Annotated in this window: 51 protein-coding genes and 1 riboswitch (2 of these 52 cut by a window edge); of the genes, 37 read left to right on the forward strand and 14 right to left on the reverse strand. The window is 58.2% G+C overall.

Annotation, left to right across the window (positions count from 1 at the left end; genetic code table 11):
* The 8 genes from hemE to QRN55_RS21455 all read left to right on the forward strand — a co-directional run.
* A protein-coding gene (gene hemE / locus QRN55_RS21420; protein WP_284778234.1) for a uroporphyrinogen decarboxylase crosses the window boundary here: on the forward strand, positions 1-816 show its 3' portion. Its footprint begins 219 nt before the window's first position; the window shows 816 of its 1,035 coding nt (coding positions 220-1,035); its start codon lies beyond the left edge, outside the window; the stop codon is at positions 814-816.
* Positions 813-1,358 carry a protoporphyrinogen oxidase HemJ gene (gene hemJ / locus QRN55_RS21425; protein ID WP_284778235.1) on the forward strand — a complete coding sequence of 182 codons (546 nt, stop codon included), beginning with the start codon at positions 813-815 and terminating at the stop codon, positions 1,356-1,358. The genes hemE and hemJ overlap by 4 nt, the downstream gene beginning before the upstream one ends.
* 187 nt (positions 1,359-1,545) lie before the next feature.
* Positions 1,546-2,811 (forward strand): transcription termination factor Rho, encoded by a 1,266-nt coding sequence (gene rho / locus QRN55_RS21430; protein ID WP_112501108.1) that lies wholly within the window; start codon positions 1,546-1,548, stop codon positions 2,809-2,811.
* Between the two features lie 100 nt (positions 2,812-2,911).
* Positions 2,912-4,237, forward strand: a complete 1,326-nt coding sequence (mnmE, locus tag QRN55_RS21435; protein WP_284778236.1) for a tRNA uridine-5-carboxymethylaminomethyl(34) synthesis GTPase MnmE — start codon at positions 2,912-2,914, stop codon at positions 4,235-4,237.
* Between the two features lie 57 nt (positions 4,238-4,294).
* Positions 4,295-6,172: a tRNA uridine-5-carboxymethylaminomethyl(34) synthesis enzyme MnmG gene (gene mnmG / locus QRN55_RS21440; RefSeq protein WP_284778237.1), complete on the forward strand. Its 1,878-nt coding sequence runs from the start codon at positions 4,295-4,297 to the stop codon at positions 6,170-6,172.
* A gap of 10 nt (positions 6,173-6,182) precedes the next feature.
* The gene (gene rsmG, locus QRN55_RS21445; RefSeq protein WP_284778238.1) at positions 6,183-6,803 is read left to right on the forward strand and encodes a 16S rRNA (guanine(527)-N(7))-methyltransferase RsmG; all 621 of its coding nucleotides are present in this window, start codon (positions 6,183-6,185) and stop codon (positions 6,801-6,803) included.
* 16 nt (positions 6,804-6,819) lie between these two features.
* On the forward strand, positions 6,820-7,614 hold the full coding sequence (locus QRN55_RS21450) for a ParA family protein (protein WP_284778278.1): 795 nt from the start codon (positions 6,820-6,822) through the stop codon (positions 7,612-7,614).
* A gap of 72 nt (positions 7,615-7,686) precedes the next feature.
* Positions 7,687-8,571 (forward strand): ParB/RepB/Spo0J family partition protein, encoded by an 885-nt coding sequence (locus QRN55_RS21455; protein ID WP_112501103.1) that lies wholly within the window; start codon positions 7,687-7,689, stop codon positions 8,569-8,571.
* A gap of 47 nt (positions 8,572-8,618) precedes the next feature.
* On the opposite strand, the gene QRN55_RS21460 is transcribed toward QRN55_RS21455, so the two are convergent.
* Positions 8,619-8,819 carry a DUF1674 domain-containing protein gene (locus QRN55_RS21460; RefSeq protein ID WP_112501102.1) on the reverse strand — a complete coding sequence of 67 codons (201 nt, stop codon included), beginning with the start codon at positions 8,817-8,819 and terminating at the stop codon, positions 8,619-8,621.
* Positions 8,820-8,926: 107 nt separating this feature from the next.
* On the opposite strand from QRN55_RS21460, the gene htpX reads away from it, so the two are divergent.
* The 4 genes from htpX (at position 8,927) to purH (ending at position 14,989) form a co-directional block, all read left to right on the forward strand.
* A complete protein-coding gene (gene htpX, locus QRN55_RS21465; protein WP_284778239.1) occupies positions 8,927-9,886 on the forward strand; it encodes a zinc metalloprotease HtpX in 960 nt (319 codons plus the stop codon).
* Positions 9,877-11,265 carry an RsmB/NOP family class I SAM-dependent RNA methyltransferase gene (locus QRN55_RS21470; protein WP_284778240.1) on the forward strand — a complete coding sequence of 463 codons (1,389 nt, stop codon included), beginning with the start codon at positions 9,877-9,879 and terminating at the stop codon, positions 11,263-11,265. Before htpX ends, QRN55_RS21470 begins: the two co-directional genes overlap by 10 nt.
* A 335-nt stretch (positions 11,266-11,600) precedes the next feature.
* Positions 11,601-13,223 (forward strand): heparinase II/III family protein, encoded by a 1,623-nt coding sequence (locus tag QRN55_RS21475; protein ID WP_284778279.1) that lies wholly within the window; start codon positions 11,601-11,603, stop codon positions 13,221-13,223.
* Between the two features lie 149 nt (positions 13,224-13,372).
* Positions 13,373-14,989: a bifunctional phosphoribosylaminoimidazolecarboxamide formyltransferase/IMP cyclohydrolase gene (gene purH, locus QRN55_RS21480; RefSeq protein ID WP_233122218.1), complete on the forward strand. Its 1,617-nt coding sequence runs from the start codon at positions 13,373-13,375 to the stop codon at positions 14,987-14,989.
* 93 nt (positions 14,990-15,082) lie between these two features.
* Here purH and QRN55_RS21485 read toward each other — a convergent pair whose 3' ends face one another.
* Both QRN55_RS21485 and QRN55_RS21490 read right to left on the reverse strand, forming a co-directional pair.
* Positions 15,083-16,615 carry a UxaA family hydrolase gene (locus QRN55_RS21485; RefSeq protein ID WP_284778241.1) on the reverse strand — a complete coding sequence of 511 codons (1,533 nt, stop codon included), beginning with the start codon at positions 16,613-16,615 and terminating at the stop codon, positions 15,083-15,085.
* Between the two features lie 34 nt (positions 16,616-16,649).
* Positions 16,650-17,342: a FadR/GntR family transcriptional regulator gene (locus QRN55_RS21490; RefSeq protein ID WP_284778242.1), complete on the reverse strand. Its 693-nt coding sequence runs from the start codon at positions 17,340-17,342 to the stop codon at positions 16,650-16,652.
* Positions 17,343-17,598: 256 nt separating this feature from the next.
* Between QRN55_RS21490 and QRN55_RS21495 the strand changes: the two genes are divergently transcribed.
* From QRN55_RS21495 to QRN55_RS21525, 7 genes are all read left to right on the forward strand, one after another.
* Positions 17,599-19,173, forward strand: coding sequence for a sugar ABC transporter ATP-binding protein (locus QRN55_RS21495; RefSeq protein WP_284778243.1), 1,575 nt, complete (start codon positions 17,599-17,601; stop codon positions 19,171-19,173).
* Complete coding sequence (locus QRN55_RS21500; RefSeq protein WP_111841304.1) at positions 19,163-20,185, forward strand: ABC transporter permease; 1,023 nt, start codon at positions 19,163-19,165, stop codon at positions 20,183-20,185. The genes QRN55_RS21495 and QRN55_RS21500 overlap by 11 nt, the downstream gene beginning before the upstream one ends.
* Before the next feature lie 96 nt (positions 20,186-20,281).
* Positions 20,282-21,223, forward strand: a complete 942-nt coding sequence (locus tag QRN55_RS21505) for an ABC transporter substrate-binding protein (protein ID WP_284778244.1) — start codon at positions 20,282-20,284, stop codon at positions 21,221-21,223.
* 180 nt (positions 21,224-21,403) lie between these two features.
* Positions 21,404-22,417, forward strand: coding sequence for an aldo/keto reductase (locus QRN55_RS21510; protein WP_284778245.1), 1,014 nt, complete (start codon positions 21,404-21,406; stop codon positions 22,415-22,417).
* Between the two features lie 2 nt (positions 22,418-22,419).
* A complete protein-coding gene (locus QRN55_RS21515) occupies positions 22,420-23,241 on the forward strand; it encodes an amidohydrolase family protein (RefSeq protein WP_284778246.1) in 822 nt (273 codons plus the stop codon).
* A gap of 3 nt (positions 23,242-23,244) precedes the next feature.
* Positions 23,245-24,255, forward strand: coding sequence for a zinc-binding alcohol dehydrogenase family protein (locus QRN55_RS21520; protein ID WP_284778247.1), 1,011 nt, complete (start codon positions 23,245-23,247; stop codon positions 24,253-24,255).
* A gap of 47 nt (positions 24,256-24,302) precedes the next feature.
* Positions 24,303-25,580, forward strand: a complete 1,278-nt coding sequence (locus QRN55_RS21525) for an L-fuconate dehydratase (RefSeq protein ID WP_284778248.1) — start codon at positions 24,303-24,305, stop codon at positions 25,578-25,580.
* A gap of 126 nt (positions 25,581-25,706) precedes the next feature.
* On the opposite strand, the gene cobD is transcribed toward QRN55_RS21525, so the two are convergent.
* Positions 25,707-26,735, reverse strand: a complete 1,029-nt coding sequence (cobD, locus tag QRN55_RS21530; RefSeq protein ID WP_284778249.1) for a threonine-phosphate decarboxylase CobD — start codon at positions 26,733-26,735, stop codon at positions 25,707-25,709.
* On the opposite strand from cobD, the gene cbiB reads away from it, so the two are divergent.
* Positions 26,734-27,699 carry an adenosylcobinamide-phosphate synthase CbiB gene (gene cbiB / locus QRN55_RS21535; RefSeq protein ID WP_284778250.1) on the forward strand — a complete coding sequence of 322 codons (966 nt, stop codon included), beginning with the start codon at positions 26,734-26,736 and terminating at the stop codon, positions 27,697-27,699. The two genes, cobD and cbiB, sit on opposite strands and share 2 nt — an antisense overlap.
* On the opposite strand, the gene QRN55_RS21540 is transcribed toward cbiB, so the two are convergent.
* The gene (locus QRN55_RS21540) at positions 27,686-29,143 is read right to left on the reverse strand and encodes a cobyric acid synthase (protein WP_284778251.1); all 1,458 of its coding nucleotides are present in this window, start codon (positions 29,141-29,143) and stop codon (positions 27,686-27,688) included. The two genes, cbiB and QRN55_RS21540, sit on opposite strands and share 14 nt — an antisense overlap.
* A 3-nt stretch (positions 29,144-29,146) precedes the next feature.
* Positions 29,147-29,764: a cob(I)yrinic acid a,c-diamide adenosyltransferase gene (cobO, locus tag QRN55_RS21545; protein WP_284778252.1), complete on the reverse strand. Its 618-nt coding sequence runs from the start codon at positions 29,762-29,764 to the stop codon at positions 29,147-29,149.
* A gap of 121 nt (positions 29,765-29,885) precedes the next feature.
* Positions 29,886-30,096: riboswitch (cobalamin riboswitch) on the forward strand.
* 115 nt (positions 30,097-30,211) lie between these two features.
* Here cobO and QRN55_RS21550 point away from each other — a divergent pair.
* The 7 genes from QRN55_RS21550 to QRN55_RS21580 are packed head-to-tail and all read left to right on the forward strand — an operon-like array spanning position 30,212 to position 38,585.
* Entirely contained in the window at positions 30,212-30,637 is a 426-nt protein-coding gene (locus QRN55_RS21550; RefSeq protein ID WP_284778253.1) for a DUF1636 family protein, read from the forward strand.
* Positions 30,631-31,668: a cobalamin biosynthesis protein CobW gene (cobW, locus tag QRN55_RS21555; RefSeq protein ID WP_112501153.1), complete on the forward strand. Its 1,038-nt coding sequence runs from the start codon at positions 30,631-30,633 to the stop codon at positions 31,666-31,668. Before QRN55_RS21550 ends, cobW begins: the two co-directional genes overlap by 7 nt.
* A gap of 3 nt (positions 31,669-31,671) precedes the next feature.
* Positions 31,672-35,022, forward strand: coding sequence for a cobaltochelatase subunit CobN (gene cobN / locus QRN55_RS21560; protein WP_284778254.1), 3,351 nt, complete (start codon positions 31,672-31,674; stop codon positions 35,020-35,022).
* Complete coding sequence (gene cobG / locus QRN55_RS21565) at positions 35,019-36,422, forward strand: precorrin-3B synthase (RefSeq protein ID WP_284778255.1); 1,404 nt, start codon at positions 35,019-35,021, stop codon at positions 36,420-36,422. The genes cobN and cobG overlap by 4 nt, the downstream gene beginning before the upstream one ends.
* Entirely contained in the window at positions 36,419-37,051 is a 633-nt protein-coding gene (locus QRN55_RS21570) for a precorrin-8X methylmutase (protein ID WP_284778256.1), read from the forward strand. The genes cobG and QRN55_RS21570 overlap by 4 nt, the downstream gene beginning before the upstream one ends.
* Entirely contained in the window at positions 37,048-37,827 is a 780-nt protein-coding gene (locus QRN55_RS21575; RefSeq protein ID WP_284778257.1) for a precorrin-2 C(20)-methyltransferase, read from the forward strand. The genes QRN55_RS21570 and QRN55_RS21575 overlap by 4 nt, the downstream gene beginning before the upstream one ends.
* Positions 37,824-38,585 carry a precorrin-3B C(17)-methyltransferase gene (locus tag QRN55_RS21580; RefSeq protein WP_284778258.1) on the forward strand — a complete coding sequence of 254 codons (762 nt, stop codon included), beginning with the start codon at positions 37,824-37,826 and terminating at the stop codon, positions 38,583-38,585. The genes QRN55_RS21575 and QRN55_RS21580 overlap by 4 nt, the downstream gene beginning before the upstream one ends.
* On the opposite strand, the gene QRN55_RS21585 is transcribed toward QRN55_RS21580, so the two are convergent.
* Positions 38,552-39,319 (reverse strand): cobalt-precorrin-6A reductase, encoded by a 768-nt coding sequence (locus QRN55_RS21585; protein ID WP_284778259.1) that lies wholly within the window; start codon positions 39,317-39,319, stop codon positions 38,552-38,554. The two genes, QRN55_RS21580 and QRN55_RS21585, sit on opposite strands and share 34 nt — an antisense overlap.
* Between QRN55_RS21585 and cbiE the strand changes: the two genes are divergently transcribed.
* The 3 genes from cbiE to cobM are packed head-to-tail and all read left to right on the forward strand — an operon-like array spanning position 39,318 to position 41,718.
* The gene (gene cbiE / locus QRN55_RS21590) at positions 39,318-40,574 is read left to right on the forward strand and encodes a precorrin-6y C5,15-methyltransferase (decarboxylating) subunit CbiE (protein WP_284778260.1); all 1,257 of its coding nucleotides are present in this window, start codon (positions 39,318-39,320) and stop codon (positions 40,572-40,574) included. The two genes, QRN55_RS21585 and cbiE, sit on opposite strands and share 2 nt — an antisense overlap.
* Positions 40,553-40,948: a cobalamin biosynthesis protein gene (locus QRN55_RS21595; RefSeq protein WP_112501083.1), complete on the forward strand. Its 396-nt coding sequence runs from the start codon at positions 40,553-40,555 to the stop codon at positions 40,946-40,948. Before cbiE ends, QRN55_RS21595 begins: the two co-directional genes overlap by 22 nt.
* Positions 40,945-41,718, forward strand: a complete 774-nt coding sequence (gene cobM, locus QRN55_RS21600) for a precorrin-4 C(11)-methyltransferase (RefSeq protein WP_112501082.1) — start codon at positions 40,945-40,947, stop codon at positions 41,716-41,718. Before QRN55_RS21595 ends, cobM begins: the two co-directional genes overlap by 4 nt.
* Here cobM and QRN55_RS21605 read toward each other — a convergent pair.
* Positions 41,673-42,803 (reverse strand): cobalt-precorrin-5B (C(1))-methyltransferase, encoded by a 1,131-nt coding sequence (locus tag QRN55_RS21605; protein WP_112501081.1) that lies wholly within the window; start codon positions 42,801-42,803, stop codon positions 41,673-41,675. The two genes, cobM and QRN55_RS21605, sit on opposite strands and share 46 nt — an antisense overlap.
* Positions 42,804-43,029: 226 nt before the next feature.
* On the opposite strand from QRN55_RS21605, the gene QRN55_RS21610 reads away from it, so the two are divergent.
* The 4 genes from QRN55_RS21610 to QRN55_RS21625 all read left to right on the forward strand — a co-directional run bounded on the left by QRN55_RS21610 (position 43,030) and on the right by QRN55_RS21625 (position 47,078).
* Positions 43,030-44,343, forward strand: coding sequence for a cobyrinic acid a,c-diamide synthase CobB (locus QRN55_RS21610; protein ID WP_284778261.1), 1,314 nt, complete (start codon positions 43,030-43,032; stop codon positions 44,341-44,343).
* A 104-nt stretch (positions 44,344-44,447) separates the two neighbouring features.
* Positions 44,448-45,344 carry a glutathione-dependent disulfide-bond oxidoreductase gene (gene yghU, locus QRN55_RS21615; protein WP_284778262.1) on the forward strand — a complete coding sequence of 299 codons (897 nt, stop codon included), beginning with the start codon at positions 44,448-44,450 and terminating at the stop codon, positions 45,342-45,344.
* A gap of 9 nt (positions 45,345-45,353) precedes the next feature.
* Positions 45,354-45,734 (forward strand): hypothetical protein, encoded by a 381-nt coding sequence (locus tag QRN55_RS21620; RefSeq protein ID WP_065700668.1) that lies wholly within the window; start codon positions 45,354-45,356, stop codon positions 45,732-45,734.
* A gap of 102 nt (positions 45,735-45,836) precedes the next feature.
* A complete protein-coding gene (locus tag QRN55_RS21625; protein ID WP_284778263.1) occupies positions 45,837-47,078 on the forward strand; it encodes a cytochrome-c peroxidase in 1,242 nt (413 codons plus the stop codon).
* Here QRN55_RS21625 and leuB read toward each other — a convergent pair.
* From leuB to QRN55_RS21650, 5 genes are all read right to left on the reverse strand, one after another.
* The gene (gene leuB / locus QRN55_RS21630) at positions 47,059-48,171 is read right to left on the reverse strand and encodes a 3-isopropylmalate dehydrogenase (RefSeq protein ID WP_045231011.1); all 1,113 of its coding nucleotides are present in this window, start codon (positions 48,169-48,171) and stop codon (positions 47,059-47,061) included. The two genes, QRN55_RS21625 and leuB, sit on opposite strands and share 20 nt — an antisense overlap.
* Positions 48,172-48,519: 348 nt before the next feature.
* Positions 48,520-49,125 carry a 3-isopropylmalate dehydratase small subunit gene (leuD, locus tag QRN55_RS21635; RefSeq protein ID WP_112501076.1) on the reverse strand — a complete coding sequence of 202 codons (606 nt, stop codon included), beginning with the start codon at positions 49,123-49,125 and terminating at the stop codon, positions 48,520-48,522.
* A gap of 125 nt (positions 49,126-49,250) precedes the next feature.
* Positions 49,251-49,757, reverse strand: coding sequence for a GNAT family N-acetyltransferase (locus QRN55_RS21640; RefSeq protein ID WP_112501075.1), 507 nt, complete (start codon positions 49,755-49,757; stop codon positions 49,251-49,253).
* Positions 49,758-49,994: 237 nt separating this feature from the next.
* Positions 49,995-51,815: a translational GTPase TypA gene (gene typA / locus QRN55_RS21645; RefSeq protein WP_284778264.1), complete on the reverse strand. Its 1,821-nt coding sequence runs from the start codon at positions 51,813-51,815 to the stop codon at positions 49,995-49,997.
* A gap of 173 nt (positions 51,816-51,988) precedes the next feature.
* On the reverse strand, positions 51,989-54,049 hold the full coding sequence (locus QRN55_RS21650; protein WP_284778265.1) for a M3 family metallopeptidase: 2,061 nt from the start codon (positions 54,047-54,049) through the stop codon (positions 51,989-51,991).
* A 190-nt stretch (positions 54,050-54,239) separates the two neighbouring features.
* Here QRN55_RS21650 and QRN55_RS21655 point away from each other — a divergent pair, with 190 nt between their 5' ends.
* Both QRN55_RS21655 and QRN55_RS21660 read left to right on the forward strand, forming a co-directional pair.
* Entirely contained in the window at positions 54,240-54,710 is a 471-nt protein-coding gene (locus QRN55_RS21655) for a MarR family winged helix-turn-helix transcriptional regulator (protein WP_284778266.1), read from the forward strand.
* Between the two features lie 17 nt (positions 54,711-54,727).
* Positions 54,728-55,906 (forward strand): multidrug effflux MFS transporter, encoded by a 1,179-nt coding sequence (locus tag QRN55_RS21660; RefSeq protein WP_502871359.1) that lies wholly within the window; start codon positions 54,728-54,730, stop codon positions 55,904-55,906.
* A 46-nt stretch (positions 55,907-55,952) separates the two neighbouring features.
* Here QRN55_RS21660 and QRN55_RS21665 read toward each other — a convergent pair whose 3' ends face one another.
* The gene (locus QRN55_RS21665; protein WP_284778267.1) at positions 55,953-57,176 is read right to left on the reverse strand and encodes an argininosuccinate synthase; all 1,224 of its coding nucleotides are present in this window, start codon (positions 57,174-57,176) and stop codon (positions 55,953-55,955) included.
* Positions 57,177-57,419: 243 nt separating this feature from the next.
* Here QRN55_RS21665 and QRN55_RS21670 point away from each other — a divergent pair, with 243 nt between their 5' ends.
* On the forward strand, positions 57,420-57,671 hold the beginning of the coding sequence (locus tag QRN55_RS21670; RefSeq protein ID WP_284778268.1) for an SDR family NAD(P)-dependent oxidoreductase. 603 nt of this gene lie beyond the right edge of the window; the window shows 252 of its 855 coding nt (coding positions 1-252); its start codon is at positions 57,420-57,422; its stop codon lies beyond the right edge, outside the window.

The raw sequence follows: 57,671 nt of genomic DNA on the forward strand, positions 1-57,671 counted from the left end.
GACATCCTCGTGATACCCGACGCGTTGAACCGCAACGTATCCTTCACCGAGGGCAAGGGCCCTGCGATGGACCTGATCGATCCCGCGGGGATTGCAGCGTTGAGGGGTGATAACATCCTGCCGCATCTGGCTCCTGTTTTCGAAACGGTGAAGCGATTGAGGCAGGAATTACCCAGTGAAACAACGCTGCTGGGTTTTTGCGGTGCGCCGTGGACGGTTGCGACCTACATGATTGCAGGGCATGGAACGCCGGATCAGGCCCCTGCCCGTCTGTTTGGCTATCAACACCCGCAGGCCATGGAAACGCTTCTCGCTTTTCTCGCAGACGTTTCTGCCGATTATCTCGTGGCGCAGCTCGATGCTGGTGCAGATGCCGTTCAGATATTCGATTCCTGGGCCGGCGTTCTCGGCGAAAAGGAATTCGAGGATTTCGCGGTAAAGCCCGTCGCCCGCATCATCGCGTCCGTTCGGGCACGGAGGCCTGGTGCAAAAATAATAGCCTTCGCGAAGGGTGCCGGTATCCTATTGAAAGATTACCGACAGAAGACCGGTGCTGACGCCATTGGTCTCGATTGGAGCGTGCCGCTGTCGTTCGCCCGTGAACTCCAGAAGGATGGACCGGTACAGGGTAACCTCGACCCGATGCGGATGGTGGCCGGTGGCCGGGCTTTGGAAGACGGGATCGATGCGATCCTGAACTGTCTTGCTAACGGCCCGCTGATCTTCAATCTCGGGCACGGGATTACGCCCCAGGCTGACCCGGAGAATGTCGCCAGATTGGTGTCCCGTGTCCGTTCACACGGCTATGCGCTATGAGCGGGGAAAAGCAGACTTCAGCCACAGCAGGCCGTAAGGCACGCCTCCGAGCCGCAGTAGCGCTTGCCGTTTTTGTTGGCCTAGTTGCCTTGGTGCTGCATGTCGATCCCTCACACGCCTACCTCTGGATCAAGGCTTTGCACATCATTGCCGTCATCTCGTGGATGGCTGGCTTGTTCTACCTGCCCAGGCTTTTCATCTATCACACCGACGCAGCGCCCGGTTCCGACAAGTCTGAGACCTTCAAGATCATGGAGCAGAGGCTTCTCAAGGTGATCATGAACCCCGCAATGATGATTTCCTGGGTTCTTGGTCTTTACCTTGCGTGGTCAGTTTATGGTTTTTCCGGCGGCTGGTTGCATGCAAAGATCGGCCTCGTCATCCTCATGACGCTCACCCATGTCTATTTCAGCAGAAGCGTGCGCCGGTTTGCGCGTGACGAAAACACACGGACCGCTCGTCACTGGCGGTTGATGAATGAGGCCCCAACCCTTTTGATGATCCTCATAGTCATACTTGTGGTTGTGAAACCCTTCGCTTGAGGTGTCATCACGATAATTTTCTCGGAATTGGTGCTTTCCTCTTGCAGCTTTCAGGTTGAACCGCTATTTTCCGGTAACTCATCTCAATGGCATGTGAATTATTCAGACGTCTGCGGGCCACCCACAGTACCTGATTCGCGAACAAGCCTTTCCCCACACACATATTTTAAAGACGGTCTTTCTCTTCATGGCTGAAATGAAGCTTCAGGAACTTAAGAGCAAATCCCCAACCGATTTGCTGACTTTTGCAGAATCCCTGGAAGTCGAAAATGCGAGCACGATGCGCAAGCAGGAGCTCATGTTTGCAATCCTCAAGGTATTGGCAAGTCAGGACATCGAGATTATCGGTGAAGGCGTTGTTGAAGTTCTTCAGGATGGCTTCGGCTTTCTGCGCTCTGCCAACGCAAACTACCTGCCCGGCCCGGATGATATCTACATCTCGCCTTCGCAAATCCGCCGCTTTTCGCTCAAGACCGGTGATACCGTCGAGGGCCCGATCCGTGGACCAAAGGAAGGCGAGCGCTACTTCGCGCTGCTGAAGGTCAACACAATCAACTTCGATGACCCTGAGAAGATTCGCCACAAGGTTCATTTCGACAATCTGACACCGCTCTATCCGAACGAGCGCTTCAAGCTTGAACTCGAAATACCGACATCCAAGGATTTGTCAGCGCGCGTGATGGACCTTGTCGCACCGCTGGGTAAGGGCCAGCGCGGGTTGATCGTTGCGCCGCCGCGTACGGGTAAAACCGTTTTGCTGCAGAACATTGCCCACTCCATCACGGCTAATCATCCTGAATGCTACCTGATCGTACTTCTCATCGACGAGCGTCCAGAAGAAGTGACGGACATGCAGCGTTCTGTAAAAGGTGAAGTCGTTTCATCTACATTCGATGAGCCTGCCGTGCGCCACGTTCAGGTCGCCGAGATGGTGATCGAAAAGGCGAAGCGTCTTGTCGAACACGGCCGTGACGTCGTTATTCTGCTTGATTCGATCACGCGTCTCGGACGCGCCTACAACACCGTTGTTCCTTCTTCTGGTAAGGTTCTAACCGGTGGTGTGGACGCCAATGCCTTGCAGCGCCCGAAGCGTTTCTTCGGTGCAGCCCGTAACATTGAGGAAGGTGGATCGCTGACGATCATCGCGACCGCCCTGATCGATACGGGAAGCCGCATGGACGAAGTCATCTTCGAAGAATTCAAGGGCACCGGTAACTCGGAAATCGTTCTGGATCGTAAGGTCGCCGATAAGCGTATCTTCCCCTCCATGGACATTCTCAAGTCCGGTACGCGTAAGGAAGACCTCCTCGTACCACGTCAGGATCTTCAGAAGATTTTCGTGTTGCGTCGTATCCTTGCGCCGATGGGCACGACCGATGCCATCGAGTTCCTGATCGACAAGTTGAAGCAGACCAAGACCAACGGGGATTTCTTCGATTCGATGAACACCTGATCGCTGGGTTTACAATCAGAGTTTGCCTGACCGCGCCTCACAAGGGCGCGGTTTGTCGTTGTATCGTTCAGGCGTGGCATACCCATTGGAGTTAAAGACCTTGGTTTCTTCTACGGACACAATCTACGCCCTTTCCAGCGGCACTCTGCCTGCGGGAGTCGCTGTGCTGAGATTGAGCGGAAGTCAGGCCATGGTCGCGATGTCTATGCTGACAGGGGGTCGTCTTCCAGCACCCCGCGTTGCCGCACTCCGAACGATTCGTAACCGAAACAAAGAAACAATCGATCAGGCTTTGGTGATTCAATTTCCAGCCCCTCATTCTTTCACGGGCGAGGACTGCGTCGAAATCCATCTGCACGGCAGCAAGGCCGTCGTTGACGCTGTTTTCACAGAACTGGATGCTATCGATCACATCCGGCCCGCGGAAGCCGGAGAGTTCTCCAAGCGCGCCTATGACAATGGCAAGATGGATTTGCTGGAAGTAGAGGGCTTGGCCGACCTTTTGAAAGCAGAAACGGAAATGCAGAGGCGCTTGGCCGTTGAGCAGACATCCGGCCAACTCTCTGTACTATACGATGACTGGGCGCACCAACTCACCCGTTGCCGCGCATTGATCGAAGCGGAGCTTGATTTCTCTGACGAGGAAGACGTTCCCGATTCGGTAGCAGCACAGGTCTGGGTTACCGTCTCCAGAATAAAAACGGAAATATCGGATCATCTGAATGCAGGCGGCTCCAGCGAAATCATTCGCAACGGCTTCAAGGTTGCACTTATCGGTTCGCCGAACGTTGGTAAATCAAGCCTACTGAACGCTATGAGCGGACGTGATATTGCTATCGTGACGGACATAGCGGGCACGACGCGCGACGTGATCAGCACCGACTTGGATATCGGCGGATACCTGGTGACGATCTATGATACCGCCGGATTGAGAGACACAGACGATGTGGTTGAGCGCGAAGGTGTAAGACGGGCCCGTGCGAGCGCAGCGGAAGCTGACCTTGTGCTATCGCTATCCGAGACCGATTCGGATGCGCAACAAATTGAGTTGGCATCTTACGTCTCGATAGTAAATGTCGCCACGAAATCCGATCTTCATCCAGAGCGTTGTACTGCTCCCTACGACTTGGTCATCTCGGCGAAGACCGGGAAAGGTTTGGTTGAACTCAAGTCCCTGATCAGATCGCATATCGAAACACGTGTTGGTGTGACGCACTCTTTGGCGCCTGTACGCGCTAGACATAAGAAACGACTTGAAGAGACGTTGAACTATGTTAGTGATGCGCTCAATTCTGAAGGCATGGACCTTGCGGTCCGATCAGAATATTTGCGACTGGCTGCGACGTCGTTGGGACGAATCACCGGTCGGGTTGATGTAGAAGAATTGCTCGGTGTGATATTCTCCGAATTCTGCATAGGAAAATGATTCACGTGAAACACTGAGCCAATAGGGCGCGGGCAGACCGAAAGGACGGGTCTCGTCATGAAGTACGATGTTGTTGTCATTGGTGGCGGTCATGCCGGTAGCGAAGCTGCTGCTGCTGCTGCGCGTCACGGCGCAAAAACCGCCCTGCTCACGCATAATAAAAATACCATTGGCGTCATGTCCTGCAATCCGGCGATTGGTGGACTGGGAAAAGGCCATCTCGTTAGGGAGATCGATGCCTTGGACGGATTGATGGGACGCGTTGCCGATGAGGGCGGAATCCAGTTCCGAATGCTCAACCGCAAGAAAGGTCCCGCAGTCAGAGGTCCACGCACGCAGGCGGATAGACGGCTATATAGAGAAGCGATGCAGGCGGAAATCTCCGCAATTTCGAATCTCACTGTCCTTGAAGGTGATGCGTACGACATTGAATTTGCAGACAACGTCATAACAGCTGTCATCCTAGCCGATGGCACTAAAATCGCTTGCCGATCGGTCGTTCTGACGAGTGGCACATTTTTACGCGGCCTCATTCATATCGGGTCCGAAAAGATTCCCGCGGGTCGCGTTGGTGAAAGGCCATCCGTTGGTCTCTCAGATACATTGGCTCGTGCTGGGCTTTCTATGGGCCGCCTGAAAACGGGAACACCAGCCAGACTGGATGGCAGGACCATTGATTGGGCGTCAGTCGAGCGTCAGGGCGCGGACGCGGACCCCGTTCCCTTCTCCTTCATGACGGACCACATTCGCAATCCCCAGATCGAATGTGGTGTCACGAGAACGACGCCTGCTGGCCACAAGATCATTCAGGATAATATCCATCTCTCTGCCATGTATTCGGGACAGATCGAAGGTGTGGGCCCGCGTTATTGTCCCTCTATCGAAGACAAGATAGTGCGATTTGGTGAACGCGATGGCCATCAGATATTTTTGGAACCCGAAGGGCTGGATGATGATACCATCTATCCAAACGGCATTTCGACATCCCTGCCCCTATCGGTCCAGGAACTCTTCATCCACACCATCCCTGGCCTTGAACAGGTAAAAATCCTGCAGGCGGGTTATGCCATTGAATACGACTATGTCGATCCAAGAGAGCTGCGGCCATCTCTCGAATGCAAGAAAATTCCGGGTTTGTTTTTGGCTGGTCAGATTAACGGAACGACTGGTTATGAAGAGGCGGCGGCACAGGGGCTTGTTGCAGGGCTCAATGCGTCAGTTTTTGCAAGTGGTGGCGCTCCAGTCCACTTCAGCCGGACAGAATCCTACATCGGTGTGATGATAGACGACTTGACGTCAAAGGGTGTCACCGAGCCCTACAGAATGTTTACGTCGCGAGCAGAATACCGCCTGTCCCTACGTGTTGATAATGCCGATCTCCGGCTCACGCCATTTGGAGAGACTGCGGGAATTGTCAGGTCTGAGCGGTCGAAGCGTTTTGCCGACTTTGTCGGTACATTGGATGGAGCTCGGGCGAAACTGAAAGAGCTGACAATTAGTCCATTTGAGGCAGCTAAACAGGGTCTGAAATTAAATCAGGACGGCCAAAGGCGATCTGCCTATGAGTTGCTTTCCTATCCAGATATCACGTTCGCGACAATCACAGACCATTGGCCTGAGCTATCAGCACTGGCGCCAAAGGTCGCTGAAGTCCTTGAAATCGAAGCAGGCTACGCCGTTTATTTGCAGCGACAAAACGCGGATATCATCGATATAAAGCGCGATGAAGACAGGTCCATTCCTGACGATTTCGATTTTTCTACGCTTTCCGGCCTTTCCAACGAGTTGAAGCAAAAGCTTCAAAAGGCGCGCCCGGCGAACATTGCTCAGGCTTCTCGGGTCGATGGCATGACGCCTGCCGCCATTTCGCTTATTCTTGCTCTGCTCAAGAAAGGCGCTTATACGCGAAGTCAAACGTTGCGTGCACAGCTATAACGAGTCTCTTATGAACATAAACGGCCAAAGTGTTTCACGTGAAACACAGGAAAAACTCGAGCATTTCGTCGAACTTTTCAAAAAGTGGAACGCGACAACAAATCTTGTAGCGCCTTCGACGCTTACGGACCTTTGGTCCCGCCACGTTGCCGATAGTGCTCAGATATTCCAGCTTGCGCCAAAACCCCAACACTGGATCGATTTGGGAAGTGGCGGTGGCTTTCCTGGAATCATTACCGCTATATTTCTCACAGAAATCGGCGACGGCTGGGTAGACCTCGTTGAAAGTAATAACAAAAAAGCTGGTTTTCTACGTGTCGCACTGACGGAGACAGGGGCTCGCGGTTCTGTCCATCCAGTTCGGATTGAGAAGGCCCCAAGTTTGGTCCAACAATGCGACGCAATATCCGCTCGCGCACTTGCTGACCTCGATACACTGTTCGGTTATATCGAACCATGGGCGCGTAAAAACGATAGTCTCACTTCTTATCTCAACAAAGGTCGGGATTATGAAGTCGAAGTGCATAAAGCGCGTGGTAGATGGGATTTCGATCTGGTAAGACATCAAAGCAGTGTAGAAGCGAGCTCCGTTGTGCTCGAAATCAGTCACCTACGTCGGAAAGCTGATTGACCAGGTCAGGTGCGGCATCATGTTTGAGAAAAATCGAATTATAACGATCGCAAACCAAAAGGGTGGCGTCGGTAAAACGACGACTGCTATCAACCTCGCCACGGCTCTCGCCGCAATCGGCGAGCGTGTGTTGGTTGTGGACCTCGACCCGCAGGGCAATGCGAGCACCGGGCTGGGTATCGACCGCCGTGAGCGTAAGCTATCATCCTATGATCTCTTGATCGGTGCCAATTCGGTTGCCGAGGTTGCCGTTCCCACAGCCGTGCCGAACCTCGATATCGTCCCGTCGACCATGGATCTCCTGGGATTTGAAATGGAGGTGGCCAATGCTTCCAATCGCGTATTTTTGCTGAGAAATGCCCTACAGGCTGCTGATGCGCGAGCTTACTCTTATATTCTTGTCGATTGCCCCCCATCCTTCAACCTGCTGACGATGAATGCAATGGCGGCAGCGCATTCGGTTTTGGTCCCTCTCCAATGCGAGTTTTTTGCGTTGGAAGGCCTCAGCCAATTGCTTGATACGGTGAATCAAATTCGTGGAACGGTAAACCCTGCTCTCGATATCCAGGGCATCGTGCTCACCATGTTCGACTCGCGGAACAATCTTGCGCAGCAGGTTGTCAATGACGTCAGAACGCATCTCGGTGAGAAGGTCTATCACACGTTGATACCGAGAAACGTTCGCGTTTCCGAGGCGCCTTCCTATGGTAAACCCGCTATTCTTTACGATTTGAAATGCGCCGGAAGCCAGGCATATTTGCAGTTGGCGTCCGAGGTCATACAGCGCGAACGGCTGCGAAAGGCCGCTTAGGCCGTGACTGCGTAAACTGAGGGGATGACGAGCGAGGACTCGCGACCTATTCGGATTTTTGGAGTTTGATTTATGAGCGATGATTTATCAAAGCGCCGTCTCGGTCGCGGACTTGCAGCCTTGATTGGCGAGATGGACCAGCCTCTCCCTGTTGGCGAGCCACAACGCGCGGTCAGCCCTGACCGTACGATCCCGATCGAGTTCATCGCCCGCAGCCCGCGCAATCCACGTCGCCATTTTGATGAAAATGAATTGCAGGATCTCGCATCCTCCATTCGCCAGCATGGTATCGTTCAACCTGTCGTCGTCCGAACGGTCGAGCAGAACCGCTATGAAATCATCGCCGGTGAACGTCGTTGGCGTGCGGCACAACTCGCTGGCTTCACAGAAATTCCCGTCATCGTTCGTGATGTCGATGACCGCACCGCTCTCGAGTTGGCGATCGTCGAGAACGTCCAACGCTCCGATCTCAATCCGCTGGAAGAGGCGCTGGGTTACGATCAGTTGATTGCCGAACATGGTTATACCCAAAATGATCTCGGTGAGATTATCGGCAAAAGTCGTAGTCACGTCGCCAACAGTCTGCGACTTCTAAAGCTGCCCGATCCGGTGCGTGATATGCTGGCCGAGGGTACCCTGTCGGCTGGCCACGCGCGCGCGCTCGTGACGACATCGGATCCACTTCATTTCGCCCGCGCCATCGTGTCTCGTGGACTGTCTGTCCGTGATGCCGAGCGTATGGCTCAGGCTGATATCAAGGCCCAGCTTGATCCTGGTCATTCCCGCAAGCCGGAAAATGAAAAAGATTCCGACACTATCGCTTTGGAGCGGACATTGACCGATGCACTCGGGCTTGATGTCAAAATCGCCCATAAGGGCAATGGCGGTCATATTCGCATCAACTACCGCTCGCTGGAACAGTTGGAAGCCGTGTGCCGTCTGCTAGAGCAGAAGTAATTTAAGGTATTGTTTTTAAATAAGAAATTTTTAAGGACTGGCGTCGATCAAAAATCGATGGCTCGGCCTTTGATTTCGTAATCGCCGAATCGGACGGGTTCGACCCCTCCCCGGCCGCCCGTTTCCGGTGGCAGCTCCAGTGCTTCCGCATGCTTGCGGCGTTCTTCGGCTTCCTTCAGCGCGCGTGCTGCGGCTGGCGAAATCGGCTTGCGGTTTTCACCGCTGTTGTCGTTGTCTGCATCTTCCATTGTTCCAAGGCCTTATGACAGGATATTGAAATGCGTTTCTTCGTAACCAGATTATAGAAGTCGAGATGGCTTGGTAAGTCATTCCACTCAATTACGGAGATTATCGGATGAACATGATGCGTACGGCCATGTTGTTGGCGTTCATGACCGCCTTGTTCATGGGCATCGGTTTTATGCTCGGCGGTCGCGGCGGCATGATGATCGCGCTCGTTGTTGCCGCAGGAATGAACCTGTTTTCCTACTGGAATTCCGACAAGATGGTCTTGAAGGCCTATCACGCACAGGAGGTCGATGAGCGCAATGCGCCGGAGTTCTTTGCGATGATTCGCGACCTGGCTCACAATGCCAGTTTGCCAATGCCAAAAGTCTATGTCTACGATAGTCCGCAGCCAAACGCCTTTGCCACTGGTCGCAATCCACAGAATGCCGCAGTGGCCGCCTCAACCGGATTGATGGAGCAGTTGACGCCCGAGGAAGTCGCTGGCGTCATGGCGCATGAGCTCGCCCATATTCAAAACCGTGACACGTTGACGATGACCATCACGGCGACCTTGGCAGGTGCCATCTCTATGCTCGGCAACTTCGCGCTGTTCATGGGAGGAAACCGCGAAAACAACAATCCCTTGGGCTTCATCGGAATTCTGTTCGCCATGATTGTCGCGCCATTCGCCGCCATGCTGGTGCAGATGGCGATCAGCCGAACACGTGAATATTCTGCCGACAGGCGTGGTGCGGAAATCTGTGGCAACCCGATCTGGCTGGCATCTGCGCTGCAGAAGATTTCCGGTGCTGCCCGCCAGATTCATAATGATGACGCGGAGCGCAACCCGGCGACGGCACATATGTTCATCATCAACCCGCTCTCTGGCGAACGGATGGACAATCTATTTTCCACGCACCCCAACACGGATAATCGCATCGCGGCCCTGCATGCCATGTCCGGTGAGTTTGCACAGCCATCGACCTACCAGTCCACAAGTGCTAAGCCGGTCCGCAAATCACGGTCCGTTCCTAACACCGGTTCGGGTCGAAGCGATAATAATGAGCGCAAAGGGCCTTGGTCTTGACATCGAATTCTTCCGCCAAACCGGCAAAACATTTCAAACGTAAGCCGTCTGGTGGAAACGATGAAGCATCCACGTCGGGTGACGCCTGGAAGCCCGGGCTCGGCTCGCGGATGGCGGCGGTCAAGATTTTGTCCGCTGTTCTCGAAAAGAAGACATCCCTCGATGGCATGATGGACGCCGAAAACGGCAACCCTACCTACCGGGCTCTCAATGTTGCAGACCGAGCCTTGGTGCGTGCCATCGTCAATACAGCGCTACGCCACTTGCCGCGTATCGATGCAGCGCTTGGCATGTTGCTGGATGGACCGCTTCCGCAAGGCGCCCGCTCGCTCCATCATGTTCTGGTCGTGGGTGCGACGCAGATGTTGTATCTGGATGTGCCAGATCACTCGGCTGTCGATCTTGCTGTCGAGCAAGCGCATCGCGATCCACGCAACAGACGTTTCGTGAAGCTGGTCAATGCAGTCCTGCGGCGGTTGGGGCGCGAAAAAGACGATGTTTTGCAAGCTGTTAGCGCGATACCCGTCTTGCCCGAATGGTTTTATAAACGGCTGTCGAAAGTCTATGGCGCAGATGCTGCCGAACGTATGGCTCAAGCGCAGCTTATTCCGTCCGTCATCGATATCACTGTGAAGTCAAATCCGGAGCAATGGGCCTCGAAGCTCGGTGGCACGGTCATGCCCAATGGCAGTGTCCGGCTTGGCTCATTCGAAGGCTCGGTTTCGGGACTGGAGGGTTTTGACGACGGCGAGTGGTGGGTCCAGGACTTCTCCGCCAGCATACCTGTCCGCCTCATGGGTGATTTGACGGGAAAACGTGTGGTGGATGCCTGTGCGGCTCCCGGCGGCAAGACGGCACAGCTGATTTTGAGCGGCGCGAAGGTCACGGCGCTCGATCAGTCTGGTAATCGCCTGAAACGGCTTCGCGAAAATCTCAGGCGTCTGAAGCTGGAGGCCGAGACGATCGAGAGCAACATGCTGAAGTTTCAGCCGGAGGAGCTGTTCGACGCGGTGCTTCTGGACGCACCATGCTCATCCACCGGCACATTGCGCAAGCATCCCGACGTTTGCTGGACCAAGGACGAGCGCGATATCGCCAAGCTTGCCGGTCTTCAGGAGCAGATGCTGCGTCATGCCTCCACATTCGTGAAGTCCGGCGGGCTCGTCGTGTTCTCCAATTGCTCGCTCGACCCCTCCGAGGGTGAAGAGATGGTGGCGAAGGTACTGGCCAGTTCGCCCGATCTGGAACGCATACCCGTATCTGCACAGGACTTTCCCGGCATGGAGCATGCTGTCAATGCGGATGGTGACCTGCGCACCACGCCGGATATGTTCGGCGGAGTCGATGGTTTTTACGCAGCGGTGTTGCGTAAACGATAGTCCATTGCTTGTCCTTTTCTGGATGTCGCTGTGATGAACGACTGGTCGCAGCGGCATCATTCCATGTGTTCATCTCTTTTCGCACAACCCGGTTTCTGTAGCGCGCTCGTGACAGGGAGCCGTTCACGCTGCTTCCTCTGCCGCATGGTGGATCGTTTACAGAATATGAAGTTTTTCGTGAAACATTGAGTGACTTGTCCATTGCTAGCCAGCATCCATCATTCTGCGGTCCATCCATCATCGTTGCGCAGGCGGGAAAGACACGTTTGGTAAGATCCCTGAACAGCAGCTTCAGCGCGGCGGGGCTATTTCTACGCACGCTTCGAAACCATCTGATGATAGGCATTGCGCCTCTGCGTCTGAAATTATCCAAGCTGGCAAAACGCGCTCCCAGCGGGCTAGTGGCAGCGCCAACGGATTTGCGCGCGGTCGATCCCTATGTGGCTCAGGAACTCATTTATGGCCGCATAGCGCTTGCCGGGCGCATTCTGGAAACCGGTGGCGTGTCGCCTTTCTCGCTTGAAATGCCCTCCGTGGCTTTCGAAGAAAGGCTGCATGCGTTCAGCTGGCTGCGCCATGTCCGTGCCAGCAAGTCGGACGAGGCCTGTCACCGGTCGCGCGTTCTCGTGTCTGACTGGATCGCGCTGCATGGCCGCACTTTCGTCGGGGTCGCCTGGGCTCCTGATACAGCGGCGCAACGGTTGATCGCTTGGCTGTCCCATTCCCCTGTTGTGTTGCACAATGCGGATGCGGGCTTCTATCGGCGTTTTCTCAAAAGCCTGGGCTTTCACGTCGCCTATCTCAGCCTTATCGACAGATATGCGCCTGATGGAGAGACCCGTCTTAAGATTCGCATTGCGCTGGCGGTGGCGTCCATTTCACTTCCCAACCGGGCTTCGAAAATTGCGCGCTTCGGTATGAAGCTTGATCGGGAGCTGGAGCGGCAGGTTCTGCCCGATGGCGGCCACGTGTCGCGCAATCCACGCGTTATGCTGGAACTGCTGCTGGATCTGCTGCCGTTGCGCCAAAGTTACATCAATCTCGGTCACGACGTGCCGCCCGGTCTCGTTCCAGCAATCGACCGCATGTTTCCCGCCATTCGCTTTTTCCGCCATCAGGATGGTGACCTTGCGCTTTTCAATGGCTCGACGGCAACGCTGGCGAATGAACTGGCATCGGTGCTGCGCTATGACGAAACATCCGGGCGTCCATCCCGGGCCCTGCCTGATGTGGCCTATCAGCGGCTGTCAGCGGATGATACGGTTATTATCGTCGACACCGGCATCCCCCAGTCCATGGAACTCTCCAGAGGTGCGCATTGCGGCTGTCTGTCATTCGAGCTTTCTTCCGTTCGCAACCGTTTCATCGTTAATTCCGGCTTTCCCTCCTACGCCGCACCGGATTTCAAACGCGCGAGCCGTTCAACTGCTGCCCATTCGACGGTGACGATCAATGATACTTCGTCTTGCCGGCTGTCACGGTCGCGCCTGCTGGGGCCTATCATGGTTGCCGGTATCAGCGAGGTTAGCGTTCAGCGAGAGACCGATCAAAAGGGTGCCGACGTGTTGATCGCCTCCCATGATGGCTATGTCAGAGACTACGGTTACATCCATCAACGCGAGCTGGAACTGAGTGCAGCAGGAAGCAAGATCAAAGGTCGTGATCTTATCTATCTTGCTCAGCAGGATAAAAAACAACCGGATGCGATGATCGATGCCGTCTCCCGCTTCCACATTCACCCCTCTATCGAACTGGTGAGGCAGGACGAAGAGTCGGTGATGATGCGGGCCAGCGATGGCACAAGCTGGGTATTTTCGGCACCGGGGCAGATGGTCTCCATTGCAGAGGATGTTTTCATGGCGGATGCCTCCGGCATCCGTCCTTCACAGCAGTTGGAAATCCATTTTCAGGTATTAGAAACCAGTGAAGTGCGCTGGCTGATCGAAAGAAAGCTTTAGGCAGGGCTTCCCTAAAGGAAAAACCCCTGCCGAATCGCAAGCTGGACGGCGTGGCTGTGTTTATTAATGCGCAAAGCTGTGCTAACGCGGCGGCAACCGCCGGAACGATTGATCTCCGGCCCTTCCTCCACGTTCCACGGAGTAGTCCCATGGCTGTCGTTTCCAAAAAAATCCCCGCGCCTGACAAGGTCAAAATCCGTACCGCGCTGCTATCGGTTTCCGACAAGACCGATATTATCGAACTCGCCGGTACGCTGGTCAAACTCGGCGTCAAGCTTCTGTCAACGGGCGGAACGTCCAAGGCGATCGCGGATGCCGGACTGCCGGTGACGGATGTGTCCGATGTGACCAAGTTTCCAGAGATCATGGATGGCCGCGTCAAGACGCTGCACCCCAACGTCCATGGTGGGTTGCTGGCCATCCGCGACGATGAAGAGCATGTCGAGGCCATGCGTGCACATGGCATCGAAGCCATCGATCTGGCCATCATCAATCTCTACCCGTTCGAAGAGGTCAGGGCTAAGGGTGGCGATTATCCGACGACGGTGGAAAACATCGACATCGGCGGACCCGCCATGATCCGCGCTTCGGCCAAGAACCACGCTTATGTCACCGTCATCACCGATCCCAGCGATTACCCGGAACTGCTGGAAGCTTTGCAGGCGAATGATGGCGAGACGAGCTACGCGCTCCGCCAGAAATTTGCAGCAAAGGCCTACGCACGTACTGCTGCCTATGACGCTGTCATTTCCAACTGGTTTGCCGAAGCGCTGTCCATCGAAACACCGCATTACCGCGCTGTCGGCGGCGTGCTGAAGGAAAAGATGCGTTACGGTGAAAACCCACATCAGAGCGCCGGTTTCTATCTGACAGGCGACAAACGTCCGGGTGTTGCGACCGCGACCCTTTTGCAGGGCAAGCAGCTTTCCTACAACAACATCAACGACACGGATGCCGCTTACGAACTGGTTGCCGAGTTTTTGCCAGAGAAAGCGCCTGCGGTTGCCATCATCAAGCATGCAAATCCTTGCGGCGTGGCGACAGGTGAGACGCTGCTGGATGCCTACAAGCGGGCGCTGGCATGCGATCCGGTCTCTGCCTTCGGCGGCGTTATCGCGCTCAACCGGACACTGGATGCAGAAACGGCTGAAGAGATCATCCAGCTCTTCACCGAGGTCATCATCGCACCTGATGTGACCGAAGAAGCAAGACTGATCGTTGCCCGCAAGCCAAACCTGCGTCTGCTGTCAGCAGGTGGCCTGCCGGATGCGCGTGCGCCCGGTATCACTGCAAAGACAGTCTCTGGTGGCCTACTCGTGCAAAGCCGCGATAACGGCATGGTGGAAGACCTTGATCTCAAGGTCGTCACCAACCGCGCGCCGACCCCGCAGGAACTCGAAGACATGAAATTTGCCTTCAAGATTGCCAAGCATGTCAAATCCAATGCTGTGATTTACGCCAAGGATGGCCAGACTGCTGGTATCGGTGCTGGCCAGATGAGCCGCATTGATTCTGCACGCATTGCAGCACAGAAGGCAGAAGATGCCGCCAAAGCCATGGGCCTTGCAGAACCCCTGACAAAGGGCTCAGCGGTTGCTTCGGAAGCATTCTATCCGTTTGCAGACGGCCTTCTGGCCGCCATCGCCGCCGGCGCCACGGCGGTTATTCAGCCGGGTGGCTCCATGCGGGATCAGGACGTCATCGACGCGGCCAACGCCCATAACGTTGCCATGGTCTTCACGGGCATGCGTCACTTCAAGCATTGATGAAATAAGGGTGGCGAAGCCGGAAACCGGCACGCCACCCTACCCCTTTTTGATCACCCGGCGCGTGCCCGGTGTTTCACGTGAGACAGACCATCACGTCACTGCGCCGACCTGCCAGGGCACGAACTCGTTGTCGCCGTAGTCGTAGATTTCACTAACGGTCTTGTCGCCCGACGCAACGGCGATGATGTGCTCAAAAATTCGGTTGCCGGATTCTTCGATGGTTTCATGACCGGTGACAATCTCGCCGCAGTTAATGTCCATGTCTTCCTTCATGTGCTCGTACATTTCGGAATTAGTGGCAATCTTGATGCAAGGCGATGGTTTGAAACCCGAGACCGAACCTCGGCCCGTGGTGAAGCAGATGACATTGCAGCCACCCGCCACCTGCCCAGTTACAGCAACAGGGTCGTAGCCGGGTGTGTCCATGAACACAAAACCGGGTTCAGTAACGGTTTCAGCGAACTCATAGACGGCTTTCAACGGCATCGATCCGCCCTTGGCGACAGCCCCTAATGATTTTTCAAGGATGGTCGTGAGGCCGCCCAGCTTGTTGCCATGGGACGGATTGTTGTTCAGCTCATCACCGTTGCGGGCTGTGTAGTCCCGCCACCAGTCGATGCGTTGCAACAGTTTTTCCGCCACCGCAGGCGTCACGGCTCTGCGGGTCAGCAGATGTTCGGCGCCATAGATTTCAGGCGTTTCCGAAAGAACCGTGGTCCCGCCGTTGCGCACGATAAGGTCCGACGCGTAGCCCAGCGCAGGATTGGCCGAGATGCCGGAATAGCCATCCGACCCGCCGCATTCCAAGGCTACTTTCAGCGCCGATAGCGGCTGCTCTGTCCTTTTGGCAGCATTCACGCCCGGCAGCATTTCCTTGATGTTAGCAATCGCCGCATCGATCGTCTTGCGCGTGCCGCCATGTTGCTGGATCGTCATGGTGCGCAGACGCTCGCCCTCTTCCATCCTGTAATGTTCAAGAATGGGCGCAATCTGATTGGTTTCGCAGCCCAGCCCGATCAGAAGAATACCTCCGAAATTGGGATGGCGGGCATAGCCCTGGATTGTCCGTATCAAAAGACGGTAGCCTTCGGACTTGGTGTTCAGCGCACAGCCGGTGCCGTGAGTCAGCGCGACGACGCCATCGACGTTGTCGAATCCCTCGAGACCACCCTGCTTGTTGAAGTAATCCGCGATGTAGCGCGAGACCGTGGCGGAACAGTTTACCGAAGCGATGACGCCGATGTAGTTGCGCGTGCCGACGCCACCAGCACCGCGATCAAAGCCCATGAAGGTGCGCCGCTCGCTGAGCGGCAACATGCCCTTTTCTTCGATATCGACGCTGAACTGGTGGGAATGTTCCGACGGTACCATGGCGAGGTTGTGCAGGTGAACATGGCGACCGGGCTCGATATCCTGCGTGGCGACGCCGATGACCTGCCCGTATTTCAGCACCTCCTCACCGCTTCTGATGGTGCTGAGAGCGACCTTGTGCCCACGCCCGATCAGTTCCACGGCCTTGAGGTCGCCACGACCGGTGGCACCTCCGGGCTGAATCGATCGGCGCGCGACGGCGACGTTGTCACGCGCGTTCAGCTGAATGGTGGCTTCGCTATTGTCTGTCACGCGGTCTCCTCCTCGCGATTATCTTTTGTCGAAATCAGTTCTCGACCCATCGCCGTCTGGAGCTGTCCAGATGGCTGTGCATCGTGGCTTGCGCCAGCAATGAGTCCTTTGCCTCAAGTGCGGCCAAAATGGCCTCATGCTCCTGCAAGGCGTAAACCCAGGTGTCGCGGTCTTCGAACTTTACGCGAAACTGCGCCGAAATTGGGCTGTGTCGCTCATCGAAAAGATCTCCGACCAAACGCGCGAGCACGCTGTTACCCGATTGCTCGGCAATAAGAACATGGAACTGACGGTCCTGGTCCAGCGGCTTTCGCCCGGCATCGATCTCGATACGCATGGCATCCAGCGTTGCGCGCAGCGTTTCGAGCGCCTGCGCATCGATGCGGCTGGTTGCCAGAAGCACGGTGCTCCCCTCAAGTGCCGCGCGCGCCTGCATCAGCTCCGACGGGCTTTCTCCCAAAGACTTCGTACGACCTGGCGACTGGACGGGCTCGGCAGACACATAGACGCCTGACCCCATGCGGATTTCTACGCTACCATCGATCTCGAGCGCAATCAGGGCCTCGCGCAGGGACGGGCGTGACACACCCAGCTTTTGCGCCAGCTCACGCTCGGCAGGCAGGCGTGCGCCCGCTTGAAACTCGCCATTCTCGATCAGCTCGCGGATCTGGTCTGCGATCTGCTGATACAATCTGCGCGGTTCGATGTTTTTGGCCTGACCACTCATGCGACTTTTCTGACGACGTTCGATGCTTCTTAACTTTGGCCTTACCGTATCGACATCGTGGGCATGAAGCAAGATATTGTTTACTACATTGAAATTAAAAGATAATTCTAAATTTCTCCAGTGCCGTTTCGTATATCGCCAATCTCTTTTTTATATCTCATCGGACAATTGGCTTGACCACAGAAAAAATGCGGCCTAACCATTCCGCCCATCGCAGCACCTTGAGTGGAGTCAGGGCGCTATCGGGAGGAACAAGATGTCGCACAGCGCATCGACTGTTGAGGATGCTGCCGCAGCCGGTCAAACGGCGCGCGAGCATGGTCGCATTTTGCTGCGCCTTGATCACATCAGCAAGGAATTTCCCGGCGTCAAAGCGCTGAGCGACGTGCAATTCGATCTGCGTTCCGGCGAAGTTCACGCCGTCTGCGGCGAGAACGGCGCGGGCAAGTCCACGTTGATGAAGATCGTCAGCGGCGTCTATCAGCCGACCAGCGGCACCATCGTGCACAAGGGTCGGACCGTTCAATACGCCTCGCCGCTCGAATCCGAAGCTGCCGGTATTGCCATTATCCATCAGGAACTCAACCTCGTGCCCCACCTCAGCGTGGCCGAGAACATTTATCTGGCGCGCGAGCCGCGAAAAGGTTTTCTCGTCGACCGCAAGACATTGCGCAGCAACGCCAAGCGCTGCCTCGACCGCCTCGGTGTCGATCTCAACCCGGATCAACTGGTGCGTGGACTATCCGTGGCGCAATGTCAGATGGTGGAGATCGCCAAGGCGCTTTCGCTCGATGCGGAAGTTCTCATCATGGACGAGCCTACGTCTTCGCTGACGGAGCAGGAGACGCGTCTTCTGTTCAAGGTCATCCGCGATCTCAAAGCGTCGGGTGTCGGCATTGTCTATATCTCGCACCGGCTTGATGAAATGGCCGAGATCGTGGATCGCGTGACGGTACTGCGCGACGGGCGCTATATTTCTACCGATGACTTCGCCGATGTTACCGTGGATGACATCGTGACCCGAATGGTCGGTCGTTCGCTGGAAGACAAGTTTCCAGAGAGAACATCGAAGCCGACCGATGAGGTAATATTTTCGGTCAAGGGGCTGACGCGGACCGGCGTGTTTCACGATGTGAGCTTCGAACTGCGGCGCGGTGAAATACTCGGCTTCGCGGGGCTCATGGGCGCAGGCCGCACGGAAGTGGCACGCGCCATCTTCGGGGCGGATGCTTTCGATGCCGGGACGATCACATTCGAGGGCCGCGAGTTGTCGATAAAATCACCTCAGGACGCCATTGCCGAAGGCATCGCCTATCTGTCCGAGGATCGCAAAAGCGATGGCCTCGCGATCAAGATGTCGGTGGCGGCCAATACGTCCCTTGCGAATATGGATGCGGTATCCAACCGCTTCGGTCTGATCGATTTCAAGAAGCATGACGATGTGGCGCGCCGCTATGTCGATCTTTTGAACGTCCGCACGCCGTCCATCAAACAGACCGTTCGTCTTCTATCCGGCGGCAACCAGCAGAAGATCATCATCGGAAAATGGCTGTTTCGGCAGTCGCGCGTGCTGTTCTTCGATGAGCCGACGCGCGGCATCGATGTCGGGGCAAAGTTTGCGATCTACAAGATCATGGACGAGCTGGCGGCAAAAGGTATCGGCGTCATTCTCATCAGTTCGGAACTGCCGGAAGTGCTCGGTCTGACAGACCGGATCGCCGTGTTCCACGAGGGAACGATTACCGGCATCGTCGAGACGGCCAAAACCACCCAGGAAGAAATCATGCGCTATGCCTCCGGCTATAGCAGTGGGGATAGACATGTCAGATAGTGCACCGCCACCCAAGAGCTTCGCCTTCAGCGACCGGCAGAAGGACATCATCCAGAAATTCGCAGCACTCGGCAGCCTTGTCGTGCTGACCATGGTTTTTTCGGCCACCAGCAGTGCGTTTTTTACCGTCAACAACGCCATGACGATCGCGCTTCAGGTGACCTCGATTGCGCTTTTGGGCATTGGCGCAACCTGCGTCATCATCACCGGCGGTATCGATCTTTCGGTCGGTTCCGTTCTGGCATTGGCTGGCGTGGTCGCAGCACTCGCCGTAAAAGAGCTTGGCATGCCGGTGCCGGTGGGCATGTTCTTCGGCATTCTGACCGGGTCGCTGTGCGGCCTCATCAACGGATTGCTGGTCACGCGCTTCCGGCTTCCGCCCTTCATCGCCACCCTTGGCATGATGCTGATTGCCCGCGGCGTGGCTTTGCAGATCACCGGCGCCCGCGCCGTATCGGGCCTTGGAGAATCCTTCGGCGAGCTTGGCAATGGCGCATTGTTCCGCATCGTCACCATCGGCGATGATGGTTTCCCCAATGTCGTTTTCCCGGGCATCCCCTATCCGGTCATTCTGATGATCGTTATCGCGATTGCCGTGTCCTTCATGCTAAACCGTTCTGTACTCGGGCGTCATATCTACGCGGTGGGCTCCAATGCTGAAGCCGCCCGTCTTTCCGGCGTCAACGTCTCCAGAGTCACCAATTTCACCTATATCCTGTCCGGCACGCTGGCTGGGCTGACCGGCTGCGTGCTGATGTCGCGACTGGTGACGGCGCAGCCGAATGAAGGCGTCATGTATGAGCTGGATGCGATTGCCAGTGCGGTGATCGGCGGCACGTCGCTGATCGGTGGCGTCGGCACGATCTCCGGCACCGCGATTGGCGCATTCGTCATCGGCATTTTGCGCAACGGTCTCAACATGAACGGCGTCTCTGCCTTTACCCAGCAAATCATCATCGGTCTGGTCATTCTGGGCACGGTGTGGATCGATCAGCTGCGCAACCGCCGCTGATCGAACAAACAGGTTCACATGGGGTGCGGACCCTTTCCGCGGGATACCGGCGAGACGACGAGGAGATATCGCTTGGCCGGACTAATGGAGGACAACATGAAGAAACTGACCACTGTTCTTTTGACCTCGGTCATCGCCCTGTGGAGCGTATCCACGGTTCAGGCTGGTGAAATCGCCGTGATCGTCAAGACCGTCAATTCGACCTTCTGGCAGAACGTGCAGAAGGGCGCTGATGCGGCCATCAAGGCTTCGACCGGCAACACCATGACCTTCCAGGGCCCTGCCTCGGAATCGGCCATCGCCGATCAGGTCAACATGGTGGAAAACGCCGTCAACCGTAAGGTCTCAGGCATCGTTCTGGCGCCTTCTGACCCGGACGCGCTGGTCCCCGCCGTCAAGAAGGCATGGGAAGCCCGTATTCCCGTGGTGATCGTCGACTCGCAGCTGGCCAAGGGTGCGGAGCAATATTACCAGTCCTTCCTTGCAACCGACAATAAAAAGGCTGGTGAGCTTGCGGCCCAGGCGCTGATCGACAAGGTCGGCAAGGAAGGCAAGATTGCCGTGATGTCCTACGTTGCGGGCGCCGGCTCTGAAATCGGCCGCGTCGGTGGTTTCACCGATTACATCAAGGCCAATTCCAAGCTTCAGATCGTCGGCCCCTATTACTCGCAGTCGCAGATGGCGACCGCGTTGAACCAGACGACCGACGTTCTCGCTGCCAATTCCGATCTGAAGGGCATCTTCGGCGCGAATGAGCCGACAGCCATCGGCGTTGGCCGCGCATTGGCACAATCCGGCAAGGCTGGCAAGGTCGTCGCCATCGGCTTCGACGGTAATCAGGACCTTCAGGGTTTCGTCAAGGATGGCACGCTGGCCGGTATCGTCGTTCAGGGTTCATACCAGATGGGCGAACTTGGCGTTCAGACGGTTTCGAAGTTGATCGCCAAGGAAAAGGTCGAGAAGTTCGTCGATACGGGCGTCGTTGTCGTGACCAAGGACAATATCGACAAGCCGGAAGCCAAGAACGTTCTGTACTAACGCTTCCTTCGTCATGCTCGGGCTTGTCCCGAGCATCTACCACCGTTGCATTTTGTGCGACATGGTTGGAGCCTTGGGACAAGCCCGAGGATGACGAATAGGGAAAAGCGACCGTTCCACCAATTTGAACGGGGATGCTGCGTTGACCTTGAGAGATGCGAATTTGAGAAAGCCTGTGCCATGAAAGTCTCCGATAAACGCAAATTGCCCCGTCGCGACGTCGATGTGACCCTGATGGGTCTCGGCTGTGCCCAGATGGGCAACCTCTATCGCGTCACGCCCTACGAGGAATCGAAGGGTGCGTTCGACACGGCTTGGAAGCACGGCATACGTTATTTCGATACCGCACCGTTTTATGGTTATACCCGCTCCGAGCGGCGGCTTGGCACGATGGTGACGGAGCATGAGAGGGCGGACTATACACTCAGCACCAAGGTTGGCCGCGTCATGGTGCCGGACGAAACCGTAGGGCCGGAAGAGGACGCCTATATCGCGCCCCTCCCCTTCCGTCCGGTCTATGATTACTCCCATGACGGCATTTTGCGCTCCTTCGAGGCCAGCCAGCAGCGACTTGGCATCCTGAAACCCGATATTCTCTACATCCATGACATCGGTTCCGTCACGCATGGCGACAAGCACCGGCATTATTGGCAGCAACTGACGGAGGGCGGCGGCTTCAAGGCGCTGACCAGATTGCGCGACGAAGGCTCTACCGGAGCCATCGGCCTTGGCGTCAATGAATGGGAAGTTGTTCGTGACGCGATGGAGGTCTTCGATATCGACATCGCCATGCTGGCCGGACGCTACACGCTTCTGGAACAGAGCAGTCTCGACTTTATGGACAATTGCACGAAACGCGGCGTCGGCATCGTCGTGGCCGGTGCCTTCAACTCCGGCATTCTGGCTGGCAATCGCAAGTTCAATTATGCGGACGCGCCTGCCGATATCATCGCAAAGGTGGATGCCTTGCATGAGGTTTGTGAGGAGCTGGGTGTGTCCTTGCAGGCCGCAGCCCTGCAGTTTCCGTTAGCACATCCGGCATCGGTGACGGTGGTATCCGGCGCGCGCAATGCACAACAACTTTCCGCCAACATCGAGTGGTTCGAGCAGGATATTCCGGTCGAGTTCTGGCACGAGCTGGAACGGCGAGGCCTGCTGGCTGAAGGTGTACCGGTGCCGGGGGCTCAGGCCTGATCATGCGGATCGACGCCCATCAGCATTTCTGGCTTTTGAAAGATCACGCGGGAGACTGGCCACCACCATCGCTGGAGCTCATCTACCGCGATTTTCTGCCGGATGATCTGATACCGCTCCTGCAAAAAGCCGGGATTGACGGCACCGTGCTGGTCCAGACCATGGAAAACGCCGGTGATACCGATTTCATGCTGGGGCTGGCAGACGATAACGACTTCATCAAGGGCGTCGTCGGCTGGGTGGACATGAAGGCAGCCAATGCGCCCGATGAGATAAGACGCCGTGCAGCGCATCCACGTTTCAAAGGCGTCAGGCCGATGTTGCAAGGTATGGAGGATGTCGCATGGATCGACGATCCCGCACTCACGCCTGCAGTCGATACATTGGTCGAACTGGGGTTGGTCTTCGATGCGCTGGTTTTACCGCCCAACCTGCCGTATCTCCTGAATTTCGCCAAGCGCCATCCAGCCCTGCCCATCGTAATCGACCACGGTGCCAAGCCGTTGATCGCCACGGGCCATTATAGCGCCTGGCGACGAAATATGGCGGCGCTTGCCGCGCTGCCGAACCTTCACTGTAAGCTTTCCGGCCTGCTGACCGAACGCGGTGATCAAAAGCCGCAAGCCATGCGACCCTATGCCGAGACCATATTGGAGCTTTTTGGGCAGGAACGTGTGTTGTTCGGTAGCGATTGGCCAGTTCTGCGGCTTGCGGGCGATTATCAGGAATGGCTGGATGTCTGCCGCGATATCGTGCCCGTTGCCGATCATGATGCGGTGTTTGGGGACACTGCCGTGCGTTTCTACTCTCTTGTAAACAGGTGAACCATGCTGGCGATTTTCTGCGATAAACCGGGGCTTCTCAGCGCCAAGGACCTGCCGAAACCGCATCGGGCCGAAGGCGAAGTCCTGGTCCGCATCCGCCGCATTGGTGTGTGTGGCACGGACCTGCATATTTTCACCGGGAACCAGCCCTATTTGTCCTACCCTCGTATCATGGGCCACGAACTCTCCGGTACGGTGGAAGAGGCGCCTGATGGCAGCGCGCTGTCCAAGGGCGATATCGTCACCGTCATTCCCTACATGTCCTGCGGGAAATGCAATGCATGCTTGAAAGGCAAGAGCAATTGCTGCCGCAATATCGGCGTCCTGGGCGTACACCGCGATGGCGGTATGGTGGAGTATCTGAGCGTTCCACAGCAGTTCGTGTTGAAGGCGGAAGGTCTGAGCCTCGATCAGGCTGCAATGACCGAGTTTCTTGCCATCGGCGCCCACGCGGTCCGACGCGCTGCCGTCGAAGCGGGGCAGAGCGTGCTGATCGTAGGCGCAGGGCCCATCGGCATGGCCGTCGCCGTCTTTGCCGTTCTCAACGGTGGCGTCGTCACCATGATCGACAGCCGTCAGGACCGCCTCAATTTCTGCCGCAACGAACTCGGCGTCTCCCACACCGTGCCACTGGGAGAAGGTGACAAGGATCATCTCAGCGAACTGACCGATGGTGATTTCTTCGATGCCGTCTTTGATGCCACGGGCAATCCGAAGGCCATGGAACGTGGCTTTTCCTTCGTCGGCCACGGCGGGACCTATGTGCTGGTTTCCATCGTCGCCAGCGACATCAGTTTCAACGACCCGGAATTTCACAAGCGCGAGACCACCCTTCTGGGCAGTCGCAACGCGACCCTTGAGGATTTCGAGGCAGTTCTGGAGGCGCAGCGCGCCGGGCGGGTGCCGGAGGCGCTGATCACCCATCGCATGACGCTCGCCGAAGTGCCCTCGCGTTTTGCAGACCTGACCAACCCGAAAGCGGGTGTCATTAAAGGCATGGTCGAGATTGCCTAACCCTGCCTGCCACCTATTTCCATGATCTCTGACCACGAGTACCGGCCATGACAAAAATTACCGACCTGCGCGTTTTCGATCTGCGTTTTCCCACCTCCCAGAGCCTTGATGGGTCCGATGCGATGAACCCGGACCCGGATTATTCGGCAGCCTACGTCATTCTGGATACGGATGACGGCGATCTCAAGGGACACGGCCTGACCTTCACCATCGGGCGCGGCAATGATATTTGCTGCATGGCCATCAAGGCCATGCGCCATCTTGTTGTTGGTACGGAGCTTTCGACCGTGCTGGAAAATCCCGGCAAATACTGGCGTCACCTCACCAGCGACAGCCAGTTGCGCTGGATTGGCCCGGATAAAGGCGCCATGCATCTGGCAACCGGTGCCGTCGTTAATGCCGTGTGGGATTTGCTGGCCAAAAAGGCGGGCAAACCGGTCTGGCAACTGGTGGCCGATATGAGCCCGGAGCAGATCGCCGATATCGTCGATTACCGATACCTGACCGATGTACTGACCCGCGATGATGCGCTCGCAATCCTGAAGAAGGCTGAGAGCGGCAAGGCGGAACGGATCGAAATCCTCAAAAGCGAAGGCTACGCCTGCTATACGACGTCAGCTGGCTGGCTGGGATACGGAGACGAGAAGCTGCGTCGTCTCTGCCAGGGAGCCATCGATGCCGGTTTCAACCACGTGAAGATGAAGGTAGGGCGCGATCTCGAAGACGATATTCGTCGCCTGACCATTGCGCGTGAGGTGATCGGCCCCGATCGGTATTTGATGATCGATGCCAACCAGGTCTGGGAGGTCGATCAGGCCATCGACTGGGTCAACAAGCTCGCTTTCGCCAAGCCCTTCTTCATCGAGGAGCCAACGAGCCCCGACGATGTGGCAGGCCATCGCAAAATCCGCCAGGCCATCGGTTCGGTGAAGGTGGCAACTGGCGAAATGTGCCAGAACCGCATCATATTCAAACAGTTCATCGCGGAAGGTGCCATAGACGTGGTGCAGATCGATAGCTGCCGCATGGGTGGATTGAACGAAGTTTTGGCCGTGCTGCTGATCGCCGCAAAATACGATCTGCCCGTCTGGCCGCATGCGGGCGGTGTCGGGCTTTGCGAATATGTGCAGCACCTGTCGATGATCGATTATCTGGTGGTTTCTGGCACGAAGGAGGGCCGCGTGATCGAATACGTCGATCACCTGCATGAGCACTTCATCGAGCCCTGCGACATCAGGGATGCCGCCTATATGCCGCCGACCATGCCGGGATTCTCAATCGAGATGAAGCCTGAAACGATCGAGGCTTATACGTTTAAGGGGTAGACGCTCGCGGATTTGCTGCCCCTCAATCTTCGGGCTCGCTCCGAGAATCTGACCACGTTTGATGTTGGGGTTCGTTAGATCCTCGGGACATGCCCGAGGATGACGGAATTTGACTGAGATCGGGCTTTAAAAGCTGGCCAAGGCCGCTTCCAATCTTGTCCACTCCGCTTTGTTGCCCGGCAGGCCAAAGCGGAGATCGGCTGGCCTTTCATCGAAACTGCGCGTGAGAATGCCGTTTTCCATCAAATGTTTGAATAAAGTAGGGGCTCGTTCATCTCTGACCAAAGTGAACAGGGACGTTCCCCCGAAAATCGAAAAACCGGCTGCGCCAAAGCGATCATTAAGTCGCTTTGAATTTTCTTTTAGCCGGAGTCGCATCTCTGCGCTCCAGGCCGTATCTGCGAGCGCTTCGGTTGCGATATGCAGCGCAGGACCCGAGACCGCCCACGGTCCCAGCCTTGATTCGAGGTCTCCGGCGATATCAGGATGGGCGACGGCGAAGCCGAGGCGCACGCCTGCCATGCCATAGAACTTGCCGAAGGAGCGCATAACGACGAGGCTATCTGAGGTCGCGGCGTCCGCGATGCTTTCTGCATCGCCCGTTTCGATGAAGGCTTCGTCCACCACCAGCAGTCCGCCTTTTTTGCGCATGGCATCGGCCAGTGCGAGCAGTTCTGACCTCGCCGACATGCGACCATCGGGATTATTTGGGTTGATGACGACGGCGTAGTCGAAGGCAGCGAGATCGGCGAAATTATCGACTTCGCTGACCGATAGTCCCGCTATTTGTGCGGTACGCGCGTGTTCCGCATAGGCGGGCGACAGGACACCACAGCGTTTTGCGCCGCGCCGAACCGCCATCTGCGCAAGCAGTGGCATCAGCATTTGCGTTCCTGGCGCTGCCACGATGTGCGCCTCCGATGGTGCGTTGAAGGCCGCGGCGGCGATCTCTTTCAGCGTTTCCACGGCACCCGGTTCCGGCAGGCGGGCAAAGGCGCTGGCGGGAATTGGCGAATGGGGGTAGGAGTGCGGATTGATCCCGGTGGAAAGGTCGATCCACGGTTCGGGTGCCCTAGGAAAAAGCTGGCGCGCCCGTCCCAGATTGCCCCCATGGCGGATCGCCGGTTGCGCTTTGTCTGGTACCCTCTCGCCCATGTTCTTCGCTCTCGCTTTCCTGTCCCTGCTGATCGAACGCCTTGTCGGCTATCCCGACTGGCTGTTCAAACGCATCGGCCATCCCGTGACCTGGATTGGTTCGCTTATCGCCCTCCTCGACAGAAAATGGAACCGGGAAGGCGACTCATTTTCGCGTCGCAAGGGCTTCGGTGTCGCAGCTCTCGCTGTTTTTCTGGGTTTGACGGTGTTGATTGCCTGGCTATTGCAGTCGGCACTCTTATGGCTTCCACTCGGATTGCTGATCGTTGCACTGCTTGGCGCATCGCTTCCAGCGCAGAAAAGCCTAGAGCAGCATGTCCAGGCGGTGGCGGAGGCTTTGAAACGTGACGGTATTGAGGGTGGCCGCAAGGCGGTGTCGATGATCGTCGGGCGTGATCCTGAAACGCTGGATGAGGCCGCTATCTGTCGGGCGGCGATCGAAAGTCTGGCGGAAAACTTTTCTGATGGCATCGTCGCGCCTTCCCTATGGCTCGGACTTCTTGGGTTGCCCGGTGGCGCCGGTTACAAGGCAATCAACACGGCTGATAGCATGATCGGCCATCGCTCTCCCCGCCATGAAGCCTTCGGCTGGGCCTCCGCACGGCTGGATGATCTGGTCAACCTGCCCGCTTCCCGTCTCACCGCTTTGTTGTTCGTCATGGCCGCAGTGTTCGTGAAGGATGCCTCGCCTCGTCAGGGCTTGCAGGCGATTTTCCGTGATGCGCGGCATCACCGTTCCCCAAATGCCGGATGGCCGGAGGCCGCGATGGCAGGTGCTCTGGGATTTGCGCTGGCCGGTCCACGCTCCTATGGTGGGCAGATGATCGAAGCACGGTTCATGGGTGAAGGCGGACGACGGGATTTGACCGCTGCCGATATTCACCGGGCACTGAAGCTCGCACGCATTGCAGATGCCATGTTGATTGCATTGTTCGGGATATTGGCCTTAGCTATCGCGCTATAGCCAAGAGAGCATCGAGATCGAGATGACGCTCCATATGGTCGGCCAGCCGGTCGAGAACCGCATCCACCTGTTCCTCGTAATTGAGTGTCGAGCTTTCCCCACCCAGCCGTTTTAGCCATGCGCTGCGTTGGCGGTCATCGGCAAACAGGCCATGGATATAGGTGCCAAACACGCGGCCATTTGGCGACATCGCGCCCTCGGTGTGGTTGCCGATGGTGGAGAACGGGCGAATATCATCCGGTCCGGCGGTGACGCCTACATGCATTTCATAGCCGGAGAAGGGGATTTGATCAAAGCTCTGGCCTGTCACCGAGACGAGCCGTTTGTCACCTGTCAGTACGGTGTCCACGTCAAGCAAGCCGAGCCCTTCAATCGCGGTGGGAGCGCCTTCGATGCCCTCTGGATCAGCCACAGTTTTCCCGAGCATCTGATAGCCGCCGCACAGCCCAAGCACATAGCCTCCACGCCGCACATGCGCCTTGATATCCACGTCGAGACCGGCATGTTTCAGCGCCATCAGATCAGCGATGGTGGACTTGGAACCGCACAGCAGCACCAGCGCACAATCTGTCGGGATGACATCTCCCTGACGCACGCGGATAAGCTCGACATCGGGTTCGGCCTCCAACGGGTCGAGATCATCGAAGTTGGAGATATGCGGCAGGATGGGAACGGCGATGCGAATTTTCGCATCGGGTTTTCTTTCGCCAGCTCCACTCAACCCTAAAGCATCTTCGGCGGGCAGGCGGCTGGCATCGGCAAAATGCGGCAAGAGGCCAATCGGGTTCCAGCCGGTCTTGTCCGAAATGATGCGCATCCCCTCATCGAACAGGCTTGGATCGCCTCTGAAACGATTGACGATGAAGCCTTCGATCATCTCCGCATCGTCCGCATCCAGAACCGTCTTCGTGCCGACAAGGCTGGCGATGACACCACCCCTGTCGATATCGCCGATCAGGATCACAGGCGCATTGGCTGCGCGGGCAAAGCCCATATTGGCAATGTCATTGGCACGGAGATTGACTTCCGAAGCGCTGCCCGCGCCCTCCACCAGAACGAGATCAGCCTTGGTTTTGAGATGCTCGAAGCTTTCAAGCACGCGCGGCATCAACCCGGCTTTCATATGCTGGTAATCAGCGGCCTTGGCATTGCCGATAACCTTGCCCTGCACCACCACCTGCGCGCCCGTCTCGCTTTGCGGTTTCAGCAGCACCGGGTTCATGTGGACAGAAAGCGGTACGCCCGCCGCCCGCGCCTGCAATGCCTGCGCCCGGCCGATCTCACCGCCATCGGCAGTGACGGCTGCGTTGTTGGACATGTTCTGCGGCTTGAACGGCATGACGGACAGCCCGCGACGAACGAAAGCGCGCGCCAGCCCCGCCACCATCAGCGATTTGCCGACATCGGAGCCGGTGCCTTGAAACATCAAAACGCGCGCTGTCATGGATTAATACTCGATGCCCGATTGCGCTTTGACGCCCGCCTTGAAGTGGTGTTTGACCAGCGTCATCTCCGTTACCATGTCGGCGGCATCGATCAGCGGTTGCTTGGCGTTGCGGCCGGTGACGATGACGTGCAAGCCATCGGGGCGGTTCTGCAGGGTCTCGACCACCTCTTCCAGCGGTAGATAATCATAGCGCAGCGCGATGTTGAGTTCATCCAGCACCACGAGACCGATGGTTTCATCGGCCATCAGCATCTTAGCCTCTTCCCACGCCTTGGTCGCAGCAGCGACATCGCGCTTCAAATCCTGAGTGTCCCACGTGAAACCTTCGCCCATGGTACGCCATTCCACGCGGTCGCCAAACAGGGCCAACGCCCCCTGCTCGCCGGTCGACCAGGCGCCCTTGATGAACTGTACGATGCCGACGCGTCTGCCAGTGCCGAGCATGCGCAGGGCCAGACCGAAAGCTGCGGTGGATTTGCCTTTGCCGGGGCCGGTGTTGATCATCAGCAGACCTTTTTCGATGGTCTTTTCCGAGATTTCGGCATCCTGCACCGCCTTGCGGTTGACCATCTTGGCGCGGTGACGTTCGGCCTCGCTGTCGCTGATGTCACGGGTCATGGTGGCTCATCCTTCCGGGTCTCATGCTTTTTCAAAGCGGCGACTATAGCCAAAACGTGTTCCACGGCAATGACACGGCGGCAATGACACGGCGGCATTGACACAAAAGCACCGCAGGGCATAAGGGTTAAGGACTGACGGTCTTTTTCCGGCAACGGGAAAAGCTAAGAGGGAACACGGTGCCATTCGCGTGTGCGAACCAACCCGTGGCTGCCCCCGCAACTGTAAGCGGTGAGCCCGCGCCGAAAGCCACTGGACGAATACGTCCGGGAAGGCGGCGCAAGGGTGTCGAAGCCGCAAGCCAGGAGACCTGCCGTTTCAGGGAAAACGTCTGCCGGGCGGGGTGCTCCGGTCAGTCGGTTGTTCGAACGATGGTGTGCGTTGATCCGCATGCCGTTTTCGATATCCGCACCCCGAGACCATTGCAAAGGCGCGGAAACCATACTCTTGGATATTACATCGACATCATCAATCCTGAATGAAAAGACGGACCGTGACACCGCGCCCGGCGTCGTGGTGTATGTATGCCGCAGTTGCCGGTCCGAAGCCGATCCGAATGCGGACCCTCGCCCCGGTGCGACCCTTGCGCAGGCCGCCATTGCGTTGGGTGAAGCAGAAGGTGTCGATGTACGCAGCGTCAATTGTCTTGCCAATTGCAAGCGTGGCCTCAGTGCCGCGATGCGCAGCGCCGATGGCTGGTCCTATATGTTTGGAGCGCTGAGCGAAGACGACGCTGCCGACTTGTTGATCGGCGCGCGTCTCTTGTTTTCAGCACCCGATGGCCTCATGCCGTGGCGCGGACGGCCCGACAGTTTGAAGCGTGGCCTTGTTGCCCGCATTCCCCCTTTGAATTTTACCGAGGAGACATCATGACCACGCTCAACCGCGTTCCCTGCACCATCATCACCGGCTTTCTGGGCGCTGGCAAAACCACGCTGCTGCGCGGCCTTCTGGAAAAGCTCGAGGGCAAGCGGCTGGCCATCATCGTCAATGAGTTCGGCGATGTCGGCATCGATGGTGACATCCTCAAGGGTTGCGGCATTGAAAGCTGCCCGGAAGAAAACATCGTGGAACTGGCCAATGGCTGCATCTGCTGCACGGTGGCCGATGATTTCCAGCCTGCCATCGAGCAGATTCTGAGCCGCGAGCCACGCGTCGAGCATATTCTGATCGAAACATCGGGCCTCGCTCTGCCAAAGCCACTCGTGCAGGCCTTCCAGTGGCCGGCGATCAAGAGCCGGGTGACGGTGGATGCGGTGGTGGCTGTTGCCGATGGTGTCGCTCTGGCCGAAGGCATGGTGTCGCATGATCTGGAAGCGCTGGCCGCTCAGCGCCAAAACGACGAGGCGCTGGATCACGATGACCCGGTCGAAGAAGTCTTCGAAGACCAAATTGCCTGCGCCGATCTCATCGTTTTGACCAAGGGCGATTTGCTGGATGCAGCGGGTCTTGAACGCGCAAAGGCCCATATCAACGCGCATCTGCCGAAGGCTGCGAAGATCGTCGTGGCCTCCAATGGCGTGGTCGATCCTGCCGTTCTGATCGGCCTTGGCCTTGCAGTTGAAGAGGATATCGAAAACCGCCACACCCATCATGATGAGGAAGAAGACCACGATCACGATGAGTTCGACAGCTTCGTCGTGGAACTGGATGCCGTTACCGACGCCGAGGCCTTGGCGGCGCGTATTTCTGAAACGGCAGCATCTGAAAACGTACTGCGCATCAAGGGTTTTGTCGAAGTGTCGGCCAAGCCGATGCGGTTGCAGGTGCAGGCGGTTGGCTCGCGCGTCAACCATTATTTCGACCGTCCATGGGCAGCAGGCGAGGTGCGCCGCAGCCGTCTGGTGGTGATCGGTGAAAAAGGTCTCGACCGCGCGAAAATCGAGCGGATGCTGGCTGCCTGATCCATGCACATCCTCGCCACCACATCCTCGTCTCTGGACGACCTGATCGAGCCGGTTGATCTCAACCAGGGTCAGGCGGATGTGGTGGTGCTTTCTTTTTCGGCCAGCGACCTCGGAGGGCTGGAACGCGGATGGCAACGCAGCACGGATGGTTCGGTGTCCTTCGTGTGCGCCAACCTCTCTGAACTTCGCCATCCCATGTCGGTCGATCTATGGATCGAAGAGACCGCTGAACATGCCAAGCTGATCCTTATCCGGATTCTCGGCGGCGCCGACCGTTGGCGATACGGCGTGGACGAGCTATCGAGAATGGCGCGTCTGCGTGGTATCAAGCTCGTGCTTCTGCCCGGCGAATGCAGCGAGCGCGATGAGAAACTCGAAGTCGCCTCCACCGTCGATCTACCGACGCAATCCAGAATTCTATCGTTCTTCCGCGAAGGCGGGCCGGAGAATATGGACCGGGTTGCGAGATTGCTTGCCGCGTTTGCGCGGGAAGACGCCTGGCCGGATGTCGTCGCAGAACCGTTGCCCAAATGCGGGTTTTACCGGCCTGGCGAAGGCGTGGTTGACTTTCCGGCAGCGCTGGATGGCCGTGAAAACGGCATGCCGCTCGTACCTATCCTGTTTTATCGTTCTATGCTGATGGCGGCAGACGTCGCCCCCATCGATGCGCTTTACGAAGCGTTGCACTCACGCGGATTTTCGCCGTTGCCGATCTTCGTCAGCGGTCTGAAGGACGCAGAGGCTATCCGGTTTCTGGAAGACACGCTTGTCACTTTGAAGCCAGCGGCGATGATTGCTGCGACGGCCTTTGCCAGCCATTCGGACGATGACGGCAAGAGCCTGTTCGACCGGCTGGGTGTCGCGACCTTTCAGGTGATTATGGCCACCACCCGCCGCGATGGCTGGGCGGACAATATGCGCGGCCTCAATCCGTCCGATCTCGCCATGCATGTGGTGTTGCCGGAGCTGGATGGTCGTATTCTGGCCGGCGCGATCTCTTTCAAGCAGCCTGACCCTGAAGGTGGGCGCGGGCTGGTGCATTGTCCAGAGCCTGATCGCGTCGAACAGGTCGCTGAACGCATCTCCGCTTTTCTGCGGTTGAAAAACGCGGCTCCATCTGAGCGGCGTATTGTTATTCTGATGCCGGATTATCCAGGCGCCGCACCGGGCCGCACCGGGTATGCGGTTGGTCTCGACGTGCCGCAGAGTGTTCTGGAGATGCTGCGCGATCTGCGCGATGCCGGTTATGAGGTGGACGATATTCCCGAAACGCCTCGGGCTTTGCTCGACTGCGTTGAAAGCGAGACGGCTGCTTTTGGGCTGGCCGAGTATTCAGCGTTTCGCAGCGCCCTGCCCCAAGCTGCCAATCTGGCTTTGGATGAGACATGGGGCGATACGGCGAACGACGACGCTGTTACACGCGGTGTCTTCCATTTCCGCGCGGCTCGATTCGGCTCAGTAACAGTCGCTCTTGCGCCGGATCGTGGTCGGAACGAAGACCGGCGGGTGGATTATCATGACCCGGCCCTGCCCCCTCGGCATGCGCTGGTGGCGTTCGGCGCATGGATGCGGCAGAGCCTCGAGGCGCATGCTATCATCCACGTCGGCGCTCATGGGACGCTGGAATGGCTGCCCGGCAAGACGGTTGCGCTGTCGCAAGCCTGTTTCCCCGAAATCGTCAGCGGCTCACTGCCCGTGATCTATCCCTTCATCGTCTCCAATCCGGGGGAAGCGGCGGTTGCCAAGCGGCGAATTGCGGCTGTGACCATCGGGCACATTCCTCCCGTGTTGGTCGATGCTGGGCTGTCGCCGGAGCAGATGGCGCTGGAACAGCTTGTTGATGAATATGCGCAAGCCGATGGTTTGGACCGCCGACGCCGCGACCGGTTGGCCAAACTGATCGTCGAAAAGGCACAGGAAACGGGACTAGCTGCAGACGCTGGTATCGATACGCAGGACGATGCCGATACGGCGCTGTCTCGCATCGATGCGTTTCTCTGCGATCTCAAGGATTTCGCCATCAAGGACGGTCAGCATGTGTTTGGCCGCTGCGCGGATGATGAGCCTGATGTCCTCAGGCGCGACAGCGCGATAGCGGAAAAAGCGTCTTTGCTGGCTGCTCTTAATGGACGGCACATTACGCCGGGGCCATCAGGTGCGCCAGCGCGCGGACGGCTGGATGTGTTGCCCACGGGGCGTAATCTTTACGCTGCGGACCCGCGCACCATGCCAACGCCAACCGCTTTCGAGCTGGGTCGCATGGCAGGTGAAGAGGTCTTGCGGCACCATCTGCAAAGCCACGGCGATTGGCCGAAAAATATCGTCTTTGATCTCTGGGGCTCCGCATCGCTTCGGAATGGCGGCGAAGATGTCGGCCAGGCGCTATACCTGATGGGCGCACGACCGATCTATGATCAGGGCACGGGCCGCGTGACGGGCATCGAAGTGCTGCCGCCTGCGGCGCTGGGACGGCCCCGCGTAGATGTGACATTCCGCATTTCCGGCCTGTTCCGCGATATGTTTCCGGCGCTGATTGCCCTGCTAGATGCTGCCGCAAAAGCCATTGCGCGCCGCGAGGAATCACCGGGCGATAATCCCTTGGGCGAAGAGGCCGCCAGCCTCGGCCGTATCCCTGCCCGCATTTTCGGTTCCGCACCCGGCACCTACGGCGCTGGCATCGAGGAAAAGCTGGCGAACGGGCGCTGGGATGAGCGTGAAGAGCTGGGCCAGATTTATCTGGACGCTGCAAGTCATGCCTTTGGCGGTGCGGACGGGCTTGGTGTGTTTGCCGATGCTGGCTTTACAGGCCAGGTGGAAAAAGCCGATCTTCTCGTTCATACGGGCGACGATCCGGGCCGTGATCTGCTCGATGGTTCGTCAGACGTCGCCTTTATCGGTGGATTTACGGCAGCCAAGGCGGCCCTCGGGCAATCCGCCGATGTCGTGGCGCTCGATACGACCGATCCCGCGCGTCCCCGCGCGCGGTCGATTGCGCAGGCCGTTACCCGGGTGGTGCGCGCCCGCGCCATCAATCCGCGCTTCATTGCCGGGCAGATGCGGCATGGGCCGCGCGGCGCTGCGGAATTTGCCGAGACGGTGGACAGGCTGATTGGCTTTGCCGAAACCACCCACGCGGTGTCGTCCTCATTGATAGAAGCGCTGTATGATGCTTACCTCGGTGATGAAAATGTCCGCGATTTCATTCTATGGGAAAACCCGCAGGCGGCAGTAGTTATGGCGCAGCGTTTTCTCTCTGCCCGCCGCCGCGGCCTTTGGCACAGCCGCCGCAATGCCGTGGATGCGGAGCTGGAAATGCTCGTTGCGCCGAAATCCGCGAGGGTAGAAGCATGAGTGCTTTCGGCCCTGTGGATGTCCAGCCTTTCACGCGCCGTGGCGTTTGCCCGGCCCTGTCGGCTCCAATGCAGACGGGTGACGGGCTTTTATCGCGTATCGCCTTCACGGATTCTATCTCACCCTCTGATCTGGAGGCGCTGTGCGCCCTCGCCATTGAGCACGGCAACGGGCTGATCGACATCACCGCGCGCGGCGGGCTGCAATTTCGCGGCCTGACGGCTGAGAGTGCGGAGGCTCTGGAACGCGATGTTCTGGCTCTTGATCTGCCGTTGCGGCAAGGGCTGACGGTGGAAACATCGCCGCTGACAGGGATCGACCAAACGGAACTTGCCGATACACGCGACATCATCAGCCGGATATGCGGGCGAGCGGATGCGCTTCAGCTGCATGAGAAGTTGGCTGCAAAGATGTCCGTCATTGTCGATGGCGGTGGTCTTATGGACATGGGTGATCTGCTTGCGGATATCAGGCTCAAGGCTGTTCGTGTCGGCGGTGACATGTTTTGGCAACTCATGTTGGGTGGTTCCGAAGACAAGGCGTTGCAGGCGGGTTTGCTGCGGACGGAACATGCTGCCGATAGTGTGATCGATCTTCTGATGTGTCTTGCCGAACGGGGTTGTGATACGCGCGGTCGTGACTTGGATATTGAGCAGGTAGGGGCCGTGTGTGCGGGTCAATTGCTCGACGTGAGACGTTGGCCTGAAAGTTCGGATAAGGGGGGCAACGCTCCGTATCCCATCACCGTGGCCCGTCATAACAGCGCGGGTCCCTATGGTCTGATGCGCCTCTCGGACGATGTGTTTGCAGCAGCTCTTGCACCCGCCTTCGGGCAAATTCCAGCTGATTCGCTTTCTGCCCTTTGTCGCTTTGCTTCGGCGTTAGAAATACAGCGTTTGCGGCCCGGGCCAGCGCATGCCCTGTTTTTCACCGGCAGCGATAACGCATGCCGGGCTCTCCTCGATCATGCGCGTGATGCCGGGTTCGTAACCGGTGCCGATGATCCCCGGTCTGCCATCGCCGTTTGCGCCGGAAAACCGGCCTGCGCTTCGGCGTTCATCTCGACGCGGGACTTGGCCGAACATGCGGCGACGGACTGTGTGTCCTTGCTGGATGGTTCGTTTACGCTGCATCTTTCGGGCTGCGGCAAGGGTTGTGCACATCCGTCGCCCGCCACACTGGCCTTTGCTGGTTCGTCCGAAGGGCTGGCCTTTACCCATTCAGGTCGCGTTTCCGACACACCGCAGGCGGTTTTGCCGCTTGCCGACCGCAAGGCGGTGCTTTCGCGGCTTGCCCGATTATATGAAAAAGAACATAAGCCCGGAGAAAATGCCCGCACCCTGCTTGCCCGGCTCGGCAAGGAGCGGATCGTCGCGGCGCTCCGACAGGATACGAGATGACTGAATACGACTATATCCGCGATGGCAACGCGATCTATGAGCGCTCCTTTGCGATGATCCGCGAAGAAGCGGACCTGACGGCTTTCACGCCGGATCAGGCCGATATTGCCATCAGGATGATCCACGCCTGCGGACAGGTCGAAGCCGCGCAGCACTTTCGTTTTTCGCCTGACTTCGTGGATGCCGCACGCGGCGCGCTTCTGGCTGGCAAGCCGATCCTGTGCGATGCCAATATGGTGGCGCATGGGGTCACGCATGCGCGGTTGCCCGCAGGCAATCCGGTGATCTGCACGCTGCGCGATCTGCGCACGCCCGACCTTGCCAAGCAGATCGGCAATACCCGGTCTGCAGCCGCACTCGATCTCTGGGTCGACCAGATGGAGGGCGCGCTCGTTGCCATCGGCAATGCGCCCACCGCGCTGTTTTATCTCTTGGAAATGCTGGAGCGAGGTGCTCCCCGCCCCGCCGCCATCATCGGCATGCCGGTCGGCTTCGTCGGCGCAGCGGAATCCAAGGATGCGCTGGAGGAAAGTCTGCTCGGCATTCCCTATGCCATCGTCAAGGGCCGCCTGGGTGGTTCTGCCATGACAGCGGCTGCCATCAATGCCATTGCGAGGGCCGGACTATGAGTGCGGCCTTGTTCGAGCCAGCAGCGCAGCCGGTGCTGAAAGGCAAGCTGATCGGCGTCGGCACAGGCCCTGGTGATCCTGAGCTTTTGACGCTGAAAGCGGTGCGCGCCATCGAGAATGCCGATGTCGTCGCCTTCTTTTGCAAGAAGGGCAGCAAGGGCAACGGGCGCGGTATCGTCGAAAGCTTCATCCGCCCCGGCACGCTGGAAATGCCGCTGGTCTACCCCGTTACCGTCGAGAGCGACAAGAATGGCGACGACTACAGAGGCGCCATCGCGGCCTTCTTCGATCAGTCGGCCCGCGATATCGCCGTCCATCTGGATGCCGGGCGCAGCGTTGCGGTGCTGTCGGAGGGCGATCCGCTGTTTTACGGTTCCTATATGCACCTCCATCTGCGGCTGGCCCCTGCCTACCCTGCGGAAGTCGTCGCCGGTATCACGGCCATGTCCGGTTGCTGGTCCATGGCGGGTTTGCCGCTGGTGCAGGGTGACGACATCTTGAGCGTGTTGCCCGGCACGCTTGGCGAGGAAACGTTGACCGAACGCCTGTCCGGCACCGATGGCGCCGTTATCATGAAGGTCGGGCGCAACCTGCCGAAAATTTGCCGGGCGCTCGAAAAAGCAGGCAAGCTGCACAGCGCGCTTTACGTCGAACGCGGTACGATGGAAAACGGCCATGCCATGAGGCTCATTGAACGCGATGCATCGCCCGCGCCCTATTTCTCGCTGGTCCTCGTTCCCGGCTGGAAAGATCGACCTGTTGGTGAAATGGCATGAGCGGGCGGTTGACGGTTGTCGGGCTTGGGCCGGGTAGCCCGGACCAGATCACGCCGGAAGCACTTGCGGCCGTGCGTGAGGCGGAAGATTTCTTCGGCTATATTCCCTATCTCGACCGTCTGGCGCTTGAACCGCATCAGCGCCGTCACGCCTCGGACAACCGCGAAGAGCTTTCCCGTGCACAGGCCGCGCTGACCATCGCTGCCGCAGGTGGCAAAGTCTGCGTCGTCTCGGGCGGTGATCCCGGCGTGTTCGCCATGGCCGCTGCCGTCTGCGAGGCCATTGAAAACGGCCCCGTCGAATGGCGCGATATCGATTTTCACGTCGTTCCCGGCGTCACGGCCATGCTGGCGGTGGCGGCACGTGCCGGTGCGCCTCTCGGGCATGATTTTTGCGCTATCTCGCTGTCGGACAATCTCAAGCCATGGTCGCTGATCGAAAAACGGCTGATTGCAGCAGCGCAAGCCGGGTTCGTCATGGCCTTCTACAATCCCGTCAGCAAGGCCCGGCCTCACCAACTGGCGACGGCGTTCGATGTGCTGCGCGCCCATCTGCCTGAAACCGTGCCCGTTATTTTCGGGCGCGCAGCAGGTCGCGCGGATGAGCGCATGCGCGTGGTGCCGTTAGGACAAGCCGCAAGCGACATGGCCGATATGGCGACCTGTATCATCGTCGGTTCTGTCGAAACGCGGTTGATCGAGCGTGATGGCCAAGCGCCGATCGTCTATTCGCCGCGCTCGTCCAAAAGGGAAAGCTGATGGCGGATGGCGCTGAGCGCAGTGTTGATATCGGAGACCGTGTCACCACAGGGATGCGCGGGACGTGCGATCATGATGACGGGAATGCCCAGCTGCCGCGCCGCCTCTACCTTGCCGTAGGCCGCCGCCCCACCGGAGTTCTTGCAGACCACCGCCTCAATGCCATTGTCGCGCAACATGGCGATTTCATCGGCGAGAGCAAAGGGGCCACGGGCCGTGATATACCGCGCATGGGGCACGACAAGCGGCGGTTCGACGGGATCGACGCTGCGTATGAGATAGTGGTGCTGCGGTGCCGCCTCGAAGGGCAGCAGTTCCTGACGACCGAGCGCCAGAAACGCGGTACAGCTCTCCTGCCCCAGAGCCGTTACGGCACTGTCGACGTCGGGCACCTCGCGCCAATCGTCTCCAGCAATCCTTACCCAAGCCGGACGCTCCAGCGCAACCAGCGGAACTCCAGCTATGCCTGCCGCCTCGACCGCGTTTGCGGATATGCGCGCGGCATAGGGATGGGTGGCATCGACCAGCAGATCGAAGGCGTTGTCCTCGATGAAAAGCGCCAGCCCGCTTGCGCCACCAAAGCCACCGCTGCGCATCGGCACCGGCTGCACCACGGGATCACGCGTGCGACCAGCCATGGACAGCAGAAGACGATAGCCGGATTCGTCAGCCAGTTTGCCAGCCAGAATACGGGCGTCAGCCGTGCCACCAAGAATGAGTATGGAGCGTGTCATGGTCTCTGAATATGCTGGATTGGCTGCTTCATCCACCGAAAAGACTGTAGGCCCCTGGCTTTCTATCGTCGGCATCAGCGAAGATGGCTTGTTTGGTCTCGGCAGTGCAGCGCGTGCAGCCATAGAAAATGCCGAGTTCGTCTTTGGTGGCAAGCGGCATCTGGCGCTGGCGGCAGACGCCATTCGCGGAGAAGCATTACCGTGGCCTGCGCCCTTCGATGTCGCCATGTGCGATGTCGTGGCGCTGCGAGGGCGAAACGTCTGCGTGCTCGCCTCCGGCGACCCGTTCCATTACGGTGTCGGCGTTACCCTGTTGCGGCATGTTGCAGCGGAAGAAACCGTGTCTTACCCTGCTCCCTCGGCCTTTTCGCTCGCAGCATCACGGCTGGGCTGGGCGTTGCAGGATGTGGAATGCGTTTCGTTGCATGGCCGCTCCATCGATCTCATCCGCCCGCATCTGCACCCCGGCGCAAAGCTCATCGCGCTGACGTCGGATGAAAACGCCCCTGCCCTGCTGGCCACGCTCGTATCGGAGGCAGGTTTTGGGCGCTCCCGTTTCACCTTGCTGGAGGCCTTGGGTGGTCCGCATCAGCGGGTGCGCGGCGCAGAGGCAAAGCGTTTCGCCTTCGACGATATCGATCCGCTCAATGTCGTGGCTATCGAAGTCGTCGCCGACGAGACATCACGCGTGCTCAGCTATGCGCAGGGACTGGATGATGCACTTTTCGAGCATGACGGCCAGATCACCAAGCGGGAAATCCGCGCGGTCACGCTCTCATCCCTGTCGCCGCGCCATGGTGAGTTGTTCTGGGATATCGGCGCCGGGTCGGGTTCGATCGGCATCGAATGGATGCTGGCGCACCCTTCCCTTCGCGCCATCGCCATCGAACAACACCAGGAGCGTGCTGAGCGAGCCAGCCGCAATGCCGAGACTTTTGGCGTGCCGCGTCTTGAGGTGGTGATCGGGACAGCGCCGGATGCTTTCGAAGGCCTGCCAGCACCGGATGCGATTTTCATTGGCGGTGGGGGCAGTGAAGACGGCGTGCTGGACGGCGCCATTGCCGCGCTCAAATCCGGCGGGCGCTTGGTCGCCAATGCGGTGACGCTTGAAATGGAAGCGGTTCTGCTGGCTGCACAAGCCCGGCTTGGTGGTTCGCTGATCCGGCTCGAGGTTGCGCGTGCGTCGCCTGTCGGCACCATGCAGGGCTGGCGGCCATCGATGCCGGTGACGCAATGGTCGTGGGTCAAGCCATGATCGTTGCCGGTATCGGATGTCGCAAGGGCGTTGGCGCGGACGCCATCATGGCCGCATTGCACGAGGTCGCCCTCGCCCATCACGTGAAGATCGACTTCATCGCGACAGCGCCGATCAAGGGCGATGAACCGGGTCTGCTGGAGGCTGCGACGCGGTTGGGCATGGCCTTCGTCGTGGTGGCACAGGCGGATTTCGAAGCGACGGGCGAACGCACGATCACGCGTTCGGAAACGAGCCTGAAGCATTCTGGCTCCCCCAGCCTCAGCGAAGCGTCGGCGCTTGCCGCCTGTGGTCCACGTTCAAAGCTCATCGCGCCGCGTTCTATGCTGGGCGATATTACCATTGCGATTGCCGTGTCAGGAGACCAACCATGACGGTTCATTTTATCGGTGCTGGCCCCGGTGCCGCAGATCTGATCACCGTGCGCGGGCGCGATCTCATCGCCGCTTGCCCCGTCTGCCTCTACGCGGGTTCGCTGGTGCCGAAAGCCCTGATCGACTATTGCCCACCCGGTGCGCGCATCATCGATACCGCAGCCCTTTCGCTGGATGAGATCGAGGCCGAATTCGTCGCTGCCGCTCGTGAAGGCAAGGATGTGGCCCGGCTTCATTCCGGCGACCTCTCCGTGTGGAGCGCCATGGGCGAGCAGATCCGCAGACTGGAGCGGCTCGGGCTGGATTACACCGTCACCCCCGGCGTTCCCTCCTTTGCCGCCGCCGCCGCCAGTTTGAGAAAAGAACTAACGGTGCCTGAAGTGGCGCAAAGCCTTGTTCTGACCCGCATTTCCGGTCGCGCATCGAAAATGCCAGAGGGTGAAAATCTGAGAGCTTTCGGTGCCACCGGCGCCACGCTCGCCATCCACCTTGCCATCCACGCGATCGCACAGGTGGTCGAGGAACTGACGCCGCTTTACGGCGCTGATTGCCCCGTCGTCATCGTCGTCCGTGCCTCATGGCCGGAAGAACGCGTGATCACCGGCACGCTTGGAGATATCGAATCCAAACTTGCGGAAGAACCGGTGGAGCGGACGGCGCTGATTTTCGTCGGCAAAGGCTTGGCCTCGCAGGATTTCCGCGAAAGCGCGCTTTACAGCACGGATTACGTTCGCCGATTCCGCTCGCCGGAAGGAAAAGCCGAGACGTGATGGGATGGCGCAAAGCCTGATCGCCCTTTCAGCACGCCATCCCGGTCGAAGACCAGAATTTCCAGCGACATGCCGGGCGTGTTCAGGGCATCGGCTGCCGTCTTCCAGGCATTGGTGGCCACCGTTGCGCCAAGGTCGATGCCTGCTGCCTCAGACATGGTAAAGGCATGGGACACCGTGTTGGCGTGGCGGATGGCATCGGCCAGACCGTCATCACCGCCGGCCTCCTCGGCCAGCTTTGCCAGCGCATGAAGATCGGCCAGCCCGCGTTTGGAGTGAACATCCAGCATGCCTTGGGCGAGCTTCGTCATCTTGGCCACACCACCGGCAATGGTCAGCTTCTCCACCGGATGAGTTCGCAGATACTTCAACATGCCGCCGATGAAATCGCCCATGTCGATCAGCGCCGTTTCCGGCAGGCCATGCAGGGCCTGTCCTGCCTTTTCAGAGGCATTGCCGGTTGCGCCGAGAATATGCGTCAGGCCTTCAGCGCGTGCCACGTCAATGCCGCGCCAGATGGAGTGAATCCAGGCGGAACAGGAAAAGGGAATGACGATGCCGGTGGTGCCAAGAATGGAGATGCCACCGAGAATGCCCAATCGGCCATTCAAGGTTTTCTCGGCGATCTTCTCGCCATCCTCCACCGATATCTCCACTTCGAAATCGGCATTGTCTCCGGCTACCTCGTGGATGGCCTTTTCGATCATCTTGCGCGGCACGGGGTTGATGGCAGGCTCGCCGACTGCCAGCGGTAAACCCGGACGGGTGACGGTGCCGACACCCGTGCCTGCCTTGAAGGTGATGCCCGTTCCCGGTCTGCCGGGGCGCACGGTGCTTTCCAACAGCGCGCCATGGGTCACATCAGGGTCGTCGCCTGCATCCTTGATGACGCCTGCGCGGGCAAAGCCATCGCCGCGATGGCTGGTTGCCAGCGAAAAGCCGACACGCTTGCCGCTTGGAAGTTCGATCTCGACAAGGTATGGAAACTCTCCGGTCAGCAACGCGGTGCATGCGGCTTTTGCCGCTGCCGTCGCGCAAGCGCCGGTCGTCCAGCCGCGACGCAGATTTTTTCCATCCGTTTCCATCGTGTTTCTATAGCGGTTACGGGTTGGGCCGTCATCGGGAAAGAACAGCGACAAAATGTTAGGCCCTTATTTTGAAGACCGCTAGAAACGCTCCACCACCCTCATTCCTGTGCTCGTCACAGGAATCCAGTCGTCGCGCGTCTGCGCGGCGGAAAGAATCTTTTCAGCCCAATGACTTGGGCTGGCTGGATTCCTGTGACGAGCACAGGAATGAGGGAAGACGGGTATGACGGCACGCGCAATCATCATCGGCGCGCCACGCTCCGGCTCCGGCAAGACCAGTGTCACTATCGGGCTGTTGCGCGCCTTTGCGCGGCGGGGCGTGAAAGTGCGCGGCATCAAGACCGGGCCGGATTATATCGATCCGGGTTTCCATGCCTTCGCGGCAAAAACGCCGGGGCTCAATCTCGATAGCTGGGCCATGCAGCCCGATTTGCTGCGGCATCTGTTTGCCCAGCAGGCAGGGGATGCGGAACTGGTGTTGATCGAAAGTGCCATGGGCCTGTTCGATGGTATCGTCGTGCCGGATAACAGGACCGGGTCTGCCGCCGATCTGGCGCGCCTGTTCGGCATTCCCGTGCTTCTGGTGCTGGATGTCTCCGGCCAGTCGCAAACAGCCGCTGCCGTCGCCCATGGCTTTGCCCATTACGATCCGGCGGTCAAAATGTCCGCCGTGGTTCTGAACCGCGCAGGCAGCGAACGCCATCGCACGCTTTGCTCGCAAGCCATCGAAAAGATCGGCCTACCCGTTGCGGGCTGCGTCATGCGTGATCCGTCGCTGGTGCTGCCAGAGCGGCATCTGGGGCTTGTGCAGGCCAGCGAACATCCTGAAATCGATGGGCATATCGACCGCCTGGCAGACGCCATGGAGGCGGCTATCGATCTCGATGCGCTTCTATCTTTGGCGCAACCCGTCACCGTGCCGCATGGCTCGACCGTTTCAGCGATTGCCCCGCCCGGCCAGCGAATTGCGCTGGCGCAGGACGCCGCCTTCACGTTCCTCTATCCGCATCTGGCCCGTCACTGGCGCGAAGCCGGTGCCGAGATCGTGCCCTTTTCTCCGCTGGCCGATGAGGCCCCGGATCCTTCCTGCGATGTCTGTTGGCTGCCGGGCGGATACCCCGAGCTTTTTGCGGGCCAGCTTGCCGCTGCTGATAGTTTCAGGTCGGGTCTGGCGCGCTTTGCAGAAACGAAACCTGTCCATGGCGAATGCGGGGGCTATATGGTGCTGGGTGCCGCACTTGAGGATGCGGATGGCGTGACCCACACGATGACGGGGCTGTTGTCGCATGCCACAAGCTTTGCCAAGCGCAAGATGAACCTCGGTTACCGGCAGGCGACGATTACAGCTGATAGTCCCATCGGGCGCGCTGGCGATGTTCTGCGTGGCCATGAGTTTCATTATGCGCGGGTTATCGATCAAGGTCACGACGAAGCCTTTGCGCAGATTGCCGACGGGCAGGGCAAACCGCTTGGCCCATCCGGTGGCCGACGTGGGCGGGTAACGGGCACGTTTTTTCACGCTATCGCCAAAGGTTGAATTTTTCTCATCGATGACGCGGTGGAGGAAATCTTTGTTGATCCCTATATTGCTTTGGAGTGCTGAACGCTGGCGCTTGATCCGTTGAACAAGGACAGATTTTCATGACCGAGAAATCCCCCGAGAATAACTTTCCTGCCGGTTACGAACCAGCCGACGTCTGGGAGTGGGAAAAGGGCAATGGCGGTCAGTTCGCCAATATCAACCGCCCGATTGCTGGCCCGACCCACGACAAGGAATTGCCGGTCGGCAAACATCCGCTTCAGCTTTACTCGCTGGCGACGCCCAATGGCCAGAAGGTCGGCATCATGCTGGAAGAGCTGCTGGCGGCAGGGCATACGGGCGCCGAATACGACGCCTGGCTGATCAAGATCGGTGAGGGTGACCAGTTCGGCTCCGATTTCGTCAAGGCCAACCCGAATTCAAAAATTCCGGCACTGGTGGACCATTCCACGCCAGAACCGACACGCGTGTTCGAAAGCGGCTCCATTCTGCTCTATCTCGCAGAAAAGTTTGGTGCCTTTCTGCCTACGGACCACAAGGGTCGCACAGAGGCTATCAATTGGCTGTTCTGGCAGATGGCATCCGGCCCGTATCTGGGCGGTGGTTTCGGCCATTTCTATGCCTATGCGCCCGTTCACATCAAATATGCCATCGACCGTTTTGCCATGGAAGCCAAGCGACAGCTTGACGTGTTGGACCGCCATCTGGCAGAAAACCGCTATCTGGCCGGTTCGGAATATTCGATTGCGGATATTGCGGTGTGGCCGTGGTATGGCAACCTGGCGCGCGGCCAATCCTATCCGAAAGCGGATGTCTTCCTGGACGTGAAGAGCTATAAGAACCTTCAGCGCTGGGCGAACGAAATTGCGGAACGTCCTGCGGTCAAGCGCGGTCGCATGGTCAACAAGATGAATGGCGATCCGTCCGAACAGTTACACGAACGCCACGACGCCTCAGACTTCGATACGAAGACGCAGGACAAGATCGGCAAAGCATAAGGAAACACCATGGCAAAGCTGCCTGAAATGACGAAACACCGCGGCTTTCCATCCGGCATGCCGAGCACGGGCATTCAGTTCACCATACGCCGCGCAAATCCGCGCGGCGTCACGCCCGTCAAACACATTCCGCGCCGTGCGCGTAATGATTCGGCGGAACACAAGGTGGATGCAGCCTTCCTGCATGCCCTGTGGCACCAGTTCGGCAACGAACCGTTCGAGCGCGGTAACCTAGACGCCGCGCGCCTCAGCCTTCTGTTCGGTCGTGAGGTGCTGCCTGCCGACAAGGATTTCGATCCATTGTCGTATCAGTCCATGCTTGTTATCGATGAGCGGGTAGCACGGCAGAATTTCCCGGAATCCTTCGAGAATTACTTCCAGATCGACTGAAACATCTGCTGCGGCAAAGTGGAGCGGGCACAGAAAGTTTCTGTGCTTCGCCGTTTTGAGATGCTATAGAGCACGCCAGTTCATCTATTCCGGCGTTCTGCCATGATCAGACATATCATCTGCGTTATCTCTGCATGTGCGTTTTCCTTCGTGCCCGCTGGGCTTGGCACGGGAACGCCTGCCCATGGCGGCGAGGATTATGCCACGCTGGAAAAGCTCGGCGCTGCCCTGTTCGATGATCCCAATCTCTCCATGAACCGCACCATGTCCTGCTCCACCTGCCACATGCCGGCGGCGGGCTTTACCGATGGACGTGATACTGGCGGCCCGATTGGGCACGATGTCTCGCTGGGAGATGACGGCACGTCGCTGGGTGATCGAAACACGCCCAGCGCCGCCTATGCCAGCTTTTCACCACCCTTCGGAAAGAACGCGCTGGGCGAATATGTCGGCGGGCAGTTCTGGGATGGCCGCGCATCGTCCTTGGAAGATCAGGCCGCTGGCCCTCCGTTGAACCCCATCGAAATGGGCATGCCGGACAAAACGACCATCGCCAAGCGGCTGCAGGAAAACCCGGATTACGCTGCCGCCTTCGGCACCCAGTTCGGCGGCGATGTGTTCAAGACCGATGACGCCGCTTTCGCCGCCATGACGAAGGCGCTGGCCGCTTTCGAGCGGACGGATACCTTCTCGACATTCGATTCCAAATATGATCGCTTCCTGCGGGGCGAAGAGAAGCTGACCGATCAGGAAGAACTCGGCCGGGTGCTGATGTCCTCGACACAGTTTACCAACTGCAACACCTGCCATGAACTCAAAGGCCCGAACGGCCTGTCCAACGGGCTTTTCACCAACCACAAATATTTCAATATTGGTGTTCCCGCCAACAAGGCTGCCCGGGCGGCGAATGGATCGAAGCCGGATGCGGTCGATCTCGGTCTGGCGCAGAACCCCGCTGTTGGGGGCGATCCCGCACAGCGCGGCAAGTTCAAGGTGCCGACCCTGCGCAACGTCGCAGTGACCGGCCCCTACATGCACAATGGCGTGTTCAAGGATTTGCGCACGGTCGTGCTGTTTTACGTAAAATACAAAAGCAAGAAGCCCAGCCGTCAGATCAACCCGGAAACCGGGCAGGCATGGGATGCGCCAGAGGTGCCTGAGAATATCGCCATGACGGAGCTGACGGCAGCGCCTGCACTGGATGACAAGCGTGTGGATGCGATCGTCGCGTTTTTGAAAACGCTGACCGACAAGCGATATGAGCATCTCTTGCCGAAAGACAATGCCGGGCAGGGCGCAACGCCCCCTGCCCAGAATGTTTCGATCAAGCCGACAGCGCCTTGAACTCTTCCAGAACCGCATCGCCCATTTCAGACGTGCTGACCTGACGGCTGCCGTCCGAGACGATGTCTGCGGTGCGGATGCCCTTGTCCAGCACGTTGGCGATGGCCGTTTCCAGCTTGGTGGCTTCATCCACCATGTTGAACGAGTAGCGCAGGCACATGGCAAAGGACGCGATCATGGCGATCGGGTTTGCGATGCCCTTGCCAGCAATGTCAGGTGCCGAGCCATGCACGGGCTCGTACATCGCCTTGCGCTTGCCGGTCTTGGCATCCGGTGCGCCCAGTGAAGCGGATGGTAGCATGCCGAGAGAGCCGGTCAGCATGGCGGCCACGTCGGACAGCATATCGCCGAACAGGTTGTCGGTGACGATCACGTCGAACTGCTTGGGTTTGCGCACCAGCTGCATGCCACCGGCATCGGCCAGCATATGCTCCAGCTGCACGTCCTTGTATTTGGCTGCGTGGGTTTCGGTAACGACCTGGTTCCACAACACGCCCGACTTCATGACGTTGCGCTTTTCCATGGAGCAGACGCGATTGCCACGGGTGCGAGCAAGTTCGAAGGCGACGCTGGCGATGCGCTCGATTTCGAACGTGTCGTAAATCTGCGTATCGATGCCACGCTTCTGGCCGTTGCCAAGGTCGATGATCTGCTTCGGCTCGCCGAAATAAACGCCGCCCGTCAATTCGCGAACGATGAGAATATCGAGACCTTCGACCAGTTCCTGCTTCAGCGAGGATGCGGCAGCCAGTGCCGGGTAGCAGATCGCCGGGCGCAGATTGGCGAACAGCTCCAGATCCTTGCGCAGGCGCAAGAGACCGGATTCGGGCCGCACCTCGTAGGGCACGCTATCCCACTTGGGGCCACCGACGGCTCCAAACAGAATGGCGTCTGCGGCCAGCGCCTTTTCCATGTCCGCATCGGAGATCGCCACGCCGTGCGCGTCATAGGCGCTGCCGCCGACGAGGCCTTCTTCCGTCTTGAAGCCAGCGGCCTTCTCGCTATTGAGATAATCGATCAGCTTGCGGACTTCCGCCATGGCTTCGGGGCCGATGCCGTCACCGGGCAGCAGGAAAAGCGTGCGCACTGTCATGAAAACCCTCCTTGGCCACACCGCATAACTTTGCTGCTTAGGCGGCAGGCGCGTCAAAAACCTTTTCCGCAGCATCAATCGCTACGGCGTGCGGGCTTCTTAGCGTTGGAGATGGCCTATTTCAAGGAAGGCTAGGGACGATTCGGTACGGCGCTGAAAGGGGAAGGCTTTAAAACTGTGTTTCGAAGTCTGCGCCGTGACGAATACGGCTCCCCCTACTCCGTCATCCCGCACCTGATGCGGGATCCAGTGCGATCAAGTCTTTGATCGCAAAAGACTCTTTCTCGCCGCAGACGCGGCTCTGCTGGATGCCGGATCAAGTCCGGCATGACGGAAAACAGTATGATCTCAAGCCCAGGGCCGGGCAGAGGCGTTGGTTTTTTCGAACCCTTCGATGGCACCGGCGTGTTCCAGTGTCAGGCCGATATCGTCAAGACCGTTCAGCATGCAGTGACGCTTGAAAGCGTCGATCTCGAAGCTGATCGTGCCACCGTCAGGGCCGCTGATTTCCTGCGTCTCCAGATCGATGCTCAAAACGGCGTTGGACCCGCGCGAGGCATCGTCCATCAGCTTTTCCAGATTTTCCGGGCTGACGATAACAGGCAGAACGCCGTTCTTGAAACAGTTGTTGTAGAAAATATCGGCGAAGCTGGTGGAGATGATGCAGCGAATGCCGAAGTCCAGCAGCGCCCATGGTGCATGTTCACGGGACGAACCGCAGCCGAAATTATCGCCCGCGACCAGAATTTGTGCGTTCTGGTAGGCTGGTTTGTTCAGCACGAAGTCCGGGTTCAGAGAGCCGTCATCCAGATAGCGCGATTCCGCAAACAGGCCGGTGCCAAGGCCGGTGCGCTTGATGGTTTTGAGATAATCCTTGGGAATGATCATGTCGGTGTCGATATTGACGACCGGCATAGGGGCGGCGACACCCGTCAGCTTGGTGAACTTATCCATCTCTCACTCCGAAATCATGCTGCTATCGGCGGCGCCAAAAGCGCGCCCTCTCCATCGCAATAGCGCAAAATCGGGGGCAATTGAAGGCCAAAGCGCGCAAACCCGGTACGCGTCTCACCGAAACGTCAGTGCCAGACAAAACCCAGCTTTCGCAGTTGCGTGCCTGCGAAGTCTTCCATGCCTTCCGCCACGTCTTCACCGCCATGGGAGCGGAAAAAGCGGCTGGCAACGTCACTGTCCTCAAGGCACCAGACCACTGTGCCCTTGCATCCCAATGATTTCAGAAGACGGCGTGCCTCGGTAAACAGCACGGAGCCTAAGCCCATGCCCTGATATTCAGGAAGCAGGTAAATCTCGTAGATTTCACCATCATAGGGCAGTCCACGTGCACGGCTGAGACCCATCGTCGCGTAGCCGGCGATTACGCCAGATATTTCCACCACCAGCATGGTTGCAGAGCCTCGGGTGGCCTTGCGCCACCACGTTTCATTGCGTCGGTCCAGCATCTGCCGAAGCGGCTTATGGGGAATGAGACCCGCATAGGCCTGCTGCCAGGACGATCTGTGCGTGTCCGAAATGGCGCGCGCATCGTCCGGCTCTGCTCGGCGAATATCTATGGATAACGTTTTCATAACGCGATTCTGACCCCGGCGGAGAAAACTTACCAGCCATAAAGGTTAACGGCTCGAAGCTTACCCACAGCCTATTCATGTGGATGAAGGGTAAAAATTAACGCTATATTTACCATTGAGGCAAGCCGCATGCGACTCAGCCCCCAACTAAAAACGGTCAGACGGTTAACGCAGGCGGACAAATAAAAAACCCGGCGCAATGGCCGGGTTTTTCAAATTCACAGATGAGGCTGAAAATCAGCCAGCAAGCTTTGCCTTGTCGAAGCGCTTACGATCGTTGGCGTCCAGGAACATCTTGCGCAGACGGATGGACTTTGGCGTCACTTCCATCAGCTCGTCGTCCTGAATCCAGGAGAGAGCGCGGTCAAGTGTCATGCGGATCGGAGGTGTCAGCTTCACGGCTTCATCCTTGCCGGCGGCGCGGATGTTAGTGAGCTGCTTGCCCTTGAGCACGTTGACTTCAAGGTCGTTGTCACGTGTGTGAATGCCGATGATCATGCCAGCATAAACCTTTTCGCCGGGCTCGATCATCATCGGGCCGCGATCTTCAAGGTTGAACATGGCGTAGGCAACGGCTTCACCAGAACCGTTCGACAGCAGAACGCCCTGGACGCGACCAGCGATAGCACCCTTGAACGGCTGGTAGGAGTGGAACAGACGGTTCATGATCGCCGTGCCGCGAGTGTCGGTCAGAAGTTCGGACTGGTAGCCGATGAGGCCACGGGTTGGTGCGAGGAACTTCAGACGAACGCGGTTGCCGCCGGATGGACGAAGTTCGGTCATTTCTGCCTTACGTTCGGACATCTTCTGAACGACGATACCGGAATGTTCTTCATCCACGTCGATGACGACTTCTTCGATCGGCTCGATGGTCTGACCGTTCTCGTCCTTCTGCATGACGACGCGCGGACGCGAAACGGCAAGCTCGAAGCCTTCGCGACGCATGGTTTCGATCAGAACGGCAAGCTGCAATTCGCCACGGCCTGATACGAAGAACGAGTCCTTGCCTTCGGCTTCTTCGATCTTCAGCGCAACGTTGCCTTCGGCTTCCTTGTACAGACGATCGCGGATAACGCGCGATGTGACCTTGTCACCTTCGGTGCCAGCCAACGGGCTGTCGTTGACGATGAAGGACATCGTCACCGTCGGTGGGTCGATTGGCTGTGCAGTCATCGCTTCGGTAACCGATGGATCACAGAACGTGTCGGCAACGGTGCCCTTGGACAAACCGGCGATCGCAACGATGTCGCCTGCATGGGCTTCATCGATGGCTGTACGCTCGATACCGCGGAACGCGAGGATCTTGGAAATACGACCGGTTTCGATGATCTTGCCATCCTGGCCGAGAACCTTGACGGCCTGGTTCGGCTTGATCGAACCGGATGCGATACGACCGGTGATGATGCGGCCGAGAAACGGGTTGGCTTCGAGGATCGTACCGATCAGACGGAACGGACCTTCTTCAACCGTTGGCTCTGGAACGTGCTTGAGAACCAGATCGAGCAAAGGTGCAAGACCTTCGTCCTTTGGTCCTTCAGGATTGACGTTCATCCAACCATCACGACCGGAACCGTAGAGGATCGGGAAGTCGAGTTGCTCGTCGGTCGCATCGAGGTTCGCGAAAAGGTCGAACACTTCGTTGATGACTTCTTCGTGGCGGCCATCGGGACGGTCGATCTTGTTGATCGCAACGATAGGCTTGAGGCCAACCTTGAGAGCCTTGGAGACGACGAACTTGGTCTGCGGCATCGGGCCTTCAGACGAGTCAACCAGAACGATCGCACCGTCCACCATCGACAGAATGCGTTCGACTTCACCACCGAAGTCGGCGTGGCCGGGGGTGTCGACGATGTTGATGCGAACACCCTTCCACTCGACCGACGTCGCCTTGGCGAGAATGGTGATGCCGCGTTCTTTTTCGAGGTCGTTCGAGTCCATCACGCGCTCTGCAACGCGCTGGTTTTCGCGGAACGAACCGGACTGTTTCAGAAGCTCGTCAACGAGCGTCGTTTTGCCATGGTCAACGTGCGCGATAATCGCGATGTTGCGAAGTGCCATTGTTCAATATCTCTGAGGTTGGGGCGTCATAACTAAAGATGCGCCAATTTAGTCTGGCGGGCTCATAACCTTTTTTTTACAAATGCGAAAGGGGGGCTACGACATAAGCCCCTTGCAGAAACGCCGTATCAGAGTTTTATGACAGTTTTCGGGTGTCTGGCGGCACCCTAAACTTAAACCAGCCCGCGCTTCTTCATCATCGCATCGGGGCTTGGCATCTTGCCGCGGAACGCCTTGTAGGTTTCCTCCGCGTCGATGGAACCGCCAACCGAATAGATGTTGTCTTTCAGCTTGCGTGCCGTTTCGGGGTCGAAGGCGTTGCCGGTTTCCTCGAAGGCGTCGAAAGCATCGGCGTCCAGAACTTCCGACCACATGTAGGAATAGTAGCCTGCCGAATAGCCGTCGCCGGAGAACACGTGCTGGAAATGCGGGGTTGCGTGGCGCATGACGATGGATTTCGGCATGTTGAGCGATCCCAGAACCTCGCTCTGCACCGCCATGGGGTCGCTGACTGCGCCTTGCGTGTGAAATGCCATGTCCACGAGGGCAGAGGAGGTGAATTCGACCGTGTTGAAACCGGCATTGAAGGTCTGGGCGGCCAGCACCTTGTCCAGCAGTGACTTGGGCATCGGTGCGCCCGTCTCGTAGTGAAGGGCGTATTTTTCGAGGATTTCCGGCACTGTCAGCCAGTGTTCGTAAAGCTGGGAGGGCAGCTCCACGAAATCGCGCGAGACGCCGGTGCCGGATACCGAGGGGTAGGTCACGTTGGACAGCATGCCGTGCAGCGCGTGGCCGAATTCATGGAACAGCGTGCGGGCGTCGTCCAGCGATAGCAATGCGGGTTTGCCCTGGGATGGCTTGGCGAAATTGCAGACGTTGTAGATGATTGGCAATTCGCCTGTCGTGCCGTTCTTCAGTGGCAGCTTATGCTGCGACTGAAACGAACTCATCCATGCGCCGGACCGTTTGGAAGGCCGTGCAAAGAAATCGGCGAGGAACATGGCAACGAGGTCGCCTTTGTCATCGCGAATTTCGAAGGTCCGCACGTCAGGGTGATAGGCAGTTGCGTCTTTCAGTTCGATGGCTTTGATGCCGAACAGTCTGTACGCAACGTCGAAGCAGGCTTCTACGATTTTTTCCAGCTGAAGATAGGGCTTGAGCTCCGTTTCCGAGAAGTTGAATTTTTTGGACCGCAGTTTTTCGGCGTAGTGGCGCCAGTCCCACGGCATCACCTCGTGGTTCTTGCCTTCGTCGGCGATCACCGCGGCCAGTTCCGCCTCTTCCTCGCCCGCGCGGGCAACGGCCTTGTCCCAGACCTGCATCAGCAGCGTATTCACCGCATCAGGCGTCTTGGCCATGGTGTTATCGAGCTTGTAGGCGGCGAAATTGTCGTAGCCGAGCAGCTTTGCCTTTTCGTCGCGCAGTTCCAGTGTGCGTTTGACGGTGTCGCGATTGTCGCTCTCGCCACCGTTTTCACCGCGTGCGACCCATGCCTTGAACGCCTGCTCACGCAGATCGCGCCGCTCGGAAAAGGTCAGGAACGGCTCGATGATCGAGCGGGACAGGGTGACGGCGAATTTGCCCTCTTCGCCATGTTCGCGCGCAGCACCGGCCATGGCATCGCGCAGGAAGTCCGGCACACCCGCAAGGTCCCCGTCGCTGGAGAGCAAAAGCTTCCAGTTTTTCTCGTCGGCCAGAACGTTCTGGCCGAATTTCGCGCCGAGACCGGCCAGTTCCTCGTTGATTTCAGCCAACCGCTCCTGCGCTTGCTTTGGCAGCTTGGCGCCGGAGCGCACGAAGCCCTTCCAGTGGCGTTCCAGCACGCGCAACTCTTCGCCGGTCAGGCCGAGCGTTTCGCGCTGTTCCCACAGCGTATCGACTCGCGCAAACAGCGCCTCGTTCATGCTGATCTTCGAATAATGCCGCGACATTTTCGGCGCGATCTCACGCTCCAGCGCCTGAATGGCTGGGTTGGTGTGAGCGCCCGCCTTGTTCCAGAACAGAGCCGAGACGCGCGACAAGGCATCGCCTGCGATTTCCAGCGCAACGATCGTATTGGCAAAGCTCGGCTGCGCCGCGTCACCCGCTATGTCATCGATCTCGGCATTGTGGGCGGCCAGTGCGGCATCGAAGGCACCGGCGAAATCCTCGTCCCTGATAGCATCGAACCGGGGCAATCCATGGGTGCCGTTCCATTCGGTCAAAGCGGGATAGAGCGCGGCGGTGGATGTCATGGTCAAGTCCTCATGCAGATGCGATTTGTTTGCCATATGGGCACGGCTGATGGTGTCTTTCAATATCTGCGTGCCGATCCGGCCTATGACTTGCAAAACTATTCCCGTGGGATGCCTCGGTCAGCAGCGATGCGCCTTGCCAGGGGGAGACGAAGTTTTTTATAAGAGGGCCTTACAAAACAGGCGCGCCATGAAAACGTCACCCCAAACAGAATCGCTGGCCTTCCTGCTCAACAGCAGCGCCCGGTTTCTCAACAGCGCCTTCGAGCGCCGCATCGCCGATGCGGGCCTTGGGCTGACACCAGGGGAGGCGAGGGCACTTTTGACGGTTGCGGCCATCGATGGCAGCAAACAGGCCGATATCGCCACCCGTATCGGGCTGGAGCCGATGACCGTCTGCACCTATCTCGACAAGCTCGAGCAGCTCTCTCTGGTCGAACGGCGACCCAACCCGGACGATCGCCGCTCCAAATGCATCTATCTGACGCCGACATCCGAGGATCTGCTGATCGCCGTGCGTATCGAAGTCGAAAGCCTGATCGGGCAGGCAACGGAAGGCTTCAGCCCTGACGATCTCTCCCGATTTCACGGGTTGCTGACGATCGTGCAGAAAAACCTGCAATTGGCGGTCAGCGACAAGACCAAGCAAAGCGCCTCATGAGCATGGCATCGTCAGCAATGACCGTCCGGCGCACCGCGATCCTCGGCGCCATGCTCACCGCGCTGGGGCCGGTATCGATGGCAATCTATACGCCTGCCATGCCGGAGTTGGTGCGGGCTTTTGCCACCAGCGAATCCGCTATCAAGCTCAGCCTCACCCTGTATTTCGGCGGTTTTGCCGTGTCGCAGCTTGTATCAGGTGCCATGTCGGATGCCTTTGGCCGTCGCAAGGCGACGATCTTGTTTCTGCTTGTTTATCTCGTCGGCGGTGCGCTCGCCACCTTTGCACCCAATGTCGAAACGCTGCTAATCGCCCGGCTCATTCAGGGCATTGGCGCATCTGTCGGCGTCACGGTCGCACGTGCTGTGGTGCGGGATCAGTTCAGTGGTGCGCAGGCCACCGGCATCCTCAATCTCATCGGCATCATGCTGGCCGTCGGTCCTGCGGCAGGGCCGACCATTGGGGGATTGTCGCTGCTGGCCTTCGGCTGGCAGTCGGTCTTCGTGCTGATGCTCGGCTTCGGCCTGATCTCCATCACCGCCATCGTCCTTTGTCTTCGGGAAACGACGGTGCCGGACCCCGCCCGTCTTCGTCCATCGCGGCTGTTGCAGGCCTATGGCGAGCTTCTGGCTTCGCCGCGCTTCGTGCTGTCGGCGCTCGTGCTGGGCGGCACGGTCGGCGCGCTTTATGCGCAATCGACCATGCTGCCCTTCATTCTTATCAACGAGGTCGGCCTGTCACCCACGGCCTTTGGCATGGGCATGCTGATGCAGTCGGGTGCGTATTTTCTGGGCTCGCTCGCTTTGCGCTTTATGGCCGCAAGGATTGGTGACCGGCGCTCGGCCTTTATCGGTATCTGCCTGTCGGCAAGCGGAGGCGGGTTGATCTTTCTGTCGGTGCATCTCATCGCGCCGTCTTTCCTGTCCATCATGGGGCCGGTGGCGGTGGCGACCTTCGGTCTTGCGCTGATCACGCCCTATATCATCACGGCGGGCATGGCGCCGTTCCCGCATATTGCCGGTTCTGCCTCGGCCATGATGGGCTTTATCCAGATGAGCGCAGGGTTTTGCGCAGGCGTCGCTGCCTCGCTGCTGGGCTCGCCGCTCACCGCCTTCGGCACCATCATTCCGCTGATGGAGTTTACCGGCGTTGCCAGTTATATCGGCTTTCTTTTCCTGTCGCGCAGGCAGACGTAAAAAAGCCCCGGTGGGTCACCGGGGCTTCGAAGAGATCGGACGATGCTTACTTGCCGAGGTTGCGCTTGGCGAGTGTGCGCAGACGCAGCGCATTGAGCTTGATGAAGCCCGCTGCATCCTTCTGGTCATAGGCGCCCTGGTCGTCCTCGAAGGTCACCAGCTTGTCGGAATAGAGCGACTTGGCCGATTCGCGACCCGTGACCATGACGTTGCCCTTGTAGAGCTTCAGCGTCACTTCGCCTTCCACATGCTCCTGGCTCTTGTCGATCAGCGCCTGCAGCATTTCGCGCTCTGGCGAGAACCAGAAGCCGTAATAGATCAGCTCGGCGTAGCGCGGCATGATCTCGTCCTTGAGGTGGGCCGCACCCCGGTCGAGCGTGATGCTCTCGATGGCTCGGTGGGCCGCCAGCAGAATGGTGCCACCGGGCGTTTCGTACACGCCGCGAGACTTCATGCCGACATAACGGTTTTCGACCAGATCGAGACGACCGATGCCGTTGTCGCGACCGTAATCGTTGAGCGCGGCCAGAAGCGTTGCAGGCGACATTTCGACGCCGTTGATGGAGCAGGCATCACCGTTGCGGAAACCGACCTTGATGATGGTTGCCTTGTCGGGTGCAGCTTCCGGGGAGATGGTGCGCATATGCACGTATTCCGGAGCCTCGACTGCCGGATCTTCCAGAACCTTGCCCTCGGAAGACGAGTGCAGCAGGTTGGCATCGACGGAGAACGGCGCTTCGCCCTTCTTGTCCTTGGCAACAGGGATCTGGTGCTGTTCGGCGAAATTCAACAGATCGGTCCGGCTCTTGAACGTCCAGTCGCGCCATGGCGCGATGATCTTGATGTCGGGGTTCAGCGCATAGGCCGAAAGCTCGAAACGAACCTGGTCGTTGCCCTTGCCGGTCGCGCCATGGGCGATGGCGTCGGCACCGGTCTTTTTGGCGATGTCGATCAGATGCTTGGAAATCAGCGGGCGGGCAATCGAGGTGCCCAGCAGATAGACGCCTTCATAGACGGCATTGGCGCGGAACATCGGGAAGACGAAATCGCGCACGAATTCTTCGCGCACATCTTCCACGAAGATTTCCTTGATGCCCAGCATCTCGGCCTTCTTGCGCGCAGGCTCCAGCTCTTCGCCCTGGCCGAGATCGGCGGTGAAGGTCACGACGTCCGCGTTGAGCTCGGTCTGCAACCATTTCAGAATAATGGAGGTATCAAGCCCGCCGGAATAGGCGAGAACGACTTTCTTAACGTCTTTGGGAAGGGTCATCGGTGAAATCCATTTGCGTATCGGCGACATCAGGATATCGCCATTTCCTTGGGATTTCGGCACTTTTAGCAAGTTTATCGGCGCGTGCAACAAAAATGCAAAACGGCACGTGGATGGAACGCTTTCATCTTCATGTGACTTGAAGGGCCGAAAAGACTAGACTGTACAGCGCGTCAGTAGAGCGCATGGTTCCATGGGACATCGCTGCCGGAGATTTGAAGCGGTAGCGAAAAGGAGAAACCAATGACGATCCTTCACAACGCATTCGCACCAGACAATGTCGCCGTCGTCACCGGTGCCGCCTCCGGTATCGGCCTTGCAGCCGCCCGCAAATTTGCCGGTTTCGGCATGAGTGTCGTGCTTGTTGACCTCGACGGTGAAAAGCTCGCCGCTGCCCAAAGCGAAATTGCCGCCCTTGCGGAAAATGGCCACGAGCAGATCGTTTCCATTCCAACCGATGTTTCCAAACTCGATGAGCTGGAAGCGCTGGAACGC

This window comes from Agrobacterium sp. lyk4-40-TYG-31, assembly GCF_030209855.1.
GTDB classification, from domain to species: domain Bacteria; phylum Pseudomonadota; class Alphaproteobacteria; order Rhizobiales; family Rhizobiaceae; genus Agrobacterium; species Agrobacterium vaccinii.

Coding starts and splice junctions, on each gene's coding strand:
- cbiB (WP_284778250.1), top strand. CDS start 26,734: ATGTTCTTCGCTCTCGCTTTCCTGTCCCTGCTGATCGAACGCCTTGTC.
- QRN55_RS21650 (WP_284778265.1), bottom strand. CDS start 54,049: ATGACATCCACCGCCGCGCTCTATCCCGCTTTGACCGAATGGAACGGC.
- QRN55_RS21475 (WP_284778279.1), top strand. CDS start 11,601: ATGATAGGCATTGCGCCTCTGCGTCTGAAATTATCCAAGCTGGCAAAA.
- rho (WP_112501108.1), top strand. CDS start 1,546: ATGGCTGAAATGAAGCTTCAGGAACTTAAGAGCAAATCCCCAACCGAT.
- cobD (WP_284778249.1), bottom strand. CDS start 26,735: ATGGGCGAGAGGGTACCAGACAAAGCGCAACCGGCGATCCGCCATGGG.
- QRN55_RS21510 (WP_284778245.1), top strand. CDS start 21,404: ATGAAAGTCTCCGATAAACGCAAATTGCCCCGTCGCGACGTCGATGTG.
- QRN55_RS21525 (WP_284778248.1), top strand. CDS start 24,303: ATGACAAAAATTACCGACCTGCGCGTTTTCGATCTGCGTTTTCCCACC.
- typA (WP_284778264.1), bottom strand. CDS start 51,815: ATGGCACTTCGCAACATCGCGATTATCGCGCACGTTGACCATGGCAAA.
- QRN55_RS21585 (WP_284778259.1), bottom strand. CDS start 39,319: ATGACACGCTCCATACTCATTCTTGGTGGCACGGCTGACGCCCGTATT.
- QRN55_RS21595 (WP_112501083.1), top strand. CDS start 40,553: ATGGTCGTGGGTCAAGCCATGATCGTTGCCGGTATCGGATGTCGCAAG.
- QRN55_RS21500 (WP_111841304.1), top strand. CDS start 19,163: ATGTCAGATAGTGCACCGCCACCCAAGAGCTTCGCCTTCAGCGACCGG.
- QRN55_RS21640 (WP_112501075.1), bottom strand. CDS start 49,757: ATGAAAACGTTATCCATAGATATTCGCCGAGCAGAGCCGGACGATGCG.
- purH (WP_233122218.1), top strand. CDS start 13,373: ATGGCTGTCGTTTCCAAAAAAATCCCCGCGCCTGACAAGGTCAAAATC.
- QRN55_RS21610 (WP_284778261.1), top strand. CDS start 43,030: ATGACGGCACGCGCAATCATCATCGGCGCGCCACGCTCCGGCTCCGGC.
- QRN55_RS21575 (WP_284778257.1), top strand. CDS start 37,048: ATGAGTGCGGCCTTGTTCGAGCCAGCAGCGCAGCCGGTGCTGAAAGGC.
- cobG (WP_284778255.1), top strand. CDS start 35,019: ATGAGTGCTTTCGGCCCTGTGGATGTCCAGCCTTTCACGCGCCGTGGC.
- QRN55_RS21460 (WP_112501102.1), bottom strand. CDS start 8,819: ATGGAAGATGCAGACAACGACAACAGCGGTGAAAACCGCAAGCCGATT.
- cobO (WP_284778252.1), bottom strand. CDS start 29,764: ATGACCCGTGACATCAGCGACAGCGAGGCCGAACGTCACCGCGCCAAG.
- mnmG (WP_284778237.1), top strand. CDS start 4,295: ATGAAGTACGATGTTGTTGTCATTGGTGGCGGTCATGCCGGTAGCGAA.
- QRN55_RS21620 (WP_065700668.1), top strand. CDS start 45,354: ATGGCAAAGCTGCCTGAAATGACGAAACACCGCGGCTTTCCATCCGGC.
- QRN55_RS21655 (WP_284778266.1), top strand. CDS start 54,240: ATGAAAACGTCACCCCAAACAGAATCGCTGGCCTTCCTGCTCAACAGC.
- QRN55_RS21515 (WP_284778246.1), top strand. CDS start 22,420: ATGCGGATCGACGCCCATCAGCATTTCTGGCTTTTGAAAGATCACGCG.
- QRN55_RS21605 (WP_112501081.1), bottom strand. CDS start 42,803: ATGGAAACGGATGGAAAAAATCTGCGTCGCGGCTGGACGACCGGCGCT.
- QRN55_RS21625 (WP_284778263.1), top strand. CDS start 45,837: ATGATCAGACATATCATCTGCGTTATCTCTGCATGTGCGTTTTCCTTC.
- cobM (WP_112501082.1), top strand. CDS start 40,945: ATGACGGTTCATTTTATCGGTGCTGGCCCCGGTGCCGCAGATCTGATC.
- cbiE (WP_284778260.1), top strand. CDS start 39,318: ATGGTCTCTGAATATGCTGGATTGGCTGCTTCATCCACCGAAAAGACT.
- QRN55_RS21660 (WP_502871359.1), top strand. CDS start 54,728: ATGACCGTCCGGCGCACCGCGATCCTCGGCGCCATGCTCACCGCGCTG.
- QRN55_RS21505 (WP_284778244.1), top strand. CDS start 20,282: ATGAAGAAACTGACCACTGTTCTTTTGACCTCGGTCATCGCCCTGTGG.
- QRN55_RS21540 (WP_284778251.1), bottom strand. CDS start 29,143: ATGACAGCGCGCGTTTTGATGTTTCAAGGCACCGGCTCCGATGTCGGC.
- QRN55_RS21520 (WP_284778247.1), top strand. CDS start 23,245: ATGCTGGCGATTTTCTGCGATAAACCGGGGCTTCTCAGCGCCAAGGAC.
- QRN55_RS21455 (WP_112501103.1), top strand. CDS start 7,687: ATGAGCGATGATTTATCAAAGCGCCGTCTCGGTCGCGGACTTGCAGCC.
- QRN55_RS21580 (WP_284778258.1), top strand. CDS start 37,824: ATGAGCGGGCGGTTGACGGTTGTCGGGCTTGGGCCGGGTAGCCCGGAC.
- QRN55_RS21490 (WP_284778242.1), bottom strand. CDS start 17,342: ATGAGTGGTCAGGCCAAAAACATCGAACCGCGCAGATTGTATCAGCAG.
- leuD (WP_112501076.1), bottom strand. CDS start 49,125: ATGGATAAGTTCACCAAGCTGACGGGTGTCGCCGCCCCTATGCCGGTC.
- htpX (WP_284778239.1), top strand. CDS start 8,927: ATGAACATGATGCGTACGGCCATGTTGTTGGCGTTCATGACCGCCTTG.
- QRN55_RS21570 (WP_284778256.1), top strand. CDS start 36,419: ATGACTGAATACGACTATATCCGCGATGGCAACGCGATCTATGAGCGC.
- rsmG (WP_284778238.1), top strand. CDS start 6,183: ATGAACATAAACGGCCAAAGTGTTTCACGTGAAACACAGGAAAAACTC.
- leuB (WP_045231011.1), bottom strand. CDS start 48,171: ATGACAGTGCGCACGCTTTTCCTGCTGCCCGGTGACGGCATCGGCCCC.
- cobN (WP_284778254.1), top strand. CDS start 31,672: ATGCACATCCTCGCCACCACATCCTCGTCTCTGGACGACCTGATCGAG.
- QRN55_RS21665 (WP_284778267.1), bottom strand. CDS start 57,176: ATGACCCTTCCCAAAGACGTTAAGAAAGTCGTTCTCGCCTATTCCGGC.
- QRN55_RS21495 (WP_284778243.1), top strand. CDS start 17,599: ATGTCGCACAGCGCATCGACTGTTGAGGATGCTGCCGCAGCCGGTCAA.
- hemJ (WP_284778235.1), top strand. CDS start 813: ATGAGCGGGGAAAAGCAGACTTCAGCCACAGCAGGCCGTAAGGCACGC.
- yghU (WP_284778262.1), top strand. CDS start 44,448: ATGACCGAGAAATCCCCCGAGAATAACTTTCCTGCCGGTTACGAACCA.